Genomic DNA, 54,518 nt, shown 5'->3' with positions numbered 1-54,518 from the left:
GGACCGCCGCCACCTTCTCCTCCGGGCTGTAGCGCCGCGTCTGCGGCTTCCCGGGAACCTGTTCCTTCGGCATGTACTCATCCTCGTTTCCAAGGTCACGAGCCTCCAAAGAACCCAGTGCGGTTCATACTCTCACATCGACGAGGACGGGCCGCGCCCACAAGCAGCGAAGCTCATTGTGCGGGCGATGGACGGACTCCTGGCACATCAAGCTCTATCTGCCGCTGCTCGCGACCTGGCGGCCTATGACTTCCAGCAGCTTTTTGCCTATCTCGAAGCCATGCGCGAGCATCTTGAGCCCGGCGACCTTGTCCGGCTGCAGTGGTCGTACCTTCCAGCGCTCGGATACGACGCGAAAGTCCCAGCGCTATCCGAAAGTTTGGCTGCTGACCCGGCGGAATTCGTCGGGGTCGTGAGCACCGTCTACCGTGCCCGGTCGAGGAGTGAAGACGAAGAAGTCGCCGAGGAACAAGCTGACGAAGAGCAGCGCGACGCTTCCCTGGCAACCAATGCGTACCGCCTGCTCAACGCCTGGGACTCACCGCCTGGGCTCGTCGATGGCGTCATGAATGCCGAGGTGCTTCGAGCCTGGATTGATAGCGCAGTGGAACTCCTCGCAGAAGGGGGCCGGACCGAGGTGGGCCTACAGCACATTGGACAGGTTCTCGGGCACACCCCACCAGACGCTGACGGCACCTGGCCCGGCGTCGTCGTGCGGGACCTCCTCGAAGAAGTGCAACTCGATCACATCGAAACTGGCCTTCACCTCCATATCGTCAATAGTCGCGGCGTCTCCAGTCGCGGCCTGGAAGACGGCGGCGAGCAAGAGCTTAAACTTGCTGCGGACTATCGAGCCAAGGCCGAAGCGCTCGCTGACGAAGCACCTAGAGTGGCTAGTCTGTTTAGGCGAGTAGCTGGCTCGTACGAGAGCGAAGCACGACGCAATGAGGAGGACGCCGAACGCTTCCGGCGCGGACTCCATTGACCGGTAAGGCTAGTGCCAAGCGCCAGATCGCAGCGCATTGTGAGCTTCCCGAGCTGAACAGTCGACGCATGTGACCGCAGACGTTATTCGGCTACGGAATGTGGTGGAGTTTCGCTTCAACGTCTAACAGCTTCAATGTCTGAAGGTTCGGAGTGGGGATGGAATTCGGATCGTTGGCTGATTAGGTGGGGGCCCTCGGCGGCTTGATGGCTGTGGTGGCGGCGATTGTCGCGTGGGCCGTCAGCAAGCGCTTGCTAGAGGTCGAACAGTGTCGCGACCGGAAACTGGAGATTGCTGAAGTACGAGCTCAGGCGGAGCTGGTGTTCGCGCTAGGGGCCGTACTGCCGAAGCGTGTGGCGGACGAGAAGTGGGCGATCTTCTTGTACAACGGATCCGACAAGCCGCTCTACGATGTGTATGTCGAGAGTCAGCGACTCGACGGAAGTACCCGGAACTATCCGCTCAGCCTTGGTGCGATTCCGCCGGGCAGATTCGTGGTGCCCAGCCACCCGAAGTATCACTGGGGCTCATTGGTGGATCTGGCGCAGAGCCCTGAACCGGTGGATTATCTGGTGAGGGGCAAAGGCGCCGGGATGATTGTTCGGGTGGTGTTCTCCGACGCCGCCAGGCGAAAATGGGAGCTTTCGAATGGCACCGAACTCAGGCTACTCGCGTAGGGATGGATGAAGGGTTGGGTCGGTGAGCAGAATCGTGCTGACCGGTCGCCTGATCTGCACGGACGCCGAGCAGCGCGACATCGTTCTTCGCCATCTTCCCCGGCATGTCGAGCTGACGCGAGCCGAACCGGGCTGCCTGCTCTTCGACGTCGAGCAGACCGCCGATCCGCTCGTGTGGCAGGTCCGTGAGGAATTCGCCGACTCCGGTGCGTTCGAGGCGCATCAACGGCGGGTGGCGTCCAGCGCATGGGGCCGGGCGACGCTGGGCATCCGGCGCGACTACACGGTCGGATCCCGCTGACCGGGCACGATCGACTCGGCGCTGACCCGCGAGTTGGCGGAGGGCGGAGTCGATCCGGTTCCAGGTGTCGATCGCGCCGATTTCGAACAGCGGTGCCGCGATCCGATGCTGAGCCGCGTGCCCCTGCCGGGACCGACCTCCCGACAGCGTGACGAGACACCGCCTGGGATGATCGAGACCTTCGATCCTGAGGAGGACACCATGTCGTCACCGCAGCTGCCGCCGTGCCCGGAATGCGCGCAGGAGTACGCCTACGAGGACGGGTCACTCCTCATCTGCCCCATGTGCGCTCACGAGTGGTCGCCCAGCGGCGACGCCGCTCCGACCGGGACCGGCGTGATCACCGATGCCGTCGGGAACGTCCTGACCGACGGCGACACCGTGACCGTCGTCAAGAGCGTGAAGGTCAAGGGCGGCGGGGGCGGGGTGATCAAGTCCGGCACCAAGGTCAAGGGCATCCGGTTGATCACCGACGGCGTCGGCGACCACGACATCGATGCCACCGTGCCGGGCTTCGGCCGCATGCAGCTGAAGTCCAGCATCGTCAAGAAGACCGGCTGACCACCGGCGTCCCCACTCCCGCCGATCCGGCGAAGGCTCTCAACCCACGACCGTCTCCGCCTCGGGGAACGGCGGCAGCGGCCGCTCGCGCAGCCACGGACGCAGCACCGTCGTATCGAGATGATGGGCGCGATCGACGCCGAGTACGGCGGCGGCCGACCACTCCAGGTCGGCGGTGGAGACGACGCCGTGCCGGTGATCGGCGACGTAGCGCCGGATCACCTGCCCGAACAGGTCGTCGCCGAGCGCGATCCGCATCGCGTGCAGCGTCAGGGCGCCGCGAATGTAGACCCGGTCGTCGAAGATCTCGTGTGGCCCGGGTTCGCTGATCACGATGTCCTGCGGCAACGCCACCAGCTGCGCGTAGTTCTCCCGGGCGCAGTCGGCGGTCGGGAGCGCGCCGGAGGCCTGCGACCACACCCACTCGGCGTAGTTGGCGAAGCCCTCGTGCAACCAGATGTCGCGCCACTGCCTCGCCGTGATGCTGTTGCCGAACCACTGGTGGGCCAGCTCGTGGGCGATCAGCCGCTGATTCTCGGCGCTGCGCGTGGCGTGGTTGGCCCCGAAGGTCGACAGGCTCGCCGACTCCAGCGGGATCTCCAGATCGTCGTCGGTGACGACGGCGGTGTACCCGGCGAACGGATACGGGCCGAACATCCGCTCGAAGGCCTCGATCATCCGCGGCTGATCGGCGAACGCCTCCCGGGTCGCGTCGTGCAGGCGGGCCGGGGCGGCGATCCGGCAGGGGACCGGCGCGTCCTGGCCGTCGATCCGGTAGCGGCCGATCTGCAACGTCATCATGTACGGCGACACGGGGTCGGGCATCGAGTACGTCCAGTGCCGCCGACCGTCGTCCGTGGGCCGTTCGGCCTCGAGGGCACCGCTCGCGACGACGGTGTACTCGGGATCGGTCGTCACCGTGAGGAGGTAGCTCGCCTTGTCGGCGGCGCGGTTGTTGCACGGGAACCAGGTGGCGGCGCCGTGCGGCTGACCGGCCACCAGGACGCCGTCGGTCAGCTCCTCCCAGCCGGCGGGATCGTCCGGCCCGGGCACGGTCTCCGGAAATCCCCGGTAGTCGACGGTGACGGTCAGGCTCCTCCCGGGCTCGACGACCTCGTCCAGCCGGACGGTGAGCCGGTCGCGCCGATGGTGCCAACTGAGGAGTTCGGCGCCCTCGACGTCCAGCTCGGTCACGTCGAGCCGGTACAGGTCGAGGACCAGCTCGTCGGTTCGCTCGAGAATCGTGACGGCCAGGTCGGCATGCGCGTCGAGCCGATTCTCCGGCAGGTCGTAGGCGAGATCGAGCCGGTAGTGATCCACCCCGAATCGGACATCGCCGTGCCCCGGGAGGTAGGGGTCGGCATCGGTCGGTCTGCTGCGCTTCACCGGGTCGTTCTACCACGGTGTGCCGATTGCGGCGGGCGGGTGCGCCGGGCGCTGTTAGCGTTTGACACGTGTCGTCGCCGGAGATGGATGGGCAGATCGCGGAGCTGGGAGCTTCGCTGCTGACTCGCGTGGATGAACTCGCGCGGCGGGTGGTGGCCGCCGTCGGCGACGAGGTGGAGTTCTACCGGGATGACCCGACGGTGTCCGAGGAGTCGCTGTACGAAACGTCCGTCGACAACCTGACACTTGTGTTCCGCTCGCTGGAGGACCGCCGGGAATTCGACTTGTCGGCGGCCGCGCAGACCGGCCGGCTCCGCGCCGAGCAAGGTGTGCCGCTGCCCGCGGTGATGGCGGCGTTCCGGGTCGCCGCCCACCAGGTGTGGCAGGGGCTGCGTGAGATGCTCGTCGGCATGCCGACCGCGAGTGCGGAACTGGCGCTCGCGGCCACCGAGAAGATCTGGTCGGGGCAGGACAGCTACGTCGAGGCCATGGCCTCCGCGCATCGCGAGGCGACGATGCGGCGGGTGATCGACGACGAGTACGAGCGTGCCGCCCTGGTCGAGGCGCTTCTGCAAGGCCGCCACCTGGTCGACTACACGCGGTGGGAGGTCGCGCAGCTGTTGCGGATGCCGGCCGACGGTCCGTACGTGGTGATCGCGGCCGCGCCGCCGATGATCGGCCGGTTGCCGCTGCCGGAGATCGCCGCGCGCCTGCGGGCGGTGGACACCTACTCGGCGTGGCGGCTGTTTCCCGACATCCACCTCGGGCTGGTCCATGTGAGCTCGCCGGCTGCGCACCGCGCCACCGTCGATCTGCTCGGCCGGGTCGCGACCACACCGGTGGGGATCTCGCCGCCGTTCGACGACCTCATCGACACCTCGGTGCACATGCGATACGCGCGGCTGGCGATGGAATCGGTGCCGGCGGGCGAACTGATCAGGGAGTTCGACGACTCGGTGCTCGGCGTCGCGGCGATCAGCGCGCCCGATGTCACGCGCAAGATCGCCGACGTGATCCTCGGCGCTTTCGCCGGACTCGCGAGCGACGACCAGCAGCTGCTCACCAGCACGTTCCACGCGTGGGTGGCGGCGGACGGTTCGGTCGACGACGCGGCCTACGCGCTGTCGTGCCATCCGAACACCGTGCGCTATCGCCTGCGCCGGATCGAGAAGGTGACCGATCGATCGCTGCGCGTGCCGCGGGATCTCGCCGAGCTGTGTCTCGCGTTCGAGATCCGGGAACGCCTCTGAAGCGTCGTCCGTCGCACCGCGGGTCAGCGGCGTGGACGGTTTGTCCCGGCGGACAACGGAAGCCGAAACACCTTGGTGACGGCGCTCTACCGGAGCCCGGAAACCGGAGCTTATGCTCGTTTCCGGAGACGTGAAGTCACCGGGACCGTGCGTCCGGTGTGGAGGGGAACGATCATGATCTGGCTGACAGGTGATCCCGGTTCCGATCCGTCGACGTTGCAGGCGATGATCTTCGTCCGCGAGTTCGAGGCCCGGGCCGACCGGCTGGTCATCGAGATCGGGTCGGTTCCGCTCTCGCATCCGCATACGCGCGAGTTGCTCACCGAATTGCACGACGTTCGCGCGCAGATCCAGCGACTGCAAACGACCTACCGGCTGCCGCTGGGGCGCTCCGTCGCCGAGCCGGCGGTGCCGGGGGAACCGATGGCGTTCGACCAGGCCGGCTGATCCCGGCCGGAGACACGATCGGCGCGGAAGATCTGGGCGCGGACCGCCGAGGCCGTCACGGCCGCCACGAGGGGTGCGGCGGCTCCGCCCCGATCATCGTGCCACCCGCGTGCGACCGCTATCGGGACACCAGATCCGGCGACGCGGGTGCGGCGGGGTGCGTGTGCATCGCGATCAGCCGGGACGGGTGGGCGCGGCGTCCGCCGTCGACCGCCAGCACGGAGACCGCTTCCCGGTGAGCCTCCTCGATCAGATCCCCGGCCCGGCCGAAGTCCATCGCGCCGAGATCGAGCGGGCACGGCGGTGGCAGCACGATCAGTTCGGCGGCGTCGGCGTAGTCGTCGATCTCCCGGATGAGTCGCTTGTGCACCAGCAGCGTCATACTGTGCAGCACCGCGCCCGCCGCGTCCTGGGGTGGTTCGGTGCGGGCACACGAATACCCGGTCGGCAGCACGTACACGGTGTCCGCGCCGGCGGTGATCGCGGGTGCCAGCGAGGTGTTGTCCGCGATGCCGCCGTCGACCAGGGTCCGGTCGTGCCAGTGCACCGGCGGCAGCAGCCCCGGAATGGCACTGCTGGCCAGGAGAGCGTCGGCGACCGGTCCCCAGCCCAGATCCACCTCGCCGCCGGTGAGGACGTCCGTGGTCACCACGATCAGCGGGACCCGGGTGTCTTCGAGACCGGTGAGCGTGAGGTTGTTCTCGACGATGCGGCGCAGCCCGGTGTCGTCGAACAATGACGGGCTTCGGCCGCGCAGCGCGCTGAGCAGACGCAGTGGATCGGGTGGGAACACGTCGCGTGCCCGCAGGGATCGCCAGATCTCCTCCAGCCCGTCGACGGCATCGGCCGTGAGCCCGTGTTCGGCGATGTAGGCGGCGTTCAGGGCGCCGGCGGAGGTGCCGACCAGCAGGTCGGGGACGACGCCGTGCTCCACCAGCGCCCGCAGCATGCCCACCTGGATGGCGCCCAGGTTGGTGCCGCCGGACAGCACGATCGCGGTGGTCATGTCCCTCCTCGGGCCGGGTGCGGGGCTCTCCCGCCCAGAATAAGGCGAGGTGGAGTTCGTGTCGTGGAGTCGTTGCCCGGGGCGGCCGGCCGCCACCGGTGCAGACGATGGACGAGGTGCGCGGCGAGCTCGCCGATGCGACGGTCACCGGCCCGGCGATCCGGTGCGATGGGTGTCGCATCGGCGCGGTCCGTCCGCGGGTTCGGGGGAAGTGCCGCCGAACTCGGGCGGCCGACGGTCGTGCCCCGACCTGCGGCGAGCGGCACTCCCGCGGCCTTATTCGAAAGTACTTTCTAATCATCTGTTGAATACACATCATGGTGGGCGTATCCTGGGAGTAGGAGAAGAACCATCCTCCACCCGGCCGGAAAAGAGGTTCGTGATGAGCGACGACGTGTTCGACGCCCGCGGTGCTCTGGCCGGCCTGTCGCCGTCCGAGTTGGTGTCGGTGATCGGCGCTGCCGAAGAATCTCTGGTCGATGCACCGCTGGCCGCCCTCTCCGAGGACGGGCTGCTCGAGTTACTGGAATCGCGGGAGCAAGCGCGCCGCACGGGTGTGGCTGTGGACGCGGCACTGTTCGTGGAGATCTCCGACCGCGGCGGCTGCCGGCGGGCCGGGTACAACACCATGCACCAGCTACTCGCGGAGGGCTTGCGTGTCGGGGAGGGCGAGTCCCGGCGGCGCCGGGTGGTCGCGGCCTCGATCGGCCGGTTCACCGCGATGACCGGGGAGCGCCGTGAGCCGAGATTCCCGGCCACCGCGCAGGCTGTGGCCGAAGGCGCGATCGGTGAGACGCACGTGTCGGTGATCGAGGAGGTCATGGACAAGATCCCCGCTACCGTCGAGCCGGAGAAGCGGGCGAAGGCCGAGGCCATGCTCGCCGACGCCGCCCGCACCCTGAACCCGGCCGGGGTGACGATGGTCGGCAACCGGCTCCTCGCTTACCTCGACCCCGACGGCACCCTCGCTGACGACGCTGACCGGCAGCGGCAAGCCGAGTTCCGGCTCTCCGCGCAGGACCGGCAGTCGATGACGGCGGTCCAGGCTCGTCTCACCCCGCAGTTGCGGGCGGAGTTCGAGGTGATGTTCACCCAATGGGCTGCGCCCGGCATGAACAATCCGAACGATCCCGATTCCCCGCACGGCGCGGCCGATCAGCCCGGTCTGGATCCGGCGGTCCTGGCCGCGGCGGCCGAGCGCGATACCCGGCTGTTGGGGCGGCGTCAGCACGACGCCCTGTCGGCGTTGCCGGCGTGGGCGAATGCGCAGTTCTCGTTCGCCAAGCCGGAGAACCTGCGCAATCAGATCGTGGTCACCGTGACCGATGAGGATCTGGCTCGGCAGGCGGGGCTCGCTTGGACGACGACCGGCACCCGGATTCCGGTCTCGGATCTGGTGAAGTTCGCCGCCGACGCCGTGCCGTACCTGGCGGTGTTCGCCAAGGCCAGCGGGCAGCCGTTGTACCTCGGGCGGGCGCACCGGCTCGCGTCGCGCGCGCAACGCTTGGCGTTGTTCGCCCGGGACCGCGGCTGTACCGCGCCGGGCTGTACGCGGCCGTTCGTTCAGGTGCAGATGCAGCATATGCCGGACTGGCAGGACGGCGGTCCCACCGATGTCGACCACCTCGGCGGGGCGTGCGGGAAGCACAACCGGTGGAACGGCAAGAACCCCGGCGAGTGGGAATCGACAGTCCTCACTGACGGACCGGACAAGGGCCGGGTCGGGTGGCGGCCGGTCGGGCGGGCGGGTCCGTGGATCGTGAACCCGCTGTTCCACCCGGACAAGCTCCGGACCGGGCCGGACGTCCCGGCCGCGGAGCGGACCCCGCCACCGACGGTGAATCACCGCCTCGGCGACACCACCGACGAGGTCTCGACTTCGCTCGACCGACATCTCAGTCGAGACCTCGACCTGCGTGAGGACTCCGGCCGGCCTGTGGAGTCCGGCGTCGAAGCCCTCCTCGAACACCTCCTGGCCGCCTGACCACCGCTCGATGTGGTCGGGCCACCAGGTTGTCCACCATCGAGTGGTGAGCGCGGTGCGAGTGGTCAGCGTGGTGTGCGGCGGTCGGAAAACGGCTTGCCGTGCGTCCCGCCCGACTGCGAGTCTGCACACAAGAACAGGAAGGCGGCGGGGTGGACACGGAAGCGCAAGGCGCACTGCAGTTGACGGCGAGCGACGCGGGGGAGGTGCTCACGCTGCAGCGCGCGGCGTACGTCAGCGAGGCGATCGCGCACGACGACCTCGCTATTCCTCCGCTGGTCCAGACGCTCGACGACCTGCGGGCGGAACTGGCCGACGAGAACGTGATCGGCCTCGGGATCAGGAGAGGCGGACGACTCGTCGCCGCGGTCAGGTTGCGTATCCGCGGACGACTCGCCGAACTCGGCCGCCTGACCGTCGTGCCTGACCTGCAGGGAGGGGGCCTCGGCAGCCGGTTGCTGGCGACCATCGACGACGAACTACCGCCCGGCGTCGACCGTGTCGAACTCTTCACCGGGGAGCGCAGCGCCGCCAACCTGCGTCTGTACCGGCGCATGGGATACGTCGAGGACCGGCGCGTGAGCGCCGGTGCGTACGACCTGGTCTTCCTGTCCCGCGCGGTGGGCGCCCGGTGATGCCGCCGGGATACCGTGAGGCGTGACCACCGACCGCACGGCCGACGGCCTGCCCGACCTCACCCGATTCGGCGTCCGCGACCTGTTGCGGCTGGAAGCGGAGATCAACGCCGAGTTCCGCACGCGAGAACTGGTGCGCACCAACAACAAGCCGCTCGGTGACATCGCCGAGTGCATCGTCCGCGAGGCGCGCGGGGGTGTGCTCGAACCCAACTCGACCAAGTCGCACGATGTCACCACCGACGACGGCCGGCGCATCCAGGTCAAGGCCATGGGACGGCGGACTCTCGGCCGCTCGGCGGTCTTCAGCCCATTCCGCAGCTTCGACTTCGACACCGCGGTGTTCCTCGTCTTCGCGCCCGCGACCTTTCACCTCGCGGAGGCGTGGGAGGCGACGCCGGCCGAGATCGAACCGATCGCGCGGTTCAGCCGTCACGTCAACGGCCACCTGCTCTCCCTTACCCGGATCGCCGGCGTCGGCCGCGATGTCACGGCGGAGATGTCCGCGGCGTACGCGGCCCTCGACTGACCGTCGCTGTTCCCCGGCGGGCCTCGGCCTGCGCGCGCTCCGGCCGGCGGCCCTCCGGAATGGCGAAGGGTTCCCAGGGACCTTCCAGCGGCCTCCCAGCTTCGGCCGCGACCATGGCGATCATGACCGCACTCGACATCAGACCTGCACCGGTGCCACCGGCCGCGCCCGTGGCCGTTCGCACCGGACCCGACCGTGAACGACGCTGGAGATCCCGCTACTGGGCGGTGTCGGCGCTGCTCGCCGGCACGGCCCTGCTCTACCTGGTCGGACTCTCCCGCAACGGCTGGGGCAACGACTTCTACGCCGCGGCCGCGCAGGCCGGTGGCGAGAACTGGAAGGCGTGGCTGTTCGGCTCGCTCGACCCCAACAACGTCATCACCGTCGACAAGCCGCCGGCCGCGCTCTGGGTCACCGGGTTGTCGGTGCGGCTCTTCGGCCTGAGTTCGTGGTCCATCCTGGTGCCGCAGGCGCTGATGGGCGTACTGACCGTGTGGCTCCTGTACGCGACGGTGCGGCGACTGCTGCTGAGGGCGGGATCGTCGCGCACGGCGACCGCCGGCGGCCTGCTGGCCGGCGCGGTTCTCGCGTTGACGCCGGCCGCCGTGCTGATCTTCCGCTTCAACAACCCGGACGCGCTCCTGGTGCTGCTGATGACCGCCGCGGCGTACGCGACGGTGCGGGCCTGCCAGCGGGCGTCCGCGAAGTGGCTGGTCCTGTGCGGGGTGGCCCTCGGCTTCGCCTTCCTCACGAAGATGTTGCAGGGGCTGCTCGTCCTGCCCGGGTTCGGCCTCGCCTACCTCGTGTTCGCCCAGACCACCTGGCTGCGCCGGATTCGTGACCTCGTGCTCGCCGGCCTCGCGGTGGTCGTCTCGGCCGGCTGGTACGTCCTCCTGGTCGACCTGTGGCCGAAGGACTCCCGTCCCTACATCGGCGGTTCCACCGACAACTCCTTCATGGACCTGGTGCTCGGGTACAACGGCTTCGCGCGGATCTTCGGCGGTCACGGCGGGAGCGGCGGTCCCGGCGGAGGCGGCCCCGGCGGGAGTGGATCCACCGGTACGTCGTTCGGCGGGAGTCCGAGTCCGGCCCGCCTGTTCAGCAACGAATTCGGCAACGAGATCTCCTGGCTGCTCCCGGCGGCCCTCGCGGTGCTGGTGTGCGCACTGATCGCCGGTGTCCTGATCGCCGTGCGTCGCCGCCGGGGTCTGCCGACGGCCGGCCCGATCGACCGCGACGTCGCGCTCGGCGCGGTGGTCTTCGGCAGTTGGCTGGTCGTCACCGGCCTGGTGTTCAGCTACATGAGCGGCACCGTGCACCCCTATTACACGGTGGCGCTGGCTCCGGCGATCGCCGCGCTGGTCGCGATCGGCGCGGTCACCGGCTGGCGTGCCCGCCGGTCGTGGGCCGGGACCGGCTTCCTGGCGCTGCTGCTGGTGTCGGCGACCGGCTGGGGTATCGCGAAGACGCACGCCGCGGACTTCGCGTGGCCGCTGCTCGGGTGGGTGCTCGGCGGGGCGACGGTCCTCGCGCTGGCGGCCTTCGCGGTACTGCGCCGGGCCGGCGGCCGTCGGGCGATCGCGCTGGCGGCGAGTCTCGTGGCTGTAGCCGGTATCGCGACCGCGTCGTTCGGCATCGCGACCGCGAACACCACGCACACCGGATCGATTCCGACCGCGGTCGTCACGGCCGGCGGTGGTCCGGGCGGCTTCGGCGGCCCCGGTGGCGGTCCGGGCGGCGGGTTCGGTGGTCCCGGCGGACAGCGTCCGGGGAACTCGACCGATCAGGCGCCGACCGGGCAGCCGCCGAGCGGTCAGCCGTCGAACGGCCAGCCGTCGAACGGCCAGCAACAGAATGGCCAGCAACAGAACGGCCAGCAACAGAACGGCCAGGGCACGCCGAACGGGCAGGGCGCACCGAACGGGCAGGGCGCACCGAGCGCGCAGGGTGGTTCCGGTGGTGGTCCGGGCGGTGGCAGCACGAACACCGAATTGATCGCGCTGCTCAAGCAGACCACCACCGCGTGGGCGGCGGCCGCCAACGGCGCGCAGTCGCAGGCCGGTCTCCAGCTGGGGTCGAGGCGTCCGGTGATCGCGATCGGCGGCTTCGGCGGCGACCCCTCGCCGACCCTCGCCCAGTTCAAACAGTGGGTGGCCCAGGGCAAGATCGGTTACTACATCGGCGGTGGCGGTGGTGGTCCGCGCGGCTCCAGCGACATCGGCACCTGGGTGAGTGAGAACTTCACCCCGATCACCGTGGGTGGCACGACGGTGTACAAGCTGACCTGAGCGTGTCCGAGACCGGCCGGACCGACCGCTATCGGCGGCGGTCCGGCCGGTCAGTTCTTGCGCAGTTCCTCGGCGAACATCACCACGATCCCGCTGGGACCGCGCAGGTAGGTGAGGCGGTAGACGTCCTCGTACGTCGCGACGCCGCGGAGCGGATGGCACCCGTGCCGGGCGGCGATCGCCAGGGCCTCGTCGATGTCGTCCACGACGAACGACACCCGGTGCATCCCGATCTCGTGCGGGCGGGTGGGGGCGGTCTCGATCGCCTCGGGGTGCAGGTACTCGAAGAACTCCAGCTGACCGTGGCCGTCCGGGGTGTTCAGGACCGCGATCCGGGCGTGGTTGCCGTCGAGGCCGACGGCGGTGTCGGCCCATTCCCCGCTGACCTCGGCACGACCGGCGACCGTCAGACCCAGGTCGGTGAAGAAGGAGATCGCCTCGTCCAGGTCGCGCACGGCGATTCCCACATTGCCCATCCGGATAGCCATGCGCCCAGCGTAGGTCCGGTCCGGCTTCGTGGCGGGGTACCGGTATCGCGCCGGCGCGGAAACGGCGGAGTGCTGGGTCGTCACGACCCCGAAGTCCGCCGTCTGCCGATCGCGGAACGGCGGCATGGCGCGCCCGGATCGCGCATCGCGACGCGATAGGCTCCGCGACCATGACCGGGAAGAGCTCCGCCGAACTCAACGACCACGTGACGGCGGCCTATGCCGCCGTCACCGACGAGGCCCGCGCCGAGAAGGTCGCCAAACAGCACGCGCGCGGCAAGATGACCGCTCGCGAACGTATCGCGTACCTCGCCGCCGGCGGCTTCTACGAGTTCGGGGCGCTCGCCGGGCCCGGCCCCGCACAGCAGGGCGCCGCACCGCTCGTCGCCCCGGGGGACGGCGTGGTCACCGGTGTCGGCTACATCGACGGGCGGCCGGTCGTGATCGCCGCGTTCGACTTCACCGTCCTCGGCGGCAGCAACGGCGCCACCGGGATGGCCAAACTCGATCGGTGCGCCGAACGTGCCGCCACCGACGGCATCCCGCTGGTGATGCTGATGGACGGTGGCGGGCACCGCATGCAGGAGGCGCTCGACTCGCGCCTGGCCGCGCCCGGCTCCCGGCTGATGCTGCGGCTGACCGACCTCTCCGGGCAGGTCCCGCTGGTCGCGGCCATGATGGGTCCCGGTTTCGGCGCGCCCGCGAACATCGCGGCGTGCTGCGACTTCGTCACCATCACCCGCGGCATCGGGACCATCGGGATGTCGTCGGCGCCGTTGGTGAAGGCCGCGACCGGCGAAGACCTGACCAACGACGAGATCGGCGGCGCCGACCTGCAGGCCGCGCGCGGCGTCGTCGATGTGGTGGGTGACGACGAGCACGAGACGCTGGACGCCATCCGCGCCTATCTGTCGTACCTGCCCGCCAACGCCGACGCCGCACCGCACCGGATGCCCGGGCCGCACGCTCCGGGGGACACCGCAGACGGGCTCGACACCCTCATCCCGCCGTCCGGCCGCACCGCCTACGACGTTCTCGACGTCATCGAAGGACTCGCCGACCGCGACAGCCTCTTCGAGATCCGGCCGGCGCACGCGCCGAACGTTGCCACCGTGCTGATCCGGATCGGGGGCCGGCCGATGGGGGTGATCGCCAATCAGCCGCGGTACCACGCGGGCGCGCTCGACGCGCCCGCCTGCGAGAAGGCCGCGCATTTCACGGCGATCTGCGACACCTTCGGGCTTCCGCTGCTGATCCTCATCGACCTGCCGGGCTTCCTGGTCGGCGCCGCCGCGGAGGAGTCCGGTCTGGTGCGCCGCAGCGCGCGCCTCGGCTACGAGCTGGGTAACGCGACCGTCCCGCGGTTCGTCATCGTCACCCGCAAGGCGTACGGCGCGGCGTACATCGTGATGGGCGGCGGCCGGTCCATCGAGGCCGACCTGTCGCTGGCCTGGCCGACCGCGGAGATCTGCGCGATCCCGATCGAATCCGCCGTCGACCTGGCCTTCAAATCGGTGTACGAACAGGCCGACGACCCGGCCGCGCACCGCGCCGATCTGATCACCCTCTTCCAGGCGAACGTCGACCCGGTGCTGGCCGCTGACGGCTTCGGGATCGACGACGTGGTGCTGCCCTCGGCGACGCGGGAACTGCTGCTCGAAGCCCTGGGCCGCGTGCGGCCGCGCCGCGCCCCGCGGATGCCGGGCAAGCGCCGGTCGATCTCGCCGATCTGAGGCGGGCCCTCTCGAAGTACCCGGGCCGGCGTCAGCCCCGCGGCACCAGGCGCGATCCCGGAAGCCGCGGCGCGGGCAGCGGCGGGGGAGCGCCGGGCGGGAAGTCGCCGAACAGCGGCGGCTTGCCCGCGTCGTCCGGATGCGGCGGGTCGAAACCGAGTTCGGCCTGGTAACGGCGGCGGAACTCGGCGATCTCGTCGTGATCCCGGCCGACGAAGTTCCACCACATCACGATCTTCTCGCCGAGCGGCACGCCACCGAGCAGGATCGCCCGGGCGGGTGCGTCGCCGGCCGCGACGACCAGCGTGTCGGCACCCGGCGGCACGTAGGCCAGGGCGCGGTGCTCGATGCGCGTGCCGTTCACCGTGAGACCGTCGTTCTCGGCCAGGACGGCGTGCTCGAAGTCCGGGCGGACGTCGATCGTGACCGTCGCCCCCGGTTCCAGCAGCAGTTCGGCGCCGAGGAGCGGGGGAGTCCCGGTCTCGACCGGGGACGCGGCGCCGAGGAGTTCCCCGAGGAACACCCGCGCGGTGACGCCCGGCCGCACGACCGGTTCGGGGACATAGTGCTCGAACCGGTTGTCGCCGAACCGGGTGTCGTCGGGTAGCGCGTACCAGAGCTGCACACCGTGCAGGACCGCCGTGTCCGGCGCGCTGATCTCCTGGTGGGTGATGCCGCGCCCGGCGATCATCAAGTTGAGTTCTCCGGGGATCACCGCGGCGGCGTTGCCACCGGAATCGAGGTGGTCGACCCGGCCGGTGAAGAGCCAGCAGACCGTGGCCAGACCGGTGTGCGGGTGCCGCGGCACTTGCATGCCGCCGGTCGTCGAGACCTCATCGGGACCGTAGTGATCGAGGAAGCACCAGGCGCCGACCAGCGAACGACGGCGCTGCGGCAGGGTCCGGAACACCGTCATCGCGCGCGGCCCGCCGAGTGGCACGGCCCGCGGTTCGAGCACTTCGATCGCCGTGCAGGGCTGCCCCGGTTCGAGGACCGTGAGCGCCGGATCCGGATCGAGATTCGTCATCGAGCGTCCTTCCTGCCGCGTGCGTGCGTCGCAGACGACGCTACGCCGGGCCGCCGTCGGGCGCGGCCCGCGCCCGACGGGTGTCCGATACCATCCCGGTGCGGGTCCACCGGCGGAGGAGAGTGCCGTGCAGTCGGAGAGTCAGGGCGACGATCACGGTGTGCCGCCGGACCGGCGCGCCTGGGCGGCGCGCGGGATCCTCGCCGCGACGACCGGGGTGGCAGGCATCGTGCTGCTGTTCGCCGGTCTGTCGCTGCCGGTGTTCGTCGGCCTGGCCGGCGCCGGTCTGCTCGGCGTGGGCCTGGTGACGTTGGCCAGCACCGGCGACCCGGCAGGCGCGCGATCCGCGCCGACGTGGCCCGCAGTGGCTACCGGAGCGGTCTGCCTCGTCGCCGGGCTGGTCGTGCTCTTCTGGCGCGCGGCGAGCCTGCACACGCTGGTGCTGGTCCTGGCCGCGGCGCTGATCGTGCACGGCGCCACCGCGATCGTCCGCGCGTTCCGCGGCGGCACCGACCTGCGGGTGGCCGGCTTCTTCAGCGGTGCGGCCGCGGTCGTCTTCGGCGTGCTGGCGGTGAGCTGGCCGCTCATCACCGTCACGGTGTTCCGGATCGGCTTCGGTGCCTGGCTGGTCTTCTTCGCGGTCCGCGTCCTCGCCGAGCCGGGCCTTTCGGGCCGGCGCCGCCCGGCGTCGCGTCCGGGGGTCCGGCGCTGGGCCCGGACGCTCGGCGCCGTCGTCGCCTTCCTCCTCGCCGTGGTGCTCGCCGGCGGCAGCGCGCTCCTGCTGCACGGCGACGACCGGCCCGCGCCCGGCGCCTTCTACACGCCGCCCGCCTCGGTGCCCGGTGAGCCCGGTGCGCTGATCCGCGCCGAATCCCGGCCCGGCGCCGCGCCGCCCGGGACCCAGATGTGGCGCATCCTCTACACCACGACCCGCCTCGACGGCGGTCCGACGGTGGCGAGCGGCACGGTCATCGCTCCGGCGCGGCGCGGCGCCGGACCCCTGCCGCTGCTCACCGTGGCGCACGGAACCTCGGGGATCGTGCCGCGCTGCGCGCCGTCGCTCACCGCCGAGCCCTTCGCCGACGGCGCCCAGGCCGCGGTGCTCGACATGGTCACCCAGCACGGCTGGGCGGCGGTCTCGTCCGACTACACCGGCCTCGGAACCGCGGGCCTGCACCCCTACCTGATCGGCGAGGCCGAGGCGCGCAGCGTGCTCGACGCGTCGCGCGCCGCCGCCCGGATCGACACGCTCCGGCTCGCACCGAGACGGTGATCTGGGGTCACTCGCAGGGCGGACACGCCGCGTTGTGGGCCGGGCAGATCGCGCCGCGATACGCGCCCGGCCTCACCGTCAAGGGCATCGCCGCCCTGGCCCCGGCGAGCGACCTGTACGCGCTGGCGCAGGAGACCAAGGCCGGGATCGGCGGCAAGACCGTCTCCGCCTACATCGTCACCGCCTGGGATCACGAGTATCCGGATCTGCATCTCGCCGATCACCTGACGCCGGGCACCGCGCAGGGCGTCGAGCAGGTCGCCGGGCTGTGCTTCAACCAGCAGGACGCGATCGCCGCGTTCCTGCGCGGCAGCCAGATCCCCGACCAGGTGATTCCCGACGCGATGCTCGACGGCGAGGTCGGGGATCTGCTGCGCCGGAACACCCCGACCGGCCCGTTTCCCGCGCCGGTCCTGGTGATGCAGGGCACCGCCGATCCGCTCGTGACACCGGCCATGCAGGCCGACTGGGTCGCCGAGCGGTGCGCGCAAGGCCGTCCCGTCGACTACCGCACGGTGCCCGGCCGCGGGCACATGGAACTCGTCGCCGCGGATTCCCCGGTCAACGCCGAACTGATCTCCTGGACCCTCGCCCGCTGGAACGGGGCGCCGGCGACGCCGACCTGCGGTGTGCGGTAAGCGTCCTCGGGACCGCTCTCCGGCGTAGGCTCGCCCTCATCACGTGGTCGACTCGTGGTCGGAGGTCATCGTGCAGACACTCCTCTTCGCGCTGGGGCTGGTCCTGTTCCTCCTCGGGCTGCTCACCGGCCTGGTGAACGGGGCCGTGCGGAATCCCCGCATGGGGCTGGCCAGTCACCTGCAGGGGATGACGAACGGCCCGTTCCTCATCATCGCCGGACTGTTGTGGCCGTATCTGAACCTGCCGCACGGCTGGCAGGTCGTCACGGTGGTGTTGCTCGCGTATGGCACCTACGCCAACTGGCTGGCGACTCAGCTCGCCGCGATCTGGGGTGGCGGGCGCCGGTTCGCGCCGGCCGCGGCGGGCGACCACGTCGCCCGGCCGGGCCAGGAACGCGTCATCGATTTCCTGCTCGCCTCACTCGCGCCGGCGATGATCGCGGCGACGGCGCTGCTCATCGCCGGGGTGCTGCTCTGAGGTGCTGTTAGGGTGAGCGCGCGACCCGGTGGGCGCCGTGCCGCGTGGATTCAGGGAGCGACGGATGCGGATCTCGCGTGTGGTGCCGGTGGCGATCGCCGCGTGCGCGCTGCTCGGCATCGCGGCGTTCGTGCTGGTCGTGCTGGCCGGCCGGGATGTCCCCGGAACCGCGACACCCGCCGCCCCGCCACCGCTGTCCGGGTCGCCGGCCAGTCCGCAGCCGTTCGACGACGCCCGCGCGACCCAGATCAGCGAGGCGATCGCCTCCGGTGATGCCGACCGCGTGGGCGCGGTGATCGCGAGCGGACCGCGGGTCACGATCGACGCGAGTGCGCCGGCCGCACTGAAAGCACTGGCGCCGATCGCGTTCGACGTCCCCACCACCCGGTACCTCAGCGACGACACCGGCTTCGTGCAGGCCTACGTGGGCGCGGCGCGGGCTCCCTGGGTGGTCTACCTGCTCCGCCAGGACGGCGTCTGGAAACTCGCCGCCACCCAAGAGGGAACCGTCTCGTGACGGCCCACCGGAACGCCGCGGTGTCGTGCCTGGGCGCGGCACTGGTGGTGGTGCTCGCCGCGATGGGTCTGGTGCCCGCGCCCGCGCACGCCCGGCCGGCGTGCATGCCGACCGGTATCGCGGCGACCTCGTTCGGGGCGCACCGGCATCCGCTGGTCGGCGTGCACGGCTGGACCGGAAAGCCGGGGCAGATGACGGCCACGCTCGACGCGATCACCCGCGCGATGCCGAACACGTTCGACCCGATCGCCTTCGACTACTCCAACGCCAACACCGACTGGGCGGCCGATCCGCGGGTGGCGCAGTGCCTCGCGACCTTCGTCAACGCGGTGTCGGACAAGCAGCGGGCGGCCGGCGGCGACGGCCGCGTCTTCGTCGTCGCGCATTCGATGGGCGGCCTCGCCACCCGGTTCGCCACCGACGTCCGGTACGCGGTGGATCAGCCGGTCAAGCCCGGGGTGCTCGGTGGCGTGGTCAGCTTCGACACCCCGTACCTCGGTTCGCCGTTCGGAAACACCGCCGCGGGGTCGGCCAAGCAGGCCCTGGACGAATTCTGGGACGCGCTCACCGCGAAGAGGCTGATGCCCGATCGTTCCTCGGACGCGGTCCGCTGCCTCGCCGTGCACGACCAGGCGCGCCCGCTGCCGTCCGGCTGCGCCTACCCGCCGTTCCTGCCCTCCGGCGTTCCGGTCGGCCAGATCGGCGGTGACATCACCTTGTCCCGCACCCTGTTCGGCCAGAAGCTGTACGACGTCCCCCTCCGCAGCGACGGCGTGGTGTCCACCGACTCGTCGACCGGCTACCTCTCCTCGGGACCGCCGGGATCGACGCCGCCGCGCGGGTCGTTCGGATTCCAGGACATCGCCTGCACGACCACCACCGACCGCACCCTCGACGCGGTCCGGACGCTGGTCGGCAGCCCGAACATCGTGGCCGGGATCATCAAGACGCAGCTGCTGGCCATCGGCCAGCTGGGTCTGGACAGCCGCATCCTCGATCAGGTCCTCGCCGACGACCCGCAGGCCGAGCTGATGGTGACGCTTCTGGCGGCGGCGATCTCCGACTCGGGTTGCACGCACACCAACATCCTCACCGAGGCGCGGGCCATCGCCGCGGCCGTCACCTTCCTGAAGAAGCAGCTCCAGACGCCCGCGGCCGCACCTCCGGAGGAGGAGATCCTGCGCCCGTTCGCCACCGCGGGCGGCGCCGCGGCCGGCTGGCACGTCGCGCCGACGGCCGCCGGCACCAACGTCGTCGACTGCCGGTACCCGTCGGCGTCGCCGGCGAGCAAGTCCCCGGGCATCCAATTCTGCGCGCCGTCGGCGGCCAACGCCGATGCCTGCTACTTCACCCGGGGCTCGGCCGACGGGCTCTGCCTGCAAGATCCGTTCACCACGACGATCTTCCCGGTGCGGGCGAGCGGGCCGGTCACCTACGACCTCCCGCCGCCGGCCACGCCGCGGCCCCTCGGACTGCTCCTGGATGACGGCACTCGCTGCCGTCTCCGCAACGGCGGTTCGTGGTCGGCGCAGGCGCAGCACCCCGACTACGTCGGTTACTACGGTTGCCGCAAGGAGGGGAGTGACGCCACCCTGATCGTCTGGGCGGACCGCGACTCCGACGGCGGGATCGACCGGTCGGGTACCGGCTGGACCGTCCAGGTGGGTGACGAATCCGGGCCGCTGACCACCCGGTATGTGCGGAAGGTCTTCTACGTCGGTACGGCCTGACCGCGCGCCGACGGCACCTTCACGAAGCGGGTGAGCCCGATCTGGTCGGCGTCGAGCAGACCGGGTCCGGGTGGACCTTCCAGCACCACGCCGAGGAGGGCGTTCAGCGCCGCTTCACCGAGATCGAGCGGATGGAACGGCAGCGGATAGCCGGGTCCCGCGGGTCTCTTCCCGGCCCAGAACGGCTCCTCGAAGGGCTCGGGAGCACCGATCGATTCCCAGACGCCGCTGCCCGGGTTCACGCTCAGCGAGCGGATCAGCGTGCCCGACTCCCACCGGGCGTAGGCGAACATGTCGTACTGCGAGCGCTGGGTCAGCAGTATCGGGCCGCCGCCGAGGGCCGGTGACCGGTAGCGTTTGTGCAGTTTCGTGGGATTGAACAGGGCGGCGTCGCGGGTCGTGACGAGGAGTCCGTCGCGCAGCCGGCCCGCGCACAGCTCACCCTGCGCGGGAAATCCGTATTGCACCAGGTCGCCCTCGCCGTCGGCCTCGTAGCGGCTGCGCGGAAACAGTGTGGCGACGGCCTCGGCGGGATCCGGCGCGTCCCCGGCGGAATCGCTCGGGTAGTACAGGACTGCCAGTTTCACACCCACGTCGTCGATTCTCGCATCTGGACCGCCGATAACGATCCCGTAGCGGTTGATCGGTCGAGACTTCCCTGTTGCTGGTGTTGCCGCTGATACTGGAGTGATGAGTATGGGATCGGCGGGATCGAGACGACGACGCGGCACCCGCGGCCGGCTGACGACGATGCTGGCGGTGGTCACCCTCGTGGTCGCCACCCTGTCGGCGGCGGTGCCCGGTGCCGTCCATGCGGCACCCCCGGCGTGGCGGTACACGATGGTCGCGTTCAGCAACGACAGCGCCCGCGACATGGACGTCTACCAGTCCGCCGACGGCACCCACTACGAGCTCCTGAAGAAGGACGCGTACCGCCCGCCCTCCGGTTACGTCCGCGACCCGAGCATCTTCCGTCACACCGACGGGCAGTACTACGTCACCTACACGACGGGCGACGGCGCGAACCTCGGTTTCGCCCGCAGCCCGGACCGCATCCACTGGACGCCGATGGCGAACCAGCCGGTGCCGTTCTGCTGCGCGTTCCTGCCCGGCACCGGCGACGGCAAGGGGCCGGTCAACCCGCTCGGCATCAACGGGTCGGCCGGATTCCGCGACGGCCCGTCGCTGTCGCCGTTCACCACCAAGGCGTGGGCGCCGGACTGGTTCGTCGACGGCGACCGGGTGAGCGTCGTGTGGTCGATGTCGACCGGCGGCGGCTTCGTGCCCTATGTGATGACGGCGCTGAACAGCTCGCTGACGCAGTGGAGTCTGCCGGTGCCGCTGAACGGGATCGAGGCCGACCACATCGACACCACCGTGGTGAAGATCGGCTCCACCTACCACGCCTTCACCAAGAACGAGACCAAGAAGGTGATCGATCACGCGGTGGCGCCGGCACTCGGCGGGCCGTACACCTACGTGCCCGCCGGTGACTGGGGGACGCTGGTGGAGGGGCCGGCCGTGGTGCAGTTGCCGAACGGGGACTGGCGGATCTACCTCGACGCCTACACCCGGGGGAAGCTGCTGTACTCCGACTCCCACGACGGACTGAAGACGTGGTCGCCGGTGCAGGAACTGCCGGGCCTCTCCGGGATCGCCCGCCACGTCGGGGTGATGCGCGAGCCGGTCTGACCGTCGCCGCTCCTACGACCGAACCGCCCCGAAGGCGCCGCCGGGACGCGTACGTTGAGGTCGGTCCTTTCTCCGAACCGAAAGAAGAACCCGATGAGCGGCAAGAACATCCACGACGGCCTCGAATCCCTCAAGCACATCGCCACCAACTCGGTGGCCAAGTCGGGGGAGATCGTGGAGAGCGCATCCGATCTCCTGCACGGGGACATCAAGGACGGCGCGGTGAAGATGGCGAGCAGCATCACCGACATCGCCGCCACCGCGGCCACCGGGGGAGTCAGCGCCGCGGCCAGCGGTGCCGCCGCCGTCGGCGACGCGATGAAGAAGGCGACCGGGCACACTGACGACGACGCCGCACCGGCGGACGACACCCCGACGGCCTGAGCCGGCGGCCGTTTCGGTCCGCGGATCGGCCCGATCGTGTGGGGCGGCCGGGCCGATCGCGGCGCGGTCCGGACCGGCCGGGAGCGTCGGCACGACACGCCGAAAAGTGCTGTCTGAAGCTAGCAACGCTGGTCAGTCGGGTGCGGCTGTGTGGGTCACCTCGCAATCTCGAACTACGTTCGCGGAATGTCACAGACCGGTAGAGAATGTCTACCGACGAGATAAGTCCACAGAGTTCCACAAGAACTAGAGATCTGAAGAACCCGAAAGAGGCGATACCCCATGACCTCAGAGAACCAGACGATCATTTACACGCTTACCGATGAGGCGCCGCGCCTCGCGACCGAGGCGTTTCTCCCGATCGTCCGCACGTTCGCCGAGCCGGCCGGCATCGACGTCGAGACCAGTGACATCTCGGTCGCGGCCCGGATCCTGGCGGCGTTTCCGGACTACCTGACCGATGAGCAGCGTGTGCCCGACAACCTCGCCGAACTCGGCCGCCTCACCCAGTTCCCCGAGACCAACATCATCAAGCTGCCCAACATCAGCGCCTCGGTGCCGCAGCTGAACGCCGCCATCCACGAACTGCAGGAGAAGGGTTTCGCGGTCCCGGACTACCCGGCCGACCCGAAGACCCCCGAGGAGTCCGAGATCCACGACCGCTACCAGGCATGCCTCGGCAGCGCGGTGAATCCCGTTCTGCGCCAGGGCAACTCGGACCGTCGTGCGCCCAAGGCCGTCAAGGAGTACGCACGCAACAACCCGCACAGCATGGGCAAGTGGTCGATGGCCAGCCAGAGCCACGTCGCGCACATGACCCACGGCGACTTCTACGCCGGCGAGAAGTCGATGATCCTCGACCACGCCTGCGATGCGCGCATGGAGCTGGTCACCGCGAGCGGTGAGACCAAGGTGATGAAGACCGTCCCGCTCGACGAGGGCGACGTCATCGACAGCATGTTCATGAGCAAGAAGGCGCTCCTGGAGTTCTACGAGGAGCAGCTCAACGACGCCAAGGAGACCGGCGTCATGTTCTCGCTGCACGTCAAGGCGACCATGATGAAGGTCAGCCACCCGATCGTCTTCGGCCACTGTGTGAAGGTCTTCTACAAGGACGCCTTCGCCAAGCACGGGGAGCTGTTCGACGAGCTCGGCGTCAACGTCAACAACGGCATGGTCGACCTCTACGAGAAGATCGACACCCTCCCCGCCTCCAAGCGCGAGGAGATCATCGAAGACCTGCACCGCTGCCACGAGCACCGCCCGGAACTGGCGATGGTCGACTCCGCGCGCGGCATCTCCAACTTCCACTCGCCGAGTGATGTGATCGTCGACGCGTCGATGCCCGCCATGATCCGCATCGGCGGCAAGATGTACGGCGCTGACGGCCGCAAGAAGGACACCAAGGCCGTCATGCCGGAGTCCACCTTCGCCCGGATCTACCAGGAGATCATCAACTTCTGCAAGACCAACGGCTCCTTCGACCCGCGCACCATGGGCACCGTCCCGAATGTCGGACTGATGGCGCAGAAGGCCGAGGAGTACGGCTCCCACGACAAGACCTTCGAGATCCCGGAGGACGGCGTCGCCAACATCGTCGACGCCGGTACCGGCGAGGTCCTGCTCTCGCAGAACGTCGAAGAGGGCGACATCTGGCGCATGTGCATCGTCAAGGACGCGCCCATCCGCGACTGGGTGAAGCTGGCCGTCGACCGCACCCGGGCGTCGGGCATGCCCGCGGTGTTCTGGCTCGATCCGTACCGCCCGCACGAGAACAACCTGATCACGCTGGTCCGCAAGTACCTGCAGGACCACGACACCGAGGGTCTGGACATCCAGATCATGTCGCAGGTGCGCGCGATGCGGTACTCGCTGGAGCGCGCGTGGCGCGGCCTGGACACCATCTCGGTGACCGGCAACATCCTGCGCGACTACCTCACCGACCTCTTCCCGATCCTGGAACTCGGTACCAGCGCCAAGATGCTGTCGATCGTGCCGCTGATGGCCGGCGGCGGCCTGTACGAGACCGGGGCCGGCGGCTCCGCGCCCAAGCACGTCAAGCAGCTGGTCGAGGAGAACCACCTGCGGTGGGACTCGCTCGGTGAGTTCCTGGCGCTCGGCGCGAGCCTTGAGGACCTGGGCCGCAAGTACGACAACCCGAAGGCCGCGATCCTCGGCCGGACGCTCGACGCCGCGACCGGCAAGCTGCTGGAGAACCGCAAGTCGCCGTCGCGCATCACCGGCGAGCTCGACAACCGCGGCAGCCAGTACTGGCTGGCGCGCTACTGGGCCGAGGCGCTGGCCGCGCAGACCGACGACGCCGAGCTGGCCGCCTACTTCGGCCCGCTGGCCGAGAAGCTCGCGGCCGACGAGGAGTCCATCCTCGGCGAGCTGTCCGCGGTGCAGGGCGAGCCGGTCGACCTGGGCGGCTACTACGAGCCCGACGCCGAGAAGCTGCACGACGCGATGTGCCCGAGCGCCACGCTGAACGCCGACCTCGAGTCCGCCGGAGCCGGCGCCTGACCCAGGTCGTGCCTCCGCAGTCTCTTTCCGGTCCTCAGCGGCCCGCTGAACGCCTGGCGGCGTTGTCGTCGGTCGGCATAGCGCCGCTATGCCCTCGTCCGATCTGCCGGCCGCCCAGCGGATCCACCGATGCCTCCGGAGAAGACTGAAGAGACACGGCCCTGGCCCCGCGCCACCGACCGACGACACCGGCCGCCGAGATCGACTCTCGGCGGCCGGTGCCGTCCTGCCGGGCGTCTCCCCATACCGGCCGCCCTTCGGCGGCGCGTCGGCGCAGGCGGTTCCCGAGCTTGTCGAAGGGCTCCGCCGCGCCGGTTCAGCACCCGCGAAGTCGAGGACCTCGCCCGCGCCGAGACCGGCTCAGAAGCACTGCGAGTACTGCTGGTGCACGACCATCCGGCCGAGATCGGTGCGACCGCTCGCCTTGGTCACCGCGTGCCGGGACACGCCGACCCGTTCGCCGCGGATACCCCAGCGGTACCAGGTGCCGTCTGGGCGCAGGCCCTGCTGGCACGGCATGTTCTCGTAGCGAACCACGACGCGATAACCCTTGCGCGCCTGGACGTTACGGAATTCGGTACAGCCGTTCCCGGCGGTCTGCTGAACACGCCCGAAGACGTCCCACCAGTCGTCGCTGAGCAGCGTCAACGGCCCGTGATAGGGCGCGCCCGCGAGCGTGGCGCACACCCGGACGGACGGATTCTTGGCCGCGGCGGCGGGACCGGCGGCGGCCGCCCCGCCCAGACCGACGGCGAGTGCGGCACCGGCCGCGAGGCACGAACGAAGCACAGAAGATGTCAGCACCCGACGAACCTATCGCGTCCAGAGCCGGAAATACGGTATTTAGTTCATGTCGTCACGGTTCGGCCACGGCCGCCGAGTGCCGCGCCGGTGACGGCCACTCCGCGTCGTCGCGGACGGTTCCCGGCCTTGGCGACGGGGCGAGACCACGCCCGCGGCCTGAGCGTCGTCACACCCGCTGGACGTCGCTGTGCAGCAGTGCGGGCCACCCGCGTACGTCCGCGGGCGTCCGCGCGACGGTCAGTTCGGCCCGGGGGAGCAGCTCGGTCAGCCGTTCCGCGGTCGACAGCGGGTGCGATGGATCGTCGATCCAGGCGAGTACCCGGACCGGACAGCCGATCCGGGAGAGGTCGGCCGGATCGGGCAGGTCGCTCGCCGCGGCGCCCCGGAACACCGACGGCAGCAGCGCCTCGGCCACCTCCGGCAGCGTTTCGGGCCGGCCGACGGTCGCGGGCGGCTGGGGCGCTTCCCGGGTCAGCGCGATGAACGCTTCGAGCCCGGCGTCCTCGATCAGCGCCGCCGTGTCCAGGTAGCCCTGGCCCTGCGCCCGCCGGGTCGCCCACGCGGTAGGCGGCAGGATCACCGTCAGACCGGCGAAGCGCTCCGGCTCGCGCACGGCGGCGTGCAGCAGGGTGCCGCAGCCCATGGACGTCCCGGCGCCGTACACCCGTTCGCGGGGGAAGCGATCGTCGAGCAGGCTCAGCAGATCGGTCGCCAGGTTGTCCCAGCGGTAGTCGCCGGGCACCGCGCGCCCGGTGGAGAAGCCGTGCCCGCGGGCGTCGTACCGCAGCAGCCGGGTACCCGAGAGCCCGACGCCCAGGTTCAGGTCCAGCACGTGATCGCGGGCCCGGCTGGACGTGAGCCCGTGCAGCTGCACCACGGCCTGCCCGCCCTCGTCGCTCAGGGAGGTGCTCAATCGGGCACCGGGGACGTCGAACAGCGTCACGGGGTATTCCTCTCGTAACAGGCCGGAAACGCGGGGGCGACCGGCGGAAACCCGGGGCCGCTACGTTACCGCCATGCGCCTCACGAATGTCGCCCACCTGCACCTGCCGTTCGGGCGGCTGATGGGCTACGACGTCGTCGTCTCCCCGCCCGGCCGCGAACTGCCGGTGTCGTTCGATCAGGGCCGGCACGTCGGTGCGGGGGAACGGCCCGGTTCGTGGATGGCGCTCTCGTTCCATCTGCCCGAACCGGTCGACCGGCAGGTGCTCGCGCAGGCGTGGCTGGCGGTGATCGCCCGGCACGGCACGCTGCGCACCGCGTTCTCGCCGGGCACGGACGGTCCCGTCCTGCACGAGGTCGCGATCCGGCCGGGCGCCTGGGTGGAACATCCGATCGGACCGGGGGAGGCGGTCAACGAGGCGCTGCGTGACGTCCTCGACCGCGAGTGCTCCCCGTACGCGCAGCCCGCCCACCGGCTGTGCGTCTTGGAGACGGCGGCCGGCCCGACCGTGGTGATCGCCGCGGATCATTCGCACGTCGACATGTGGTCGATGCTGGTGATCCTCCGCGACTTCCTCGCCGCACTCGCCGAGATCTCGGCCGGCCGGACACCCGCGCTCGCCCCGGTCCCGCCGTTCGCCGAGCACACGCGCGCCCTGCGGGACCGCCCGGCCGCACCCGCAGAGGTCCGGCGGCGCTGGGCCGAGATCCTGGCCGACAGCGACGGCGTGATGCCGCGCTTCCCGCTTCCGCTCGGCGCGCCGGAGGCCGAATGCGAGCGGGTGGAGGTCCGCGACGTGTTCGACGTCGACGACAGCGCCGCGTTCTCCGCGCAGGCCCGGGCCGAGGGCGTGTCGACGCTGGCGCTGACGGTCGCGACGATGACCGCGGTGACCCACGACCTCGCGGCCGTCCCGCTGCGCGCGGTGTTCCCGGTGCACAGCCGGTACGACGAGCGCTGGCACGGTTCGGTGGGCTGGTTCATCACCAACTCGGTGCTGGAGTCGCCGGTGGCCGAGCCCGCCGCGGCGGCGAACGCGGTCCGCGAGGCGGTGAACCTGGGTTCGTGGCCGCTGGAGGACGTCCTCGCGCCCTGGGGCGGGATGCCGGAGGCGCCCGGCATGTTCGCGATCTCCTGGCTCGACCTGCGACGACTTCCGGTCCGTGTCGACACCGCCGGGCTGCAGGCGCAGTACCTCGGCGCCAGTATCCGGACCGACGGTGTGATGCTGTGGTTCATCCTCGACGCCAGCGGCCTGCACCTGCGGTGCCGCTACCCGGACACGCCGCAGGCGCGCACCAATGTCGGATCCTGGCTCGACCTGCTGGTGGCCCGGCTGCACGACGTCGCGCGGTCGTCCGTGCGCGGCCGGATCGCCGTGGACGGCGAGAACTTCCGCATCGAGCGGGCGAGCCGGGCCGACGTGCCCGACATCGTCGGGCTCCTCGCCGACGACGAGATCGGCCGCACCCGTGAACTCGGCGAATACGGACCCTACGAGGCCGCGTTCGACGTGCTGACCCGCGACCGGTCGCACTTCCTCGCGGTGGTCCGCGACGAGAAGGGGACGGCGGTGGGCACCATGCAGCTCACCGTGCTGCCCGGACTCAGTCGCGGCGGCGCGACTCGCCTGCAGATCGAGGGCCTGCGGGTGGCCTCGGAACGGCGCGGGCGCGGCCTGGGCGGTGCGATGCTCGACTGGGCGCACGAGCACGGCCGTGCGCACGGGGCCGATCTCGCCCAGGTGACCACCGACGAGATCCGCGAGCGCGCCCGGGCCTTCTACGCCCGTCACGGTTACGGCACCGAGCACGTCGGTCTCAAACGGGCGCTGTGACCGTACTGTGGCGTAGCTTTCGGGCCTGATCTCGGCGACCAGGCGAAACCCTTCCGGCGATCACCGCGGCCGTCCGGATACTGCACAGTCGGGTCAGCACCGGCCGGTGCCGGGCGACAATGGCCGCATGGCCGAGAACACCACCGCAGTCACCGCACGGCTCGACGGGCCGATCGCCACCCTGACGCTCAGTGAACCCCGCAGGCGCAATCCGCTCTCGCTGGAGACCATGCGCGAGGCCACTCGGCTGCTCCGCGACCTCGGCGCGGACCCGGGCGTGCGGGTCATCGTGATCGCCGCCGAGGGGCCGGCGTTCTCCGCCGGGCACGACCTGTCGCAACTCGCCGGCCGGACCCTCGACGACGAGCGCATCGTCTTCGAGGCGTGCAGTGAGCTGATGGCCACGGTGCACCAGGTGCCGCAACCGGTGATCGCGCAGGTGCAGGGGATGGCCCTGGCCGCGGGGTGTCAGCTGGTGGCGACCTGCGACCTGGCGATCGCCGCCGACGGTGCCGTGTTCGGCACGCCGGGGGTCAAGATCGGGCTGTTCTGCTCCACCCCGATGGTGCCGCTGACCCGGGCGATCGGCCGGAAGCGGGCCATGCGGATGCTGCTCACCGGCGACCTGATCGACGCGCCGACGGCCCTCGACTGGGGCCTCCTGAACGACGTGGTGCCCGCCGGCCGGCTGGTCGAGACCGTGCGGGAACTGGCCACCCGTATCGCGTCATCGAGTTCGGCGACCCTCGCCATCGGCAAACGCGCCTTCTACGACCAGATCGACGTGTCCGAGCCGGAGGCGTACGAGCTGATGACCGCCACCATGGCGGCCAACGCCGTGACCTGCGATGCGCAGGAGGGGATCAGCGCGTTCCTGGAGAAGCGGTCGCCGGTGTGGGCGGACCGGTGACGGTCAGTGCCGCGTAGAACACCAGAAGCGAACTGGCCGCGGCGAAGTTGAGCCGCAGGTCGCGCACCCGCAGGTGCGCGCCGACGGCCAGACAGAAGTAGACGGTCAGCATGGCCGCGGTCAGCCGGGCCAGACCGGGGGAGACGCGGGCGCTCGCCAGGCCGACCGCGGACGCCGTCTTGACCACCGGGAAGATCCACCGTTTGTCCGCGGGCACGCCGACGGTGTCGAGACACCGCCCGATGTAGGCGATCGGTTTGACGCACGCCGCCGCGTCCGCCGCCTGCCCCGCCGCGGCCAGCAGATACAGGTCGGGATCTCGCAGGAGGGACGTCGCCGATGCGCTGGAACCCATGATTCGACCGTACGTCACACCGGTGCGCGACGGAACCCTCCACGAGAGCGAGCGGGTCCTGCCGGGCGACCGGCGGGCGCGATGCCGCATCGTCTTGGCACACTGGACGGCATGAGACCTGGAGACACCGCGCCCGACTTCGCCCTGCCCGACCAGTCCGGCACCGTCCGGCGCCTCTCGGAGTTCTTGGTCGACGGCCCCGTCGTGCTGTTCTTCTACCCGGCGGCCTTCACCCCGGGCTGCACCAAGGAGGCGTGCTACTTCCGCGACCTGGGCGCCGACTTCACCGCGGCCGGGGTACAGCGCGTCGGCATCAGCCGCGACGCGGTGGAGAAGCAGGACCGGTGGACCAGCGAGCACGACCTGGACTACCCGCTGCTGGCCGACGTGGACGGCGAGGTCGCCAAGGCCTACGGCGTCGGCCGCGGTGGACTGCTCAAGGCGGTCGGGCTGCCGACCAAGCGGACCACCTTCGCGATCCGCGCCGACGGCACGATCGCCGAGGTGATCGCGTCGGAGGTCAACATGAACGTGCACGCCGACAAGGCGCTCGCGGCTCTGCGCGCTTCCTGACCCCGCCGGCGCGGCGTCCCCGCGTCCCGTCGCCACGCGATTTGTGCCGGGTTCGGTGCATTCGGCGACACCCTCTGATCGTCCCCCGTTCCTCGGTGGACGAGCGTGCTGTGCTGGCCGAGTCACGCCGGGGATCGATCCGCGGCGTGCACGGGACACAGTGGAAGGGGACGCAGTGCTGGGGAACAACGAGGACGAGGCCGGGGCGGTCACCGCCCCGATCGCGGTGGACCGGGGCGTACCGGCGGGGGCGGGCTCGCTCATCGAGGCCCGTGGGATCGGCTACCACACCCCGTGGGGCCGCGTGTACGGCCCGACGGACGTCGACATCGCGGCCGGCGGCGTGACCGTGATCCGGGGCATCGGCGGACGCGGACGCGCGTCGCTCATGCTGACCCTGGCCGGCCGGATGCGGGTGTCCGACGGCACGCTGACCGCGTTCGGCCGCACCAACGACCAGAACCATCTGTTCTCGAAGGCGGCGCTCGCCCTGGTCGACGAGGTCGACGGTCTCGCACAGGCGATCACCGTCAAGGACGTGATCAGCGAGCGCCTCCGATGGGATGCGCCCTGGTACAGGTGGGTCAAGGCGGCCACCGAAGAGGATCTCGAGCAGCTGTGCCGCCCGGTCTTCGGCCCCTACTCGCTGCCCGCTCTGGGCGCGTACGTCAACGAACTGCCCGAGCTGACCGCCGCGATGCTGCGCATCGCCCTCGCGAACGTCGCGTGCCCGCCGCTGCTCGTCGTCGGCGGCGTCGACCAGCTCACCCGTGTGCGGTCGTCGGAGTTGCTGCTGGAACGACTCGTGGCGCTCGGCGAGCGTCAGACGGTGGTCACCGCCGACGTCAACGGCGCCCCGGCGTATGCCGGGGTCCGGGAGGTGGTCGAGGTCGAGAACCTGACCGACGGTGAATTCAGCCGCCTCGACACCGAAGGCCACTGACATGTTCGCCGCACTCGCCCCCGGAGGCGATTTCAAGCGTTACCTGCGCGGCCGTCTCCCGCGGACCGTCCTCGTCCTCACCATCGTCATCCCGCTGCTGTACGGCGCCCTGGCGCTGAGCGCGGTCTGGGACCCCGAGGACGTCACCCAGAACGTGAGCGTCGCGGTGGTGAACCTCGACGAGGGTGCGACCATGATGGGGAAGAAGCTCGACGCCGGCTCCCAGGTGACGCAGGCCCTGATCGACTCGCATCAGCTCGACATGCACGTGGTGGGCGACGAGGAGGCCCGCGAGGGCGTCATCTCCGGGAAGTACTACTTCTCCATCACCATCCCGGAGGGCTTCAGCAAGGCGCTGGCCTCGCCGGTGTCCGGGAACGCGCATCAGGCCAAGATGGTGTTCACCTACAACGCGGCCAACAACTACCTGATGACGATGGTCGGTCAGGCCGCCGCACAGCAGATCGTCACCACCGTCTCCACGACGATCGGGACGCAGACCTTCGACGTCGCCCTGCAGGAGGTCTCCAAGCTCGAGCCCAAGGTCAAGGAGGCCGCGGCCGGTATCAATGAGCTGAACGACGGAATGCAGCAGGCTCACCAGGGCGCCGGCCAGCTGGCGGGTGCGCTCAATCAGGTCAACGACGCCGTCACCCGGCTGACGACGCCGCTGGAAGACGCGCTGGCCAAGGCCCCGACGGTGAGCCCCGACAAGCTGGGTGCCGCGGCGAACCAGTTGAGCACCGATGCGGCGACGCTCTCGAAGGCGCTGGACGCGCCCGTCCAGGCGCAGTCGCAGGCCGCGCAGATCCTCGGTGCGACGATCGCCCAGCTGCGTGCCAGCGGTGACCCGGTGCAGTCGCGCCTCGCCGATTCACTCGAGCAGGCGAGGGGTCTGCTCGGTGTGCCGCAAGGCGATTCGTCGAGCACCAAGACCACGCTGGCGCGGGTGCGGGACAACTCCGCGCTCATCGCCGGACAACTCGGTGATCCGCACAGCCAGGTGCGCTCGGTGATGACCATGCTGACCGACGGCGGTCTGCCGGGCGACATCGACAAGGTGCAGAGCGCCACCGATCAGCTGGCGACCGGCGCTACCCAGCTCGACGACGGGATGGGGCAGCTCGCCGACGGCACCGAGAAGCTGGCCGGGACGGTCGACCAGGCCGTCAAGCTGCTGCCGAGCTGGGACAAGGAGCAGATGGAGGCGATCGCCAAGTCGCTGGCCGATCCGGTGACGATGAAGTCCGACACGATGCACGGCGACATCACGCTGGGGCAGAGTCTGGTGGCGCCGCTGTTCGCGCTCGCGCTGTTCATGGGCGCGATCCTCGCCTGGATGCTGTTCTCCGCGTTGCAGAAGCGGCCGGTCACCTTCGGGGTCAGCGCCTTCCGTTCGGTGCTGGCGTCGTGCGCGCCGGTGTTCTGGGTCGGCGCCGCCCAGGCCCTGCTGCTCTACCTGGTGGTGATCGCGATCGGGCTGCGCCCGCAGTACTGGGTGGGGACGTTCCTGTTCATGCTGCTGATGGTGGTGATGTTCCAGTCGATCGTGCAGATGATCTACGCGGTGGTCGGCGCGGGTGTCGGGCGGGTGGTCTCTCTCGGTCTGCTGGCGATCCTCTTCGTCCTCGCCGGCGGTCTGCTCCCGCTGCGGCTGCTCGGCCAGGACATCGAGGTCCTGCACATCCTCGACCCGATGACCTATCCGGTGATCGGTCTGCAACAGCTGACGATGGGCGGCGTGGACCACCGCTTGTGGATCTCGATCGGGGTGATCGTCGGCGTCACGATCGTCTGCTGGGCCATCTCGTCGTGGATGGCCCGGCGCAACCGGCACTTCACCATCTTCCGGCTGTACCCACCGGTCCGGGTGTAGCGCTCGGTCGTCCAGTGGCACTCGGCTGTGCTCCGCCAAAGCCGAGTGCCACGCCGTTCTCGACCCGTCCGGCGGCCGGCTGCGTCCCGTCGAGCTGGATTCTGGTCCGTCCGGTCGCCGGCTGAGCCCCGTCGAGCCCCCGGGGCGAGACGGGTGTCGAAGCCAAGCACCCGATCCGGCCGCTGACGAGCCCGGCACCGAGGCTGCCGCCGAGGCCTCCTTCGCTATGCTGAACTCCGGATTCGGGGAAGGTGGTCGGGGATGAGCAGACTCGAGCCGGGTGCGGCCTTCGCCGGATACACCATCGAGCGGCTCCTGGGCGCGGGCGGCATGGGTGAGGTGTACGTCGCGCGTCATCCGCGACTGCCGCGCAGCGACGCTCTCAAGGTGCTGGCCGCTCAGCTGGCCGACGACGACCAGTTCCGCCGGCGTTTCGAGCGGGAGGCCGACGTCGTCGCGGGCTTCAATCACCCCAATATCGTCACCGTGCACGACCGCGGAGAGTCTGATGGACGACTCTGGATCGCCCTGGAGCTGATCAACGGTCAGGACCTCACCGCTCGGATGAAGCAGGGGCCGGTCCCGGTCGCCGACACCGTGCGCTACCTCGGTGAGATCGCCGCGGCACTGGATGCCGCGGCGGCTCGCGGACTGGTCCATCGCGATGTGAAGCCGGCGAACATTCTGATCGACGAGCACGACCGCGCGCTGCTCACCGACTTCGGTATCGCGTCGCTCGCGGCGGAGGCATCCGAGCTCACCGGCACCGGTATGACGATCGGCACCGTCACGTACGCCTCGCCCGAGCAGCTTCTCGGCAAGGCAGTGGATTCGCGGGCCGATCAGTATTCACTGGCCTGCACGGCGTTCGCCTTGCTGACGGGTCGCCCGCCGTATGTCGATTCGGCCAGTGCGGCGATCGTGATGGCACATCTCAGCGGTCCGATTCCGCAAGTGTCGCAACGGAACCCGACGCTCCCCCCGGCGGCTGACGCGGTGTTCCAGCATGCGCTCGCGAAGGATCCGGCCGACCGCTTCCCGGACAGTCGTGCTTTCGCGTCTGCGCTGGCGCAGGCGCTCCCCGATGCCCCGGCCCCGGTGCCTGCCCGGCCCGCTCCCGGTCCGGTCCCTCGGGTGCCGGAGTCGTCATCGCAGGTGACCGCGGTGAAGACACTCGCTCCGGCCGGGCCCTCGGCGCCGACGATCGCGGGTGCGCCGCATGCGCAGACGCAGCTGAGAGGACCGGCGCCCGGTTCCGGCGCGGTGCCGGGTCACGGTCCCGTGCCGCCGAAGAGGCGTCTGGGCAGGGGCGTGAAGATCGGGATGGTCGCGGGCATCCTGGTGGTGATCGTCGGCCTGATCCTCGCGTTCACTCTCCCCGGCTCGGGGCACGGCTCGGGTGAGGGCGACTCCGCGCGGAACGATTCGTCGATCGCGCATCCCACCGACGAGGCGAAAGGTCTGAAACGTCAGCCGGTCACCCCGGTGCTCAACTCCCTGGAGAAGAAGCCGACCGCTCCGATCTGGGAATGGAAGCCGACCGTTCCGAAGAGTTTCGGCAACTTCCTGGCCGCGACCGACAAGACCCTGCTGGCGCTGTGGGGGATCGATGACGGGGTGGACGAGACGACGCGACTGACGCTGGTCGACGTCGACACGGGAAAGACCACCCGGCAGGTGACAGGGGTGCCACAGATCCACCCCCTGGGCTTCGGGAGTTGCGAGGTGATGCGGTCACAGCGCTACATGGTGTGCGGTTTCCAATACGACTACCTGGACAAGGCGTGGTGGACGATCGTCATCGATGTCGAGCATGCCAAGGTCGTGACGATACTGCCGCGCGGTAAGGACGCAGAGATCTTCGCCACCACCGAGGGGTTCATCGTCGCCGACGACAGCTCGGTCACCGCTTACACCGAGGACGGCGGGCGCCGGTGGCAGACCCCGGATACCCTCTTCGGCTTCAAAAAGTATCCGGTCGGATCCCCGGTGATCGAGGCCTCGACCGCGGACGGGGCCGTCCTGGTTTCCGTTGCCGACGGCCGGGTGGTGTATCGGAACGAGCGCGGTGCGGTGAGCGCCACACAGCCGATGGAATGGCAACCGTTCCTCGGCGGCTTCGCCGTCGAGAAGGCCGAGTCCGGCGACGGAGTGACCAGCGCCTACACGACGACGCTGTACGACGCGACGGGCCGCAGCACCCATCAGGTCGCGGACTGGCGAGTGAGTCCGTATCCGCTGGAGACGGTGACCTCCTTGCCGATCCTCAACCTGGACGGCAAGATCGCCGCCTTCAACCCGGCCACCGGCCACGAGCTCTGGAATGCCCTCGCCACTTCCGACTCCTACGTCTCGATCGGCATCGACGGTGTCGGTACCAAAGCGATCGTCCGATACGACCGTTCCGGCTCGGGTGGCACCTCGTATGTGGCGTATGACTGCTACGACGGATCCACCACCTACCTGGAGTGGAGCCCCGGCGACAGCCGGGTGATCGGCAGCGATGGAACCCGAATCGCCATCACCACGGACAGCGGCCACAAGGTCACGGTGAACGGTGGCCCGGGAACCGACTGGTCGTTGAACGCCGATTCCGGCGACTATTACCGAATCCGCGGCCGGGGTCTCTACCTGAATGAGCGTCGGCTGACCTGATCCCGTCGGCGCCGCGACCCGGCTACTCGCCGTCGAGCGCGTCGACCGGAATCCCGAAGGGGAGGAACCGGACGCGGCGTCCGGGGTCGGTGTTGTGCTGGTGCGCGCGGAGCGCCTCCAGCTCGGTGGCGAACACCTGCTCCACCCGGGTGCCGTCGTCACCGGACGACACGACGGCCCACACGCCGCCGGCCGGTGCGCTGTCCACCGGGACCGCGGGCTCCGGGACGTTCGCGGAGGCGGCGGGCGACGGCCGGCGGGCGGCCTCGGTGAACGTCGACCACGCCAGCTGGCCGCCCTGGCCGGCCAGGAACTTCCCGACGAGGTCTTTCAGGCCGTCGCCCATCTCCCGCATGAAGCGGTCGACGTCGTCGTCGCCGGGCCCGAAGGGATCATTGCCGGTCATGAGACCTCCTGGACGGTCGAGCTGGGTCTGCCCGCCACGGTACCGGTATTCTCGGTGCGAGTGCGGCGACCGAATCGGCGCACACGTCGGTATTCCGACGCCCGGACGAGCCCGCCGTACCCGGACCGCGACAAGACGGTGGAGCAAGGAGCGGGTGTCATGTCGTGGATCGTGCTGATCGTCTCGGGAGTGCTGGAATCGGTCTGGGCCACCGCGCTCGGCCGCTCGGCCGGCCTCAGCCGATTGGTTCCCTCGGTGGTCTTCGTGGTGGCCCTCATCGCCTCGATGGCCGGTCTGGCCTACGCGATGCGTGACCTGCCCACCGGGACCGCGTATGCCGTCTGGGTCGGCATCGGCGCCATGCTGACCGTGGTGATCGCCATGGTCACCGGCGCCGAGACGGTGAGCCTGGTGCGAATCCTCTGCATTCTGGCGATCGTGGGCGGTGTCATCGGGCTCAAACTCGCGAGCTGACGTTCCGGACAGGCCGACGGCGGCCCGGATCTCCGGGCCGCCGTCGGCGGATCGTGCGGTGGGCGGATCAGTGGCCGGTGAGCTTGTCCTTCAGCGAGTCGACGCCTTCCTTGATCTTGTCGGCGACCTCGGTCACCTTCTCCTTCGCGGCGGCCGTGCCCTGATCGGCCTTGCCTTCGTTCTTCAGGTCTTCGTCATTGGTCGCCGCTCCGGCGGCCTCCTTGGCACGACCCTTCAGATCCTCGGCCTTGTTCTTCGCGTCGTCGGCGATTCCCATCGGTTCTCCTTGTGTCGAGTCACGTCTCGGCCCGGTGACACGGAATCTCCCGCCCGCAGCGGTCCGGACCGGGCCGACGCCGCCGTGTGAGGCGGCGACTTCGACGCTACCGAGATGCCGGCGGGCCCGCAGCGACGCAGGTCAGCGTCCCGTCCAGCGCGGTTCGCGCTTCTGCAGGAAGGCCGTGATCCCTTCGCGGGTGTCGGAACTGACCAGTACCCGGTCCAGGATCGACAGGCTGTCGGTCACCGCGCCGACGGTGTCGGCGTTCGCGTCGGCGTCGGTCATCACCGCGATCGACGCCTGCACCGACGTGGGGGAGGCGGCCAGGATCTCGGCGGCCACCGCGCGGGCGACGTCGAGCACCCCGCCGCGCGGCGCGATCCGGGACACCAGCCCGTAGTCGAGGGCCTGCTCCGCGGAGAGTTTCCGTCCGGTGAGGATCATGTCGCGGGCCACGGCGGGCGGGATCACCCGCGGCAGCCGGACCAGGCCCCCGGCCGCGGCGACCAGCCCGACCTTCACCTCGGGCAGCCCGAACGACGCCGCCTCGTCGGCGACGATCACGTGGCAGGCCAGCGCGACTTCCAGTCCGCCGCCGAGCGCGTAACCGTTGACGGCGGCGATGATCGGCTTGGGCTTGCGACGCCGCGAGGTGAGACCGCCGAAGCCGTTGGCCGGGGTCGCCAGACCGCCGGTCCCGGCGCTCGCGGCGAGGTCGTTGCCGGATGAGAACGCCTTGTCGCCGGCGCCGGTGAGGATCGCCACCCACAGATCGGGGTCGGCGAAGTAGGCGTCGAAGACCGCATCCAGTTCGTCGTTCGTCCTGGCGCTCAGCGCGTTTCGTGACTCGGGACGGTTGATCGTGACCTCGAGGAGGTGTCCGTCGCGGCGAACGACGAGATCGTCGTACTCGTCCGCGAAGCCGACGGTGCGGCGCGGACGCAGCCGGTCCATGGTGGCCTCATCGACGGTCACGAAGTTGCGAGCCGGGGTGGAGCGCGCCCATACCGTGGTGCCGATCGGATCGTCGGCGCCGAGCAGACGCTCGAAGAGCGCGGGGTCGCCGGGTTCGGCGGCGGCGAGGAAACGAGCTCCGTCGCTGGTGCGGCCGATCACCAGCCCGGAGACGCGGTCGGTCCCCGGGTCCAGGACCGTGTACGACTCGATGACGGCCGGCCCGTCGGGGAAGCGGCACAACGGGACTCGCTCGGCGCGGTCCAGCTCGGCTTGCAACTGCGGCGAGGTCGGCGGGCGCCACGGTGCCGGGGTGGTGGAATAGATGCCCGCTGACAGCTTGCTCAGCATGCCGCCGTTCGCGGTCACCAGTCCCAGCGTGCCCGGCTCGCGACGCACCCGGGCGACGATCTCGGCGATGCCGTGCATCGAGTAGTTGTTGCCCGGCCCGCCGAAGTAAGGGAGTCCACCGGTCGCGGACAGTCCGCGCGGATCGTCGGCGGCCAGACCGAGGGCATCGGCGACGACGGACACCGCGATCGGGAAACAGCTGTACAGGTCGAACGCGGCGAGGTCGTCGGCATCGGCGCCCGCCATGTCCAGGGCCGCCCGGACGGCCGCCACCGAGGCCGGCGCCTGCGCCAGATCGGGCCGCGCCATGAGGGGCAGTTCGACGGCGTCGGCGTGCCCGTGGAGGAACACCCACTTCGCCGGATCGACGCCGGCCGCGGTGGCGGCGCGCACGGACATCAGGACCACGGCGGCCGCCTGATTCACGTGGTCGCGGGCGATCAGGCGCCGCGTGTAGGGGACGGCGACCACCCGGTTGTCGTCGCCGGGCGTGGTCAGCTCGGCGGGGGTCATCGCCCGCGGCGCGGCGGCGAACGGGTTGCGGGCCGCGACGTCGGTGAGCGGGGCGAACAGCTGCCCCATGCCGCGGGCGTACTCCTCCCGCGACTCGCCGCGGGCGTGGCGCCGCGCGTTCTCCAGCAGCGCGTACTGCGGAGTCGGCTGCACCAGACCGTGCTTCACCTCGTCCACCGAGATCATCCCGGCGATGCCGAAGCCGCGGTCCTCCAGCTGCCCGCCGACGTTCTCGGTGTAGTCCGGGTGGGCCCCGGTCGAGGTGAGCGCGTGGCGCACCGTCGACATCACTTCGGCGCCGAGCAGGACGACGGTCTCGGCGCGGCCCGCGGCGATCTCGGCGCCGAACTCGTTCACCAGGTGCTGCGGACTCTGGCCGCCGGTCACCTCCTCGATCGCGCGCGCCGGATCCATCCCGGTCCGCGCGGCCACGGCGCGCGGCATGTTGTCCGGCCGCCCGAACGGTGAATGTGAAGCGGGACTGGACTTCTCGAACGACCGGACGGCGGCGACCACGTCCACCCCGGCCGCCACGGCGGCCGGCGCTCCGGTGTCCGCGAACGACGCCGACACGGCGCGGGCGGCCAGATCCGCTTCGCCGAGGGCGGCGTAGTCGGCGTCGTCCAGGCGTTCGGCGGCCTGCCCGACGCCTACGATCACCGGTGTGGAGGGATCGACCCCGTGGATCAGACCGGCCGCTGTCGACATGTGGGCTCCTCGTCGTCGTGATTACCGGGCACCTTACCGCGCCGTAAGGTACTGGAATCGGGGGGTCTGATGAGTTCCCTCGCGCCCGCCGACGCGGCGATGTTCTGGCGGTCGAGGCAGGCCGCGACGGACCAGTACTTGCTCTATTGCTTTGCCGCGCAGCCGGATACGACTCCCACGTCGATCGAATCCGAGCTTCGCACCCGGGCGGCCTCCTTCGACGCGCTGCACCGCCGGGTGGCTCCCGCGCCGCACGACCTCGCCGCTCCCCGGTGGGGCGTCGCCTCGATCGGGCCCGCGCAGATCCGCTTCGACGACGGTCCGCGCACCTGGGCGGCGGTCCGTGCGGCGGTGGCCCTTCTGCTGACCGATCCGCTGGACGCGACCGCGAGCATGTGGCGGGTTCACCTGTACGGCCCGGTGACCGGAGCTCCGCGGGCGGCGGGGCCGGTCTGGGTGCTGGTGTTGCAGGTCTCCCACGTGCTCGCCGACGGCCGGGGCGCGGCCGCGCTGGCCCGGGCGCTGCTCGGCGGCGGACCGCCACCGGCGGCCCCGCGGCCCTCCCCGCGCGCACCCGGATCGTTGTCGATGCTGACCGGCGCGGCCGCCGTTCCTCCGCGACTGACCGCGGCGCTCGCGACCGGTCTCGTGGCCTGGGGCCTGACCGGCCGCGGCGGCGACGGCGCGCCCGCGATGGCCGCCACCGCCCTGAACCGCGTCCCCGGCCCCGGCCGGCGGATCGACATGGTCGTCGTCGATGCGGCACGACTGACCCGGGACGGTGCGTCGGTCACCACTTCCGTGCTGGCCCTCCTCGCCGACGTGCTCCCGGCCTACCTCGGCACCGCCGATCCAGGTCTGGCGGTGGAGCTGACCGTCGGGCGCGGTTCCGGCAAGCGAAAGTCGCACGCGCGCAACGACTTCCACAACGTCACCATCGGTCTGCAACCGCACATCGCCGACCGGGGCCGCCGCGCCGAGGCGATCGCCGGGGAGATCGCCGCCGCCCGGAGCCGCGATCGTGAACCCGCCCGGCGGGCCGGGCGGTGGGCCGACGACCTCGCGCCGCCGGTCTTGCGCGCGCTCGCCGCCCGTCTGACCGCGGCGGCACCGGCTCCCGAACGGGTCGCCGGTGCGACGGTGGTGTCGTCGGTCCACCGCGGTCCGGCCGACCTGACGCTGGGCGGCGGCACCGTCCTCTTCACGGCCGGTTTCCCGGCGCTGTCGGCCGCCCACGCGCTCACCGTCGGGGTGCACGGGATCGGTGACGCGGTGACGCTGTCGTTCACCACCTCGCCCGACGTCGTCGAGGACGCCGATCGGCTCATCGGACTCGTCCGTACGGCGATTTCTGCGTAGTGTCGCTGCTATGACCTATGTCACCGAGAATCCCGCCACCGGAACCATCGAACGCACCTTCCCGACCATGAGCGATGCCGAGGTCGAAGACGTCCTCGCCCGCTCGGCCGCGGCATATCGGGAGTGGAAGACCACTCCGATCGACGACCGGGTCCGGATGCTGCGGGCCACCGCGCAGATCTACCGCGACCGCGCCCAGGAACTGGCCGGCGTCATCGCCACCGAGATGGGCAAGCCGATCAACCAGGGGATGGGCGAACTCGCGCTCACCGCGATGATCTACGACTGGTATGCCGAGCACGGCCCGGCGCTGCTGGAGACCGAGGAACTCGACCCGCAGGGTGCGGCGTCGTCGACCGTCACGCGCGAGCCCGTCGGCCCGCTGCTCGGAATCATGCCGTGGAACTTCCCGTACTACCAGGTCGCCCGCTTCGCGGCCCCGAACCTGTTGCTGGGCAACACGATCGTGCTCAAGCACGCGCCGATCTGCGCGGCTTCGTCGGCGCTGATGGAGCAGATCGCGCACGACGCCGGCGTGCCGAAGGATGCGTACATCAACGTCTACGCCTCCAATGAGCAAGCGGCGACGATGATCGCCGACAAGCGTATCCAGGGCGTCTCGCTCACCGGCAGCGGGCGGGCCGGCGCGGCCGTCGCGCAGACCGCGGCGCAGCACCTGAAGAAGTCGGTGCTGGAACTCGGCGGCAGCGACGCGTTCATCCTGCTCGACACCCCGGACGTCTCGGCCACCGCCGCGGGGGCGGCTGCCGGCCGCATGATGAACTGCGGCCAGGCGTGTAACTCGCCCAAGCGGTTCATCGTCCACGAGGACCTGTACGACGACTTCGTCGCGGCGCTCACCGAGACGGTCTCGTCGATGACCGTCGGTGACCCCACCGATCCGGCCACTCGCGTCGGCCCACTCTCGTCGGTCGCCGCGCGCGACACCGTGGTGCAGCAGGTCGCCGAGGCCGTCGCCCAGGGCGCGACCCTGCACACGGGCGGCCAGGCGCTCGATCGTCCCGGTGCGTTCATGGCACCGGCGGTGCTCACCGGCGTCACCCCGGAGATGAACGCCTACCGCGAGGAGGTCTTCGGGCCGGTCGCGATGGTCTTCTCGGTCAGCGACGACGACCAGGCGGTCGACCTCGCCAACGATGTGGACTACGGCCTGTCCGGCTCGGTGTGGAGCACCGACGTGGAGCGGGCGAGCGCGGTCGCCGACCGCCTGGACGTCGGTATGGCGATGGTCAACGAGCACGGCACCTCGCTGCCCGGCCTGCCGTTCGGCGGTGTCAAGGCATCCGGCTACGGCCGCGAACTCGGACCGTGGGGGCTGGGCGAGTTCGCCAACCTCCGCCTGCGCCGCGTCGCGAAGTAACCGGCGTCCCGCTGGGCCCCCGCCGACTGAGCCTGTCGAAGCCCACCCGGCCGGCGGGGGAGTCCGCGTCACAGCGCTGCCCGAGCCGCGTCGATCCCGCGCCACCGCCCGAGAGCCGCGCTGAGTCCTCTTCCGCCGGTTGAGCCGTGCCGGGCCCCGCAGGGGCGCCCTTCGGCGCCGCGTTGTCGCGCTCTCGGCCGCGCCGGCTCAGAACCCGGCGCGAGTCGCAGCCGACCCCGGACCGGGGCCGACCACCATCGTGACCGCCCCGCCGGCTGAGCCGGGCTGAGCCGGGCTGAGCCCGCTAATCCAGGTAGTTGTCGACGTTCGCCGCGGACACCTGACGGGGCGCGCCGCGGGTGAGTCGCTTGGGCAGCCGATCGGCGAGGCTGCCGATGGGTGCCACCGAGCGGTTGAGCAGCTCGACCACCTCGTTGAGGTGATCGACCGTCTCCTGCATCTCGGCGAGGTTCGGCGGGAGTGCGGACAGCGTGTCGGACAGTTCGGCGAACTTGTCGAGCGGACCGCCGGGGGCGATGAGCTGTTCCAGCGCGCCGCCCTCGCCGACCAGCTGGTCCAGGAGGCCGTCGTCGCTCGCCGCGCGATCGAGCACGCCGCCCGGCTGGGCCAGCTTCTCCAGCACGCCGTCGGGGGCGGTGAGCTTGTCGACCACGCCGCCCCGGGTGGTGAGCCGTTCCAGCATGCCCTCGTTGGCGGTGATCTGGTCGATCACGCCGCCCGGCCGGGTGAGCCGGTCGAGCGGGCCGTCCTTGGCGGCGACGCGCATCAGCGCGCCGTTCTCGTCGGTGAGCAGATCGATGGCGCCGCCCGGCTTGGACAGGCGATCGAGGATGCCGTCCTCCTCGGTGAACTGGTCGATGACGCCGCCGGACCGGGTGAGCCGGTCGATCGGGCCGTCCTTCGCGGCGATGCGCATCAGCGCGCCGTTCTCGTCGGTCATCATGTCGAGCAGTCCGCCCTTGGCGGTCAGCTTCTCCAGCAGGCCGTCCGGGGCGGTGAGGCGATCGATCACGCCGTCGCGCCGGCTCAGCCGGTCGAGGGGACCGCCCGGCGCGAGCAGGCGTCCGACCGGCCGGTCCGGGCCGAGCAGACCCGCGACCTGTGCCAGGATCTGCATGGGCGCCCCGAGCGCGGCGACCTCGCTGCCACCGGAGATGCCGAGGGCGGCGTTGACCTCGCTCTCTACGCCGGAGACCGCGATCCGGGCGACGTTGATCGCCGATTCGACCGTGCCGAGCGCGATGCCCGCGGCCGCGAAGCCGAGACGAATCGGCAGCTTGACGGCGTCCGCGGGGCCCAACGAGGAAGTACTCATGCCGCGGGATCCTACCCGGTGCTACTTCGCCTGTGCCTTCTTCATCTTCTTGTACTCGCGCACCTTCAGCAGGGACTCGGGGTCGACGACGTCGGCGATCGACCGGTATCCGTCCTGGGCGAAGTCCCCGGCGATCTCCTCCCAGCCGGGCGGGGTGACGCCGAGTTGTTTGCCGAGCAGGGCGACGAACATCTTGACCTTGGCCTTGCCGTAGCCGGGCAGGCCCTCCAGGCGCCGGGCGAGGTCACGGCCGCTGGTGGCACCGGTCCATACCAGGGCGGCATCGCCGTCGTACTGGTCGACGATCACGTGCGCGAGTTGCTGGATCCGCGCGGCCATGGAGCGGCCGTACCGGTGAATCGCCGGGGGCGTGGCGCAGAGTTCGGCGAACGACTCGGGGTCGGCGCCGGCGATGGCGGCGGGATCGAGGGAGCCGAAACGATCGAGGATCTTCACCGGCCCGGCGAACGCCCGTTCCATGGGAAACTGCTGGTCAAGTAGCCCGCCGATCAGCAGCGCGAACGGATCGCGGGAGATCAGCTGGTCGGCGACGGGGTCCATCGTGAGGTGCAGATCGGCCATGGGGTTCATCGTAGGCCGACACGCGTCGGCGCCAATCGGTTCCGCCGGGTGCCGCGTGTTTGGCAGACTCACTAGACATGCGCCCGCAGAAGATCCGCGCCCTGTCCGCTCTCGCCCTCGCCGCCGTGGCCGTCGGCGGGGGAGTGTCCGCCGGTCAGGCGCATGCCGATCCCGAACTGCGCCACTACGTCAAGACGCTGCACTGCCCCAGCGCGGACCCGTTCCCGGGGCCGCCGCTGCGCATCCAGGTCGATGTGTACAACCACGTCGCGTTCCCGTCGGACGGGCTTCCGGCCCCGGCCATCGAGCTGATCGCCAGCGACTTCCCGCGTCCGTCGATCCTGCCGAATCTGACCACGTACACCACCGAGACGACGGTGCGCTGGCGCAACACCACCACGGGCAAGCGCGGCGTGGTGCGGGTGCCGACCCGCTCGAACCGGGTCACCTGGCAGGCCGTGCTGCACCCGGGGCGCGGCAACGTGTCGTTCACGATCACCCAGAAGATCGGCGCGATGGCCTTCGTCCCGATGGTGAACCCGCAGTACTCCACGTGCCGCGGCTCGGCCCGCAGCGTCTGATTCCCGCCGTCAGCGGTCGTGCGTGATCGCGCGTCGGGTTCGCGCGACCGGCCGGCCGTGACCTGTCGCGGATCTCGTGGCTCGCATTCGGGCGCGTAGCAGCGAGTCGGCGCGGAAGCAGCGTTCGCGAGCGCTGCTTCCACACGCGGACGCTGCCACGCTCACCGGTGTCGGGGGACGACTAGAACAGCGTTCCCAAGAAGTCGCTGACGGCCGCCTGCTCCTGGCGTTCCCCGTCTTTCTGGTCACCGGTCATGTAGCTGGTGGCGCGCACCTTGTTGCTCGCGAGCTGCGCGTCGGCCAGGAAGCGGAGGGCATCCGGCAGGAGCACGGAGTCGTCCTGGAGAGTCTGGCTGAGCAGCAGCGGGCGGTCGTAGCCGCTCGACGGCAGAGCCAGGGAGCGCCGTACCGCCGCGGTGACCTTCGGGCTCGACGAGAGAGCCTTGGTGACCAGGTCGCCCAGTGCGATGCCGTGCACCGCGGTGCGCAGGTCGGGCGCGCACGTCGTCTTCGCCTTGGTGACCAATCGCTGGCCGGTGGCCGACAGCAGCGGCTGCACGTTGTCGGCGGGCAGGGAAGCGAGCGCGTAGACCACGTCGGCGGTCACCGAGTCGGCGACGGCCGGTGAGTCCGGACGCAGGCCGGCGACCAACTCGTCGAGGCCCGCTGGGATGCTCGTCGCGGCGGCGCCCCGGAAGTCGAGGTTCCGGCCCTGCCAGTCGGTGGCCTTGCGGGCCAGCGTGATCGCGGCGCCGGCGCCCTGGGCGTCGCCGACCACGGCCCAGCGCGGCGACACCGAGCCGTCCACCACCACGCCGGCGAGCATCGCATCGACCAGATTGCGGGCGGTCACCGCATGATCGACGTACTGCGGCGACGCGTTCTGGCCGATCGAGCCGTAGTCCGGGGTGAGCACCGCGTAGCCGGCGCGGAGCAGCCGGTTCACCGCGTCGCGGTCGGCGGCGGCCGGATCGGCGGACGCCGCGCAGGTATCGGCGACGCCGTTGCCGGCCGGCGCGTTGACGATCACCGGCCAGCCGCCGGCGGGCGCCTTGCCCTGCGGTTCGAGGATCGTGGCGATGGCCAGGTGCAGCTGCTCGTCGAGCCCGTTGGTCCAGTACGTGTAGCGCTGGCCGGAGGCGGCCGCCGCGGGCAGGTTGGCGGCCGGGATCGGCTGGTTGGCGTAGATCGCTCCGGCCGTCTGCCCGGTGGGCGAGGCGGCCGGCGCGGTCACCTGCGGATCGGCGACCACGCGGGCGGCGGTGAGACCGCCGGCCGCGAGAGCGGCCGCGACGGCGGCCGTCACGAGGGTGGTGCGCAGACGGGAATGCCGGGACGTCATGGGCTTCTTCTCTGTTCGCTGTGCGGCTGGGGGAGCTGTGGACTGCGGGGGTGCCGGCTACGTCGCCGGAGTGTCGACGATGCCGACGGCCGGCAGGAAGTAGCAGGTGCGGCCGGCGTTGGTGGTGGTGCCAAACACGGCGGTCAGGATGGAACCCTGGCCGGTGTCGACGCGCGCCAGGCGCACCGGGCTGTTCTTGCCGACCAGGGCCTTCAGCGCCTCCGACTGGGTGATCTGGTCGATCGGCTTCAGATCGGCCAGGCCGCCCTTCATGGTCGCGGTGTTGAACCAGGCCACCTGGAAACGGTCACCGGTGTGCCCGGCCGGCGGGACCAGGGCGTAGGCGGTCTGGTCCTGATTCAGGGCCTCGGTGATCTGCGTGAGGTCCTGGTTCTTGTCCAGGATGTCGGCCAGGGTGCCCAGACCAAGGCCGGTGAGGAAGCCGCTCAGGGTCTGCTGCACGCTCTCGCCCGGGATGATCTTGGGGAACGGGCCGGGCACGCCGACGGCCGGGGCGGTGACCAGACCGAGCGGGTTGTCGCTGGTGGGAGTCGCGCAGAACGGCGCGAAGGCCGGAGTGAGCACCTTGGCGCCGGTCAGCTTCTCGAAGACCTCCAGGCCGGTGGCGGCGGTGGTCAGCGGATCGTCGGCCGGGTGCGCCGCGGCGGGGGCGGGGGCGACCGGAGCGGGCTCGGCGGGCGTCGTCGGCGCCGGGACGGTCGGAGTCGGGGTACCGGCCGGGGGAGTGGTGCCGCCGCCGGGCATCAGCGTGCTCAGATCCGGGCTGCCCTCGGCGCTGAGGATGGCCTTGAGCGCCTCGATCGCCTGCTGGTCCGCCCCGCTCTCCTTGAGATTGCGCAGCGCCTGGGCGAGCTCGGAGTCGAGCGGGATGGTGCTCAGCGACAGCGAGTCCAGCCCGGTGGCGCCGGGGATAGGCAGTGACGGCTCGGCATGCGTCGTCGCGGGCACGGCGAGGGCGGCACCGACGGCGGCGGCGCAGGCGATGAGCCCGGAACGAACGGCAAGACGGTGACGAGCGGCCACGACTGACTCCTGACAGACTGTTAGCAGTGTTACTAAAGTTTCTAGAGTTAAAGAACAACAGTCTTGTGACTTGAATGCAAGTCGCCGAGTCCGTCCCGTGACCTGTTCGCGACGGTGCGGAGACGACAACGCCCCGGGACGCACAGGGTGCGTGCCGGGGCGGGAGTCGTGGTCGTGTGGGGCGTCAGATGACGGCGATGCCGATCGTCGGCGCGATGCCGCAGCCGATGCGCTTGCCCTTGGTCTTCGTGGTCACCGTGCCCGAGATGGTGGAGACGATGCGGCCGCGGCCGGTCTTGATGATGGCGGTGAAGGTGCCGGGGCCCTTCTGTGCGTTGATCTTCGGGTTCGGCAGCAACCGCTGCTGGCCGCTGCGGCCGGTGTCCAGGTTCAGCCAGCTGATCATCAGCGGTGCGGCCGAGTTCTTCAGGGCCGGACCCGTGCCGAGGCTGGTGTAGACCACGCCGGCCTGGCCCCGCTTGGGGCCCGGGGCGGGTGCGGCCTGCGGGCCGGCGGTCACCAGGGCCATGCCCACGGAGTTGCCGCCGCCCGGCATGCAGCCGAGACCGATGGTCGGGTAGAGGAACTGCTGGATCCGCGGCTTGTTCGGGCCGGTCGGGATGTCCGGGGCGTCGTCCTTCTTCTTCGCCGCGGGAACCTTGGCGTCCTCGGCGGCGTGGATCTTCGCGGCCTCCGCCTTGCCGGGCTCGCCGAGGAAGTCGATCAGCGACCGCCAGGTGTCGGCGACCTCGGTGGGCAGCGCCGGGTTGTCGGCGAGCGAGCGCGCCTCGTCGAGCAGCTTGGTGTTCACCTGGCCGTTCACGTCGCGGGTGGCGACCGAGCCGATGAGGGCCGGGGCGAACGCGCCGAGCGAGTCGAGGACCTGCTGGTTCACCTCGGGGGCGTGCGCCAGGTCCGGGATCGGCAGCAGCTGCTCCTGACCGGCGGCCGGTGCGGCCGGCTCGGCATGGGCGACCGGGGTGGCGACGGCGACCGCGGCGGTCAGCGAAACGGCGGCCAGCAGGGTGCGGCGCGAACGTGCAAGGCGCACGATGGATTCCTAACGGTCGAAGGACAGTCGTCTGCGGCGCAAGTCTAACCCGGATTCTATGAAACGGATGTGACTGATGATGAAATTGTTATTAAATGCGGCTGATGTGACGGAGATGGACCCGCCACTTCCGGCCGGGGGCGGCGCTGGGTAGATTGCTGGGCGACAAGATGTGGTGGCACCGAGCACGGGAGACCCTGTGAAGAACCTGTCCCGCGGCCTGGTGGCCGCCCTGGCCGGCTGCGTGGTGCTGACCAGCCTCACCGCGTGCACCGGGGACTCCGGCGACAAGTCCGTGACGCTCCTCACTCATGACTCGTTCGAGCTGCCGAAGAGTCTGATCGACGGCTTCCAGAAGGACACCGGCCTCACCCTCAAGCTGGTCAAATCGGGCGATGCGGGCCAGCTCTCCTCGGTGATCTCGCTGTCCGCGGGCAAGCCCAAGGGTGACGTCGTCTACGGCATCGACAACACCTTCGCGGCACGGCCGATCGCGGCGGGCGCGATGGAGTCGTATGTGTCGCCGCGTGCGACCGGCGGCGCCGACCAGTACGCGCTGACCGGCACGGGCAAGGACGACTTCACGGCCGTCGACCGCGGCGACGTCTGCGTCAACGTCGACGACGCCTGGTACGACCGCGAGGGCGTGCCGGCGCCGACCAGCCTGGACGATCTCAAGGACCCGAAGTACGCCAACCAGGCGGTGCTGCTCGATCCGGCGACGTCGTCGCCCGGGATGAGTTTCCTGCTCGCGACCATAGGCACCTACAAGGACAAGGCGCCGGACTACTGGCGCGCGCTGGTCGACAACGGTGCGCAGATCGTCTCCGGCTGGGAGATCGCGTACAACCAGCTGTTCAGCGCGGGTGAGGGCCACGGCACCAAGCCGATCGTCGTCTCGTATGCGAGTTCGCCCGCGGCGACGCCGGGGACCAGCGCGATCCTGTCCGGTTGCTTCGCGCAGGTGGAGTACGTCGGAGTGCTTCGCGGCGCCGCCAATCCGGACGGCGCCCGGAAAGTGATCGACTGGATGCTCAGCCCGGCCGTCCAGGCGGCCCTGCCGACATCGATGTACGTGTACCCGGTGCAGCGGGACACCCCGCTGCCGCAGGACTGGCGGCTGCGGGCGCCCGCACCGCGGTACACGGTGACCATGACGCCGCAGTACATCGACCAGAACCGTGAGCAGTGGCTGAAGGAATGGCGCGCCACCGCCCGGCGTTAGGTCGTACCCGTGGTGCGGCCGCCCGCGCGGCCGCGGCCGGCGGGACACTGATCCCGCTGATCTTCGTCGGCGCGCTCTTCGTCGCACCGCTCGCCGCGCTGGTGGTCCGGGCCGTGCACGACGCCGACGCGGTCTCCCCGATCGAGGCCTGGCGACGCACCGATGCGTGGATGCTGCTCGGTGTCACCATCGGCCAGGCCGCCGCCTCGGCGGTGGCCGCCATCGTGATCGCGGCACCCGTCGTGTGGCTGGTGTCGACCGTCGACTTTCCCGGTGCGCTGCTGCTGCGGGTGATCGTCACCCTGCCGTTCGTGCTGCCGACGGTCGTCGTCGGCGTCGCCTTCCGGGCGCTGGGCACCGGTCTGCTCGACGGGCTCGGCGTCGACTCGGGACTGCGGGCGATCCTGCTGGCGCATGTGTTCCTCAACGTCGCCGTGGTGGTGCGCGTCGTGACACCGGTCTGGCAGCAGATCGACCCGGCCGCGATCGCCGCGGCCCGGAGTCTGGGGGCATCCGGTCCGCGGGCCTGGCGCGACGTGGTGCTGCCGCGGCTGGCACCCGCCGTCGCTGCCGCCGCGGCGCTGGTGTTCCTGTTCTGCTCCACCAGCTTCGGGGTGATCGTGATCCTGGGTGACGGCCGGGTCCGCACGCTGGAGACCGAGATCTACCAGCAGGGGATCGGCTATTTCCGGATCCCGGAGGCGGTGGCGCTCTCGTTCCTGCAGATCCTGCTGGTGGTCACCGCGCTGATCCTCGCCCGGTTCCTCGGGCGGCGGACCCCAGCGGTCAGCGACCGCGGCGGACGGCGCCGCCGGCCGCACGGGCTCGGCTGGCTTCCGGTGCTGGCCGTGGTCGGCTGGGCGGTGGTCTGGCTGGTGGTGCCGATCGGGTCGCTGGTGGTCCGGTCGCTGCGGCCCGGCGGGGTCTGGTCGCTGGGCGGCTATCGGGTGCTCGCGGGTCAGGAGACGGGCGAGTCGCTCACCGACTCGGTCCGGTACTCGGTGACCAGTGCCCTGGGGGCGACGGTGATCGCCGTGGCGGTCGGGCTGATCGCCGCCGCCGCGATCACCCGGCGGCGCGATGTCGTCGCGAAAGCCGGTGCGGCACTGTCGATCTTGCCGCTCGGGGTCAGTGCCGTCACCCTGGGGTTCGGCTACGTGGTGCTGACCACCTATCTGCCTCGCGAGGTGGGCATGTCGCCGCTGCTGATCCCCGCAGTGCAGGCGCTCATCGCGATCCCGGTGGTGATCGGCATCCTGGTGCCGGCGCTGGCCGAGGTCCCGCAGCGCCGCCGCGACGCGGCGGCCGTGCTCGGTGCCGGTCCGGTCCGGGTGTTCTGCACCGTCGATCTGCCGATGATCGCCCGGTCCCTCTGCGCCGCAGCCGGTTTCGCGTTCGTCATGGCCATCGGTGAGTTCGGCGCGACCACCTTTCTGGCCCGCGCGGACACCACCACGCTGCCGGTGATGATCGGTTCGCTGATGGGCCGCCCCGGCGCCGACAACCTCGCCGCCGCGATGGCCGCCTCCGTACTCTTGGTGGCCGTGAGTGCGGTCGTGATCTTCTTCGTCGAGCTCGCCGCCCCGGCGGCGGGCCGGGGACAGGCCCGCCGATGAGTGTCCTCGCACTGCGCGGGATCACCGTCCGCTACGGCCGCACCACCGTGATCGACGGCCTCGACTGGACGGTCGGCGGCGACCGCCTGGTGACCGCCCTGCTCGGGCCGTCCGGCTGCGGCAAGTCGACGCTGCTGCGCGCCATCGCGGGACTCGAGCCGCCGGCCGCGGGGACCCTCACCTGGGACGGCGCCGACCTGCGCCACGTCCCGGTGCACCGGCGCGACTTCGGTGTCGTCTTCCAGGACGGGCAGCTGTTCTCCGGCCGGACGGTGGCACAGAACATCGCCTACGGACTGCGGCTGCGCAAGTGGCCGCGCGCCCGGATCGCCGAGCGGGTCGACGAGATGCTCGCGCTGGTGCAACTGCCCGGGGCGGGTGACCGGCGTGTCACCGACCTCTCCGGCGGGCAGGCGCAGCGGGTCGCCCTGGCCCGGGCCCTCGCGCCGCGGCCGCGGCTGCTGCTGCTCGACGAACCGCTCGCCGCTCTCGACGCCCGCCTCCGCGAGGAACTGGCCTTCGCCATCGGCGACATCGTCCGGGCCGCGCGGACCCCGGCCGTCGTCGTCACCCACGACCGGGCCGAGGCCGCCTTGATCGCCGACGAGGTGTCGGTGATGCACGACGGGGCCATCATCCAGACGGCCCCGCCGGACCGCCTGTGGCGCCGTCCCGCCGACGACTGGGTCGCCGGTTTCCTCGGCGCCACCCTGCTGCTCGACGCCGACGTCACCGCCGGCCGACTGCGCACTCCGTTCGGCTCCGTCTCCGCCGCGGGAGTCGACGGCCTCGCCGGCGACGGGCCCTGCCGGGTGGCGCTGCGCCCCGAGTCCCTGCGCGCCGAACCCACCCCGAACGGCGGCGTGCCGGAAGCGACCGGCACGGTGACCCACGCCGCCGCGCTGCCGTCCGGGATCCGGCTCCGGGTGCGCACCGCGACGTCCGAGGTCGACGCGCTGGCGTCGTCGCCGGTGGGCGTCGGCGATCGGGTCCGGCTGGTCCTGGATCCGGCCCAGGTGGCGGTGATCGGCCGATGAGGTTCGTGGTGATCTGCGGGACAATGGTGTCATGTCTGAACCGTGTACGACCGTCGACCTGAACCGCTACGACCACAGGCACCGCGTCTGGGTGGCTGAGGCGGTGTCCCGGATCAAGGCCGAGGCCAATCGCAGTGCCGATACTCACCTGGTTGCGGTGCCGTTGCCCGTGGAGTGGGGGATCGATCTGTATTTGAAGGATGAGTCGACGCATCCGACCGGTTCGCTGAAGCATCGGTTGGCGCGGTCGTTGTTCCTTTATGGGTTGTGTAATGGCTGGATCCGGGAGGGTTTGCCGGTGATCGAGGCGTCGAGTGGTTCGACGGCGGTATCGGAGGCGTACTTCGCGCGGTTGATCGGGGTGCCGTTCATCGCGGTGATGGCGGAGAGTACGAGCAGGCAGAAGATCGCGTTGATCGAGCGGGAGGGTGGCCGGTGTCATCTGGTGGCTGATCCGAGTGAGGTCTATGACGTGGCTCAGCGTCTTGCTGAGGAGACGGGCGGGCATTACATGGATCAGTTCACTTTCGCTGAGCGGGCGACGGATTGGCGGGGGAACAACAACATCGCTGAGTCGATCTTCGCTCAGCTCGCGTTGGAGCGGTATCGGGAGCCGGAGTGGATCGTGGCGACGGCGGGTACCGGTGGTACGTCGGCGACTATTGCGCGGTATTTGGCGTATACGGGGCGGCGGACCGGGGTGTGTGTGGCGGATCCGGAGAATTCGGCGTTCTTTCCGGCTTGGCGTGAGGGTGATTCTGGTGTGAGGACGGTGGTCGGTTCGCGGATTGAGGGGATCGGTCGTCAGCGGGTGGAGCCGAGTTTTTTGCCGTCGGTGGTCGATCGGATGGTGTCGGTGCCTGATGCTGCTGCTGTGGCGGCGATCGTTCATTTGGAGGCGGTGACGGGTCGGCGTGCTGGTGCGTCGACGGGGACGGGGTTGTGGGCGGCGTACCGGATTGTCGGTGAGTTGCGGGATGCGGGTCGTACGGGGAGTGTGGTTGCTCTTCTTTGTGATTCCGGTGATCGTTATGTGGACAAGTACTATTCCGCGGACTGGCTGGCGGATGAGGGTCTGGACCCCGCGCCGTACGCGGCGCGGCTGGAACGGTTCTTCGCCGGCGGTGAGTTGGAATGACCGTGCGCTATGTCGTCGCCGGTGCCGTGATCCGTGAGACACCCGATGGCGGGAGGCGAGTGCTGATGGCCCAGCGTGACTCGCCGCCCGACCTCGCGGGGCTGTGGGAGTTGCCCGGCGGGAAGGCCGACGATGATGAGACGCTCGCCGAAGCGCTTGTGCGAGAACTGGACGAGGAACTCGACATCGTCGTGGTGGCGGGCGAGCCGCTGGTCGAACGGGTGGTCTTGCGTTCGGGCCTCACTCTGGTCGCCCTCTGGGCACGCCTGGTGGAGGGCGATCCGCGACCCGTCGAACACCGGAGCCTGCGATGGGTGGACGCGACGGGGCTGGCGGAACTGGCGGCCTGCGCCGACATGGTTCCGGCCGATACCGCGTGGTTGCCAGAGCTGTTCGACGTCCTACACGGTCCGGAATCGGCCGGGCCTTCGTGACGGCCCGGCGCGCGTTCCTCTCCGGCTCCGGCGGCCACCCGGATCCGATTTCCCCACACCTCCACGTCGCACGCCGGTGAGTGCCCGGGAGGTGCGGGGGACCGGCGTCACATGCCCGTCGATTTGGCGACGATCGACTTCATGACCTCGCTGGTGCCGCCGTAGATCCTGGTCACGCGGGCATCGGCGTAGAGCCGTGCGATCGGATACTCGGTCATGTATCCGTAGCCGCCGTGCAGTTGCAGACACTTGTCGACGCCGAGGAGATCGTTCACCGGCACCCGCACGTCGGTGAACGACAGCTCGAACGACCTGCTGGCGGGCTGGTTGCTGCGGCAGGCCGGCCGGGCGGCCGATGACTCGGTCCGTACCGTATGCCTGCTCGACAGCCGGGGCTGTGCACGTAGGGTGCCGTGGGCGAGGGATGTCGAACAGCTCACCGTCGCGTGGAGATCAGGCGGGCAATGGCTGGTCGATGATGTGCGTGCCGGCTCGGTGTGTATCCGGCCGGAGACGAATCTGGCGGGCGAACCGCGCGATGACGTCGACCTCGACATGGAACTGCTGTCCGGCGCTCCGGTGGACGCCGAGGCGATGGAGGAGCTGGCTATCCGCGGCGGGTTGATCCGGGCGATCCAGATCTGCGGCGCACTGGACCGGATGGTCGGGCTCTGCGTGGACCATGCGTCCACCCGCCAGCAGTTCGGACGGTCGATCGGCCGTTTCCAAGCGGTGCGCACCATGCTTGCGGATGCCGCGGCGGAGTCGGCGTTGGCGAACGCGGCGACCGTTGCCGCCGTTGATTCGGCGGCGAACGGATCGCCCGATCCATTCGCCGTCGCCGTCGCCCGCTCGTGCGCGAATCATGCCGCCGCGTCGGTGAGCAGGATCGCTCATCAGATACACGGGGCGATCGGTACGACCGCGGAGCACGACCTCCACCGGTACACGCTGGCGGCTCAGGCCTGGCGTTCGGAATTCGGGTCGACGGCGCAGTGGGACGACCTGGTCGGCGGTATCGCGGCCGAAGCCGGTGGCGCGGAACTATGGGCGCTGCTCACCGGCTGACCGGTGCCCGGCGCTCGCTGAATCTCGGCTGGGTCCGCTCCGCCGCTGATCTGCTATCGACCGGATCGCCATCCTCCTCGGGGTGAATCACCCCAGGTTTGATGCCGCTCCTTTCTGAGTCCCATCAGGAAGGATGACAATCATGCCCAAGAAGATCGATCCCGCCGTCCAGGCCCGTGCTGAGCGCCTGTGGCGCGAGCACGGCGCCGA

Annotated in this window: 51 protein-coding genes, 1 pseudogene and 1 riboswitch; of the genes and pseudogenes, 35 read left to right on the top strand and 17 right to left on the bottom strand. The window is 70.3% G+C overall.

Going from position 1 to position 54,518, the window contains the following annotated elements; genetic code table 11:
- Window positions 1-187: 187 nt before the first annotated feature.
- The 4 genes from ACSEEN_RS16155 (at window position 188) to ACSEEN_RS16140 (ending at window position 2,524) form a co-directional block, all read left to right on the top strand.
- Complete coding sequence (locus tag ACSEEN_RS16155; RefSeq protein WP_440713732.1) at window positions 188-985, top strand: hypothetical protein; 798 nt, start codon at window positions 188-190, stop codon at window positions 983-985.
- A gap of 185 nt (window positions 986-1,170) precedes the next feature.
- A complete protein-coding gene (locus ACSEEN_RS16150) occupies window positions 1,171-1,662 on the top strand; it encodes a hypothetical protein (RefSeq protein WP_440713731.1) in 492 nt (163 codons plus the stop codon).
- Between the two features lie 34 nt (window positions 1,663-1,696).
- Window positions 1,697-1,963: a putative quinol monooxygenase gene (locus tag ACSEEN_RS16145; protein ID WP_440713730.1), complete on the top strand. Its 267-nt coding sequence runs from the start codon at window positions 1,697-1,699 to the stop codon at window positions 1,961-1,963.
- A 201-nt stretch (window positions 1,964-2,164) separates the two neighbouring features.
- Window positions 2,165-2,524 (top strand): zinc ribbon domain-containing protein YjdM, encoded by a 360-nt coding sequence (locus ACSEEN_RS16140; RefSeq protein WP_440713729.1) that lies wholly within the window; start codon window positions 2,165-2,167, stop codon window positions 2,522-2,524.
- 39 nt (window positions 2,525-2,563) lie between these two features.
- Here ACSEEN_RS16140 and ACSEEN_RS16135 read toward each other — a convergent pair whose 3' ends face one another.
- Window positions 2,564-3,910 carry a M1 family metallopeptidase gene (locus ACSEEN_RS16135; protein WP_440713728.1) on the bottom strand — a complete coding sequence of 449 codons (1,347 nt, stop codon included), beginning with the start codon at window positions 3,908-3,910 and terminating at the stop codon, window positions 2,564-2,566.
- Between the two features lie 68 nt (window positions 3,911-3,978).
- Here ACSEEN_RS16135 and ACSEEN_RS16130 point away from each other — a divergent pair, with 68 nt between their 5' ends.
- On the top strand, window positions 3,979-5,160 hold the full coding sequence (locus tag ACSEEN_RS16130) for a PucR family transcriptional regulator (protein WP_440713727.1): 1,182 nt from the start codon (window positions 3,979-3,981) through the stop codon (window positions 5,158-5,160).
- A 174-nt stretch (window positions 5,161-5,334) separates the two neighbouring features.
- Window positions 5,335-5,607, top strand: coding sequence for a hypothetical protein (locus ACSEEN_RS16125; RefSeq protein ID WP_440713726.1), 273 nt, complete (start codon window positions 5,335-5,337; stop codon window positions 5,605-5,607).
- 118 nt (window positions 5,608-5,725) lie between these two features.
- Here the strand turns inward: ACSEEN_RS16125 and ACSEEN_RS16120 are convergent, their stop codons facing one another.
- Window positions 5,726-6,613: a patatin-like phospholipase family protein gene (locus ACSEEN_RS16120; RefSeq protein WP_440713725.1), complete on the bottom strand. Its 888-nt coding sequence runs from the start codon at window positions 6,611-6,613 to the stop codon at window positions 5,726-5,728.
- 382 nt (window positions 6,614-6,995) lie between these two features.
- Here ACSEEN_RS16120 and ACSEEN_RS16115 point away from each other — a divergent pair, with 382 nt between their 5' ends.
- The 4 genes from ACSEEN_RS16115 (at window position 6,996) to ACSEEN_RS16100 (ending at window position 12,049) form a co-directional block, all read left to right on the top strand.
- Window positions 6,996-8,597: a DUF222 domain-containing protein gene (locus tag ACSEEN_RS16115; protein ID WP_440713724.1), complete on the top strand. Its 1,602-nt coding sequence runs from the start codon at window positions 6,996-6,998 to the stop codon at window positions 8,595-8,597.
- Between the two features lie 152 nt (window positions 8,598-8,749).
- Window positions 8,750-9,232: a GNAT family N-acetyltransferase gene (locus ACSEEN_RS16110; protein WP_440713723.1), complete on the top strand. Its 483-nt coding sequence runs from the start codon at window positions 8,750-8,752 to the stop codon at window positions 9,230-9,232.
- A gap of 22 nt (window positions 9,233-9,254) precedes the next feature.
- The gene (locus ACSEEN_RS16105) at window positions 9,255-9,761 is read left to right on the top strand and encodes a DUF6998 domain-containing protein (protein ID WP_440713722.1); all 507 of its coding nucleotides are present in this window, start codon (window positions 9,255-9,257) and stop codon (window positions 9,759-9,761) included.
- A 122-nt stretch (window positions 9,762-9,883) separates the two neighbouring features.
- Window positions 9,884-12,049 carry a glycosyltransferase family 39 protein gene (locus ACSEEN_RS16100; RefSeq protein ID WP_440713721.1) on the top strand — a complete coding sequence of 722 codons (2,166 nt, stop codon included), beginning with the start codon at window positions 9,884-9,886 and terminating at the stop codon, window positions 12,047-12,049.
- A 50-nt stretch (window positions 12,050-12,099) separates the two neighbouring features.
- On the opposite strand, the gene ACSEEN_RS16095 is transcribed toward ACSEEN_RS16100, so the two are convergent.
- Window positions 12,100-12,537 (bottom strand): VOC family protein, encoded by a 438-nt coding sequence (locus ACSEEN_RS16095; RefSeq protein ID WP_440713720.1) that lies wholly within the window; start codon window positions 12,535-12,537, stop codon window positions 12,100-12,102.
- Window positions 12,538-12,707: 170 nt separating this feature from the next.
- Between ACSEEN_RS16095 and ACSEEN_RS16090 the strand changes: the two genes are divergently transcribed.
- The gene (locus ACSEEN_RS16090; RefSeq protein WP_440713719.1) at window positions 12,708-14,270 is read left to right on the top strand and encodes an acyl-CoA carboxylase subunit beta; all 1,563 of its coding nucleotides are present in this window, start codon (window positions 12,708-12,710) and stop codon (window positions 14,268-14,270) included.
- Window positions 14,271-14,301: 31 nt separating this feature from the next.
- On the opposite strand, the gene ACSEEN_RS16085 is transcribed toward ACSEEN_RS16090, so the two are convergent.
- Window positions 14,302-15,297, bottom strand: coding sequence for a pirin family protein (locus ACSEEN_RS16085; protein WP_440713718.1), 996 nt, complete (start codon window positions 15,295-15,297; stop codon window positions 14,302-14,304).
- A gap of 127 nt (window positions 15,298-15,424) precedes the next feature.
- Here ACSEEN_RS16085 and ACSEEN_RS16080 point away from each other — a divergent pair, with 127 nt between their 5' ends.
- The 5 genes from ACSEEN_RS16080 (at window position 15,425) to ACSEEN_RS16060 (ending at window position 19,933) form a co-directional block, all read left to right on the top strand.
- Entirely contained in the window at window positions 15,425-16,570 is a 1,146-nt protein-coding gene (locus ACSEEN_RS16080) for an HdeD family acid-resistance protein (protein ID WP_440713717.1), read from the top strand.
- Entirely contained in the window at window positions 16,567-17,208 is a 642-nt protein-coding gene (locus ACSEEN_RS16075; RefSeq protein WP_440713716.1) for a lipase family protein, read from the top strand. The genes ACSEEN_RS16080 and ACSEEN_RS16075 overlap by 4 nt, the downstream gene beginning before the upstream one ends.
- Before the next feature lie 70 nt (window positions 17,209-17,278).
- Window positions 17,279-17,686, top strand: a complete 408-nt coding sequence (locus ACSEEN_RS16070) for a styrene oxide isomerase (RefSeq protein ID WP_371306946.1) — start codon at window positions 17,279-17,281, stop codon at window positions 17,684-17,686.
- Window positions 17,687-17,750: 64 nt separating this feature from the next.
- Window positions 17,751-18,203, top strand: a complete 453-nt coding sequence (locus ACSEEN_RS16065) for a hypothetical protein (protein WP_298446516.1) — start codon at window positions 17,751-17,753, stop codon at window positions 18,201-18,203.
- Window positions 18,200-19,933, top strand: coding sequence for an esterase/lipase family protein (locus ACSEEN_RS16060; protein WP_371306945.1), 1,734 nt, complete (start codon window positions 18,200-18,202; stop codon window positions 19,931-19,933). The genes ACSEEN_RS16065 and ACSEEN_RS16060 overlap by 4 nt, the downstream gene beginning before the upstream one ends.
- Here ACSEEN_RS16060 and ACSEEN_RS16055 read toward each other — a convergent pair.
- Window positions 19,915-20,526 carry a DUF6928 family protein gene (locus ACSEEN_RS16055; RefSeq protein WP_247864592.1) on the bottom strand — a complete coding sequence of 204 codons (612 nt, stop codon included), beginning with the start codon at window positions 20,524-20,526 and terminating at the stop codon, window positions 19,915-19,917. The genes ACSEEN_RS16060 and ACSEEN_RS16055 overlap by 19 nt on opposite strands.
- Window positions 20,527-20,683: 157 nt before the next feature.
- Between ACSEEN_RS16055 and ACSEEN_RS16050 the strand changes: the two genes are divergently transcribed.
- The 3 genes from ACSEEN_RS16050 to ACSEEN_RS16040 all read left to right on the top strand — a co-directional run bounded on the left by ACSEEN_RS16050 (window position 20,684) and on the right by ACSEEN_RS16040 (window position 24,532).
- Window positions 20,684-21,625 carry a glycoside hydrolase family protein gene (locus ACSEEN_RS16050; RefSeq protein WP_247868073.1) on the top strand — a complete coding sequence of 314 codons (942 nt, stop codon included), beginning with the start codon at window positions 20,684-20,686 and terminating at the stop codon, window positions 21,623-21,625.
- 93 nt (window positions 21,626-21,718) lie between these two features.
- Window positions 21,719-22,009: an Rv1893 family protein gene (locus ACSEEN_RS16045; protein ID WP_440713715.1), complete on the top strand. Its 291-nt coding sequence runs from the start codon at window positions 21,719-21,721 to the stop codon at window positions 22,007-22,009.
- A 282-nt stretch (window positions 22,010-22,291) separates the two neighbouring features.
- A complete protein-coding gene (locus tag ACSEEN_RS16040) occupies window positions 22,292-24,532 on the top strand; it encodes an NADP-dependent isocitrate dehydrogenase (protein ID WP_440713714.1) in 2,241 nt (746 codons plus the stop codon).
- Between the two features lie 360 nt (window positions 24,533-24,892).
- On the opposite strand, the gene ACSEEN_RS16035 is transcribed toward ACSEEN_RS16040, so the two are convergent.
- Window positions 24,893-25,336, bottom strand: coding sequence for a hypothetical protein (locus ACSEEN_RS16035; RefSeq protein WP_440713713.1), 444 nt, complete (start codon window positions 25,334-25,336; stop codon window positions 24,893-24,895).
- Window positions 25,337-25,502: 166 nt separating this feature from the next.
- Window positions 25,503-26,279 carry an alpha/beta fold hydrolase gene (locus ACSEEN_RS16030; protein ID WP_298445849.1) on the bottom strand — a complete coding sequence of 259 codons (777 nt, stop codon included), beginning with the start codon at window positions 26,277-26,279 and terminating at the stop codon, window positions 25,503-25,505.
- Window positions 26,280-26,352: 73 nt separating this feature from the next.
- Between ACSEEN_RS16030 and ACSEEN_RS16025 the strand changes: the two genes are divergently transcribed.
- Together ACSEEN_RS16025 and ACSEEN_RS16020 are read left to right on the top strand one after the other, a co-directional pair.
- A complete protein-coding gene (locus tag ACSEEN_RS16025; RefSeq protein ID WP_371306943.1) occupies window positions 26,353-28,116 on the top strand; it encodes a GNAT family N-acetyltransferase in 1,764 nt (587 codons plus the stop codon).
- Window positions 28,117-28,243: 127 nt separating this feature from the next.
- The gene (locus ACSEEN_RS16020; protein WP_440713712.1) at window positions 28,244-29,026 is read left to right on the top strand and encodes an enoyl-CoA hydratase; all 783 of its coding nucleotides are present in this window, start codon (window positions 28,244-28,246) and stop codon (window positions 29,024-29,026) included.
- On the opposite strand, the gene ACSEEN_RS16015 is transcribed toward ACSEEN_RS16020, so the two are convergent.
- Window positions 28,980-29,381, bottom strand: coding sequence for a DoxX family protein (locus ACSEEN_RS16015; protein ID WP_440713711.1), 402 nt, complete (start codon window positions 29,379-29,381; stop codon window positions 28,980-28,982). The genes ACSEEN_RS16020 and ACSEEN_RS16015 overlap by 47 nt on opposite strands.
- Window positions 29,382-29,492: 111 nt before the next feature.
- Here ACSEEN_RS16015 and ACSEEN_RS16010 point away from each other — a divergent pair, with 111 nt between their 5' ends.
- From ACSEEN_RS16010 to ACSEEN_RS15995, 4 genes are all read left to right on the top strand, one after another.
- Window positions 29,493-29,954 (top strand): peroxiredoxin, encoded by a 462-nt coding sequence (locus ACSEEN_RS16010; protein WP_440713710.1) that lies wholly within the window; start codon window positions 29,493-29,495, stop codon window positions 29,952-29,954.
- A gap of 178 nt (window positions 29,955-30,132) precedes the next feature.
- On the top strand, window positions 30,133-30,897 hold the full coding sequence (locus ACSEEN_RS16005) for a hypothetical protein (protein ID WP_440713733.1): 765 nt from the start codon (window positions 30,133-30,135) through the stop codon (window positions 30,895-30,897).
- A 1-nt stretch (window position 30,898) separates the two neighbouring features.
- Window positions 30,899-32,773, top strand: a complete 1,875-nt coding sequence (locus tag ACSEEN_RS16000; RefSeq protein WP_440713709.1) for a YhgE/Pip family protein — start codon at window positions 30,899-30,901, stop codon at window positions 32,771-32,773.
- Window positions 32,774-33,034: 261 nt separating this feature from the next.
- The gene (locus ACSEEN_RS15995) at window positions 33,035-35,428 is read left to right on the top strand and encodes a serine/threonine-protein kinase (protein ID WP_298442046.1); all 2,394 of its coding nucleotides are present in this window, start codon (window positions 33,035-33,037) and stop codon (window positions 35,426-35,428) included.
- A 22-nt stretch (window positions 35,429-35,450) separates the two neighbouring features.
- On the opposite strand, the gene ACSEEN_RS15990 is transcribed toward ACSEEN_RS15995, so the two are convergent.
- Window positions 35,451-35,834, bottom strand: coding sequence for an Rv0313 family protein (locus tag ACSEEN_RS15990; RefSeq protein WP_298440647.1), 384 nt, complete (start codon window positions 35,832-35,834; stop codon window positions 35,451-35,453).
- A gap of 80 nt (window positions 35,835-35,914) precedes the next feature.
- Window positions 35,915-35,979: riboswitch (guanidine-III (ykkC-III) riboswitch) on the top strand.
- Window positions 35,980-35,993: 14 nt separating this feature from the next.
- Between ACSEEN_RS15990 and ACSEEN_RS15985 the strand changes: the two genes are divergently transcribed.
- Window positions 35,994-36,308, top strand: a complete 315-nt coding sequence (locus ACSEEN_RS15985) for a DMT family transporter (RefSeq protein ID WP_247864576.1) — start codon at window positions 35,994-35,996, stop codon at window positions 36,306-36,308.
- Between the two features lie 67 nt (window positions 36,309-36,375).
- Here the strand turns inward: ACSEEN_RS15985 and ACSEEN_RS15980 are convergent, their stop codons facing one another.
- Window positions 36,376-36,585: a CsbD family protein gene (locus tag ACSEEN_RS15980; RefSeq protein WP_298440641.1), complete on the bottom strand. Its 210-nt coding sequence runs from the start codon at window positions 36,583-36,585 to the stop codon at window positions 36,376-36,378.
- A 141-nt stretch (window positions 36,586-36,726) separates the two neighbouring features.
- Complete coding sequence (locus ACSEEN_RS15975; RefSeq protein WP_440713708.1) at window positions 36,727-39,114, bottom strand: acetyl-CoA acetyltransferase; 2,388 nt, start codon at window positions 39,112-39,114, stop codon at window positions 36,727-36,729.
- A gap of 69 nt (window positions 39,115-39,183) precedes the next feature.
- On the opposite strand from ACSEEN_RS15975, the gene ACSEEN_RS15970 reads away from it, so the two are divergent.
- Window positions 39,184-40,473, top strand: a complete 1,290-nt coding sequence (locus tag ACSEEN_RS15970; protein WP_440713707.1) for a WS/DGAT domain-containing protein — start codon at window positions 39,184-39,186, stop codon at window positions 40,471-40,473.
- 10 nt (window positions 40,474-40,483) lie between these two features.
- Window positions 40,484-41,854, top strand: a complete 1,371-nt coding sequence (locus ACSEEN_RS15965; RefSeq protein ID WP_247864573.1) for an NAD-dependent succinate-semialdehyde dehydrogenase — start codon at window positions 40,484-40,486, stop codon at window positions 41,852-41,854.
- 304 nt (window positions 41,855-42,158) lie between these two features.
- Here ACSEEN_RS15965 and ACSEEN_RS15960 read toward each other — a convergent pair whose 3' ends face one another.
- Window positions 42,159-43,190 carry a hypothetical protein gene (locus tag ACSEEN_RS15960; protein ID WP_298444762.1) on the bottom strand — a complete coding sequence of 344 codons (1,032 nt, stop codon included), beginning with the start codon at window positions 43,188-43,190 and terminating at the stop codon, window positions 42,159-42,161.
- Between the two features lie 21 nt (window positions 43,191-43,211).
- Entirely contained in the window at window positions 43,212-43,772 is a 561-nt protein-coding gene (locus tag ACSEEN_RS15955) for an HhH-GPD-type base excision DNA repair protein (protein ID WP_247864571.1), read from the bottom strand.
- A gap of 77 nt (window positions 43,773-43,849) precedes the next feature.
- On the opposite strand from ACSEEN_RS15955, the gene ACSEEN_RS15950 reads away from it, so the two are divergent.
- Complete coding sequence (locus ACSEEN_RS15950) at window positions 43,850-44,353, top strand: hypothetical protein (RefSeq protein WP_298444765.1); 504 nt, start codon at window positions 43,850-43,852, stop codon at window positions 44,351-44,353.
- 181 nt (window positions 44,354-44,534) lie between these two features.
- Here ACSEEN_RS15950 and ACSEEN_RS15945 read toward each other — a convergent pair whose 3' ends face one another.
- The 3 genes from ACSEEN_RS15945 to ACSEEN_RS15935 all read right to left on the bottom strand — a co-directional run bounded on the left by ACSEEN_RS15945 (window position 44,535) and on the right by ACSEEN_RS15935 (window position 47,790).
- Window positions 44,535-45,695 (bottom strand): alpha/beta hydrolase, encoded by a 1,161-nt coding sequence (locus tag ACSEEN_RS15945; protein ID WP_247864568.1) that lies wholly within the window; start codon window positions 45,693-45,695, stop codon window positions 44,535-44,537.
- Window positions 45,696-45,752: 57 nt separating this feature from the next.
- Window positions 45,753-46,739: a hypothetical protein gene (locus ACSEEN_RS15940; RefSeq protein ID WP_247864567.1), complete on the bottom strand. Its 987-nt coding sequence runs from the start codon at window positions 46,737-46,739 to the stop codon at window positions 45,753-45,755.
- 184 nt (window positions 46,740-46,923) lie between these two features.
- Window positions 46,924-47,790: an Rv1157c family protein gene (locus ACSEEN_RS15935; RefSeq protein ID WP_298444768.1), complete on the bottom strand. Its 867-nt coding sequence runs from the start codon at window positions 47,788-47,790 to the stop codon at window positions 46,924-46,926.
- A gap of 199 nt (window positions 47,791-47,989) precedes the next feature.
- Between ACSEEN_RS15935 and ACSEEN_RS15930 the strand changes: the two genes are divergently transcribed.
- The 5 genes from ACSEEN_RS15930 to ACSEEN_RS15910 are packed head-to-tail and all read left to right on the top strand — an operon-like array spanning window position 47,990 to window position 53,240.
- Entirely contained in the window at window positions 47,990-49,015 is a 1,026-nt protein-coding gene (locus ACSEEN_RS15930; RefSeq protein ID WP_440713706.1) for a thiamine ABC transporter substrate-binding protein, read from the top strand.
- On the top strand, window positions 48,991-50,631 hold the full coding sequence (locus ACSEEN_RS15925) for an ABC transporter permease (RefSeq protein WP_440713705.1): 1,641 nt from the start codon (window positions 48,991-48,993) through the stop codon (window positions 50,629-50,631). The genes ACSEEN_RS15930 and ACSEEN_RS15925 overlap by 25 nt, the downstream gene beginning before the upstream one ends.
- Window positions 50,628-51,668: an ABC transporter ATP-binding protein gene (locus tag ACSEEN_RS15920; protein WP_440713704.1), complete on the top strand. Its 1,041-nt coding sequence runs from the start codon at window positions 50,628-50,630 to the stop codon at window positions 51,666-51,668. The genes ACSEEN_RS15925 and ACSEEN_RS15920 overlap by 4 nt, the downstream gene beginning before the upstream one ends.
- Before the next feature lie 31 nt (window positions 51,669-51,699).
- Window positions 51,700-52,806 (top strand): PLP-dependent cysteine synthase family protein, encoded by a 1,107-nt coding sequence (locus tag ACSEEN_RS15915; protein ID WP_440713703.1) that lies wholly within the window; start codon window positions 51,700-51,702, stop codon window positions 52,804-52,806.
- Window positions 52,803-53,240 carry a (deoxy)nucleoside triphosphate pyrophosphohydrolase gene (locus ACSEEN_RS15910; RefSeq protein ID WP_440713702.1) on the top strand — a complete coding sequence of 146 codons (438 nt, stop codon included), beginning with the start codon at window positions 52,803-52,805 and terminating at the stop codon, window positions 53,238-53,240. Before ACSEEN_RS15915 ends, ACSEEN_RS15910 begins: the two co-directional genes overlap by 4 nt.
- A gap of 107 nt (window positions 53,241-53,347) precedes the next feature.
- Here ACSEEN_RS15910 and ACSEEN_RS15905 read toward each other — a convergent pair.
- Window positions 53,348-53,497: pseudogene (locus ACSEEN_RS15905) on the bottom strand (acyl-CoA dehydrogenase family protein); the annotation flags it as partial.
- A 34-nt stretch (window positions 53,498-53,531) separates the two neighbouring features.
- On the opposite strand from ACSEEN_RS15905, the gene ACSEEN_RS15900 reads away from it, so the two are divergent.
- Window positions 53,532-54,308, top strand: coding sequence for an acyl-CoA dehydrogenase family protein (locus ACSEEN_RS15900; protein WP_440713701.1), 777 nt, complete (start codon window positions 53,532-53,534; stop codon window positions 54,306-54,308).
- The last annotated feature ends 210 nt before the right edge of the window (window positions 54,309-54,518 follow it).

Source organism: Gordonia marina (assembly GCF_052036135.1).
Classification (GTDB): Bacteria; Actinomycetota; Actinomycetes; order Mycobacteriales; family Mycobacteriaceae; genus Gordonia.
Note: the sequence above shows the minus strand (reverse complement) of the source record. Positions and strands in the feature narration are given on the sequence as shown.

What these genes read in the sequence shown, in the direction of transcription:
- ACSEEN_RS16155 (WP_440713732.1), top strand. Translation starts at nt 188, where the DNA reads ATGGACGGACTCCTGGCACATCAAGCTCTATCTGCCGCTGCTCGCGAC.
- ACSEEN_RS16140 (WP_440713729.1), top strand. Translation starts at nt 2,165, where the DNA reads ATGTCGTCACCGCAGCTGCCGCCGTGCCCGGAATGCGCGCAGGAGTAC.
- ACSEEN_RS16125 (WP_440713726.1), top strand. Translation starts at nt 5,335, where the DNA reads ATGATCTGGCTGACAGGTGATCCCGGTTCCGATCCGTCGACGTTGCAG.
- ACSEEN_RS16120 (WP_440713725.1), bottom strand. Translation starts at nt 6,613, where the DNA reads ATGACCACCGCGATCGTGCTGTCCGGCGGCACCAACCTGGGCGCCATC.
- ACSEEN_RS16115 (WP_440713724.1), top strand. Translation starts at nt 6,996, where the DNA reads ATGAGCGACGACGTGTTCGACGCCCGCGGTGCTCTGGCCGGCCTGTCG.
- ACSEEN_RS16100 (WP_440713721.1), top strand. Translation starts at nt 9,884, where the DNA reads ATGACCGCACTCGACATCAGACCTGCACCGGTGCCACCGGCCGCGCCC.
- ACSEEN_RS16095 (WP_440713720.1), bottom strand. Translation starts at nt 12,537, where the DNA reads ATGGCTATCCGGATGGGCAATGTGGGAATCGCCGTGCGCGACCTGGAC.
- ACSEEN_RS16090 (WP_440713719.1), top strand. Translation starts at nt 12,708, where the DNA reads ATGACCGGGAAGAGCTCCGCCGAACTCAACGACCACGTGACGGCGGCC.
- ACSEEN_RS16085 (WP_440713718.1), bottom strand. Translation starts at nt 15,297, where the DNA reads ATGACGAATCTCGATCCGGATCCGGCGCTCACGGTCCTCGAACCGGGG.
- ACSEEN_RS16065 (WP_298446516.1), top strand. Translation starts at nt 17,751, where the DNA reads ATGCGGATCTCGCGTGTGGTGCCGGTGGCGATCGCCGCGTGCGCGCTG.
- ACSEEN_RS16050 (WP_247868073.1), top strand. Translation starts at nt 20,684, where the DNA reads ATGCTGGCGGTGGTCACCCTCGTGGTCGCCACCCTGTCGGCGGCGGTG.
- ACSEEN_RS16045 (WP_440713715.1), top strand. Translation starts at nt 21,719, where the DNA reads ATGAGCGGCAAGAACATCCACGACGGCCTCGAATCCCTCAAGCACATC.
- ACSEEN_RS16040 (WP_440713714.1), top strand. Translation starts at nt 22,292, where the DNA reads ATGACCTCAGAGAACCAGACGATCATTTACACGCTTACCGATGAGGCG.
- ACSEEN_RS16025 (WP_371306943.1), top strand. Translation starts at nt 26,353, where the DNA reads ATGCGCCTCACGAATGTCGCCCACCTGCACCTGCCGTTCGGGCGGCTG.
- ACSEEN_RS16020 (WP_440713712.1), top strand. Translation starts at nt 28,244, where the DNA reads ATGGCCGAGAACACCACCGCAGTCACCGCACGGCTCGACGGGCCGATC.
- ACSEEN_RS16015 (WP_440713711.1), bottom strand. Translation starts at nt 29,381, where the DNA reads ATGGGTTCCAGCGCATCGGCGACGTCCCTCCTGCGAGATCCCGACCTG.
- ACSEEN_RS16010 (WP_440713710.1), top strand. Translation starts at nt 29,493, where the DNA reads ATGAGACCTGGAGACACCGCGCCCGACTTCGCCCTGCCCGACCAGTCC.
- ACSEEN_RS16000 (WP_440713709.1), top strand. Translation starts at nt 30,899, where the DNA reads ATGTTCGCCGCACTCGCCCCCGGAGGCGATTTCAAGCGTTACCTGCGC.
- ACSEEN_RS15995 (WP_298442046.1), top strand. Translation starts at nt 33,035, where the DNA reads ATGAGCAGACTCGAGCCGGGTGCGGCCTTCGCCGGATACACCATCGAG.
- ACSEEN_RS15990 (WP_298440647.1), bottom strand. Translation starts at nt 35,834, where the DNA reads ATGACCGGCAATGATCCCTTCGGGCCCGGCGACGACGACGTCGACCGC.
- ACSEEN_RS15985 (WP_247864576.1), top strand. Translation starts at nt 35,994, where the DNA reads ATGTCGTGGATCGTGCTGATCGTCTCGGGAGTGCTGGAATCGGTCTGG.
- ACSEEN_RS15980 (WP_298440641.1), bottom strand. Translation starts at nt 36,585, where the DNA reads ATGGGAATCGCCGACGACGCGAAGAACAAGGCCGAGGATCTGAAGGGT.
- ACSEEN_RS15975 (WP_440713708.1), bottom strand. Translation starts at nt 39,114, where the DNA reads ATGTCGACAGCGGCCGGTCTGATCCACGGGGTCGATCCCTCCACACCG.
- ACSEEN_RS15970 (WP_440713707.1), top strand. Translation starts at nt 39,184, where the DNA reads ATGAGTTCCCTCGCGCCCGCCGACGCGGCGATGTTCTGGCGGTCGAGG.
- ACSEEN_RS15965 (WP_247864573.1), top strand. Translation starts at nt 40,484, where the DNA reads ATGACCTATGTCACCGAGAATCCCGCCACCGGAACCATCGAACGCACC.
- ACSEEN_RS15960 (WP_298444762.1), bottom strand. Translation starts at nt 43,190, where the DNA reads ATGAGTACTTCCTCGTTGGGCCCCGCGGACGCCGTCAAGCTGCCGATT.
- ACSEEN_RS15955 (WP_247864571.1), bottom strand. Translation starts at nt 43,772, where the DNA reads ATGGCCGATCTGCACCTCACGATGGACCCCGTCGCCGACCAGCTGATC.
- ACSEEN_RS15950 (WP_298444765.1), top strand. Translation starts at nt 43,850, where the DNA reads ATGCGCCCGCAGAAGATCCGCGCCCTGTCCGCTCTCGCCCTCGCCGCC.
- ACSEEN_RS15945 (WP_247864568.1), bottom strand. Translation starts at nt 45,695, where the DNA reads ATGACGTCCCGGCATTCCCGTCTGCGCACCACCCTCGTGACGGCCGCC.
- ACSEEN_RS15925 (WP_440713705.1), top strand. Translation starts at nt 48,991, where the DNA reads ATGGCGCGCCACCGCCCGGCGTTAGGTCGTACCCGTGGTGCGGCCGCC.
- ACSEEN_RS15920 (WP_440713704.1), top strand. Translation starts at nt 50,628, where the DNA reads ATGAGTGTCCTCGCACTGCGCGGGATCACCGTCCGCTACGGCCGCACC.
- ACSEEN_RS15915 (WP_440713703.1), top strand. Translation starts at nt 51,700, where the DNA reads ATGTCTGAACCGTGTACGACCGTCGACCTGAACCGCTACGACCACAGG.
- ACSEEN_RS15910 (WP_440713702.1), top strand. Translation starts at nt 52,803, where the DNA reads ATGACCGTGCGCTATGTCGTCGCCGGTGCCGTGATCCGTGAGACACCC.